Origin of the sequence: Geomonas silvestris (assembly GCF_014193515.1) — a bacterium.
Lineage (GTDB): Bacteria > Desulfobacterota > Desulfuromonadia > Geobacterales > Geobacteraceae > Geomonas > Geomonas silvestris.
Window position 1 is genome coordinate 1 of the sequence record NZ_BLXX01000021.1, and the last position, 52,448, is coordinate 52,448.

Sequence of the window (52,448 nt, forward strand, 5' to 3'; positions counted from 1 at the left end):
CGTCTCCAAGACTTGGTGCAGAGCGATCCCGGGGTGGAGGCTAGCCCTAAACCAGTTCTCGATCATTTACGAAGGTAGAATGCCCGTTATGTAGCCGATAGGACATTTACACAAAATCCTTTACACCCCCTCAACCGCTCTTGAGTAGCACACAATCGCTCTATGGTGGCACGCAACCGCTCTTGAGTGGCACGCAACCGCTCTTTGGTGACACGCAACCGCTCTTTAGTGACACGCAACCGCTCTTGAGTGGCACACAATTGCTCTTTGGTGACACGCAACCGCTTTTGAGAAGCTCCCAACCGCTCTTGAGAAGCTCTCAACAACGCTTGCGGGCTGGTAATCCATTGCTTACGGCCTGTTGCCTCCGGTCGCGCCGCAGCCAGCGAGTGCTCCCAAGGTGCGGTGCACTCCGTCTGCCAGGCTCTTGCCGGCGCGGCTCGTGTTGTCGGCGAGCCGGATCAGCTGGGGAATGATATACGGCTTGCGAAGCACTGTCCAGAGCACCCGCGGCAGGCGGATCTTCAGTTCGGCATCGCAGAACTCATCGAGCGAAAAGCCGAGCTCCTCGTCGGCTGCGTCGCTGATGCAACGCAAGACCAGGGCTGGGATGCCGGCGCGAGCTGCCTCGGTCATGAAGGCGGCCGATTCCATATCCAGCACGGGGTGGGGAAGTTCGGCGGGTAGCCTTCCGCCCAAGGCCGCTTTGCTGGTGATCGACGCCGCAGTAACAAGCGTCCCCTGCACCACACGCTGGCTCCCCGCGGTCAGGGTGTCGGAAACCACCCGGACCAGCGCGGTGTCAGGCCTTGGTTGTTCGACGACCTGATCGGCATTCAGGAACAGCACCCGCTCCGCAAGGACAAGGTCCGCTACCTCTAATCCCGGCCGTACCGCTCCGGTGAAGCCGAAGTTCAGCAGCAGTGCAGGTTGTGCCGCTTCGATGAGGGCACGGGTCGCTGCCTGGGCGTGGCGTGGCCCCATTCCGGACTCGATGAGCGTCACCGGCACGCCGGACACCTCGAAGCGGTACCAGTTGTACCCCTGGCGGTTCTCCCTGCGGGGCTTACCCACCTTGCGCAAGAGAGGAGCGATCTCCTCCGGCATGGCCGCCACCAATCCCAACCCAGTCATTTCCATAACATCCCCTTTTCCTTGACTGCCGCGCACTTTAGCAGAGGGCGCCAGTCGTCGCAACGCCAAAACTCGGGGGGGTTTGGTCTTGACAAAAATCCAGTGCCGCTTTATTGTGACGGATTGTTTTTTAAAGAGACCCCATGCTGCGAAGGGAGCCGACTATATGAAACCGTTATTTCTTAACCCGCCCACTTTCGAGGACTTCGACGGTGGTGCCGGTGCGCGTTACCAGGCCTCGCGCGAGGTCACCTCGTTCTGGTTCCCGACCTGGCTCACCTACCCGGCTGGCATGATCGAAGGGAGCCGCGTGGTGGATGCGCCGGTGCAGCGCCTCGATCTCGCCGCCTGCCTGAAGATCGCGCAGGACTTCGACCTGGTGCTGATGTACACCTCGACCCCGACGCTCCCCATCGACGTGGAGACCGCGCGCCGGATCAAGGAGCAGAAGCCCTCGACGGTGATCGTCCTCACCGGTCCGCACGTCACCATCCTCCCGGAGGAGAGCCTCAGGTTCGCCAAGGGGATCGTGGACATCGTCTGCCGCGGCGAGTTCGACTATGCCGTGAAGGAGCTCTGCGAGGGGGTGCCCTGGGAGCAGGTCGCGGGCATCAGCTTCCTGAAGGACGGCGAGGTGGTGCACACCCCGGACCGCCCGATCCTCACCGACCTGGACAGCCTGCCGTTCTCCAGCCAGATCTATGCGCGTGATCTCCCGATCGAGGAGTACATCATCCCGCATATCAAGCACCCGTACGTCTCCATCTACACGAGCCGCGGTTGCCCGGCACGCTGCGTCTTCTGCCTCTGGCCGCAGACCTACTCCGGCCACAAGATGCGTACCAGGAGCCCGGAGAACGTCTACCAGGAGGTGAAGTGGATCAAGGAGAACCTGCCGCAGGTCAAAGAGATCTCCTTCGACGACGATACCTTCTCCGCAGATAAGAAACACGCCATCGCGGTGTCCCGGCTCATCAAGCCGCTCAACGTCTCCTGGGTCATCAACGCCCGCGCCAACTGCGACTACGAGACCTTGAAAGAGATGCGCGACGCCGGTCTGCACCACGTCATCGTGGGGTACGAGTCGGGCGACGAGCAGATCCTCAAGAACATCAAGAAGGGGGTCACCAAGTCCCAGGCGATCGAGTTCACCCGCAACTGCAAGAAGCTCGGCATCACCATCCACGGCGCCTTCATCATGGGGCTTCCGGGTGAAACCAAGGAGACCATCCGGGAGACCATCAAGTACGCCATCGAGCTCGACCTCGACTCGATCCAGGTCTCCATCGCTTCGCCGTACCCCGGGACCGAGTTCTACGCGCTCGCCAAGCATGAAGGGTGGATCGCTTCCGACACCTACATCGATGCCGAAGGGCACCAGCAGTGCGTGATCAACTACCCGGGGCTCTCAAACCAGGAGATCTTCGACGCGGTCGAGCTGTTCTACAAGAAGTTCTACTTCCGTCCCAAGTACATCGCCCGCAGCATCTGGAAGATGATCGTCGACTCGAAGGAGCGCAAAAAGCTCCTCAAGGAAGGCGCCCAGTATCTGGATTACATGCGCAAGCGCAAGCAGGGGAAGTAAGGCAGGGACTAGGGGCTAGGGGCTAGGGACTAGGGACTAGGGACTAGGGACTAGGGACTAGGGAAAGTCAACGGCCCTGCAGTCACTGGTGACTGTAGTAAACAAGAGAGAGGAACGGGGAGCGGACTAGCTCGGCGTGGGTGAAGAATATGAGGGTTCGGGTTTTCCAGTCCCTAGCCCCTAGCCCCTAGTCCCTGAATTCAATGCGACAACTCATCATCAACGCCGACGACTTCGGCTTAAGCCCTGGCGCCAACAAGGGGATCGTCAAGGCCTGGCAGGAGGGGATCCTCACCTCCACCTCGCTCATGGTGCGGGGTGCTGCGGCCCAGGAGGCCGTGGCGCTTGCCAAGGAAAACCCGGGGCTGCAGGTCGGCCTGCACCTTACCCTGGTGCAGGGGCGCGGCGTGCTGCCGGCTCAGGGGCTTCCGGCCCTGGTGGACGACGGCGGCAACTTCGGCAACGATCCCGTGATGGCCGGCATGCGCTACTTCTTCCTGAAGCCCTTACGCAAGCAGCTCTTCAAGGAGATCGAGGCGCAGATCACCGCGTTCCTCGAGACGGGGCTGCCGCTTAGCCACGTGGACGGCCACCTCAACATCCACATGCACCCGGCGGTGTTCGACGTCCTCGCCGAGCTCATGCCCAGGTACGGCATCAGCACCTTCCGCCTCTCGCGGGAGAACCTCTCGGCGAACCTCGCCGTGGACCGCCAGCGGCTGGTCGGCAAGTGCGCCGACGCCTTCATCTTCGCCAGTCTCGCCAAGCGCTGCCGCCCTCAGCTGGACCGTCTGGGGATTCGCTACGCCGGGGAGGTGAAGGGGCTGCTCAACTCGGGGCGGATGACCGAGGAGTACCTGCTCCAGGCGTTGGACAGCGTGGGCGAGGGGCTCACCGAGATCTATTTCCATCCCGGCTGCCGCCCCTGCGCGGAGTTGGACCGCTGGATGCCCGAGTACCGTCACGACGAGGAACTGGCGGCTCTCACCAGCAAAAAGGTGACGGCCAAGCTGGCCCAGTCGGGGATCACCCTGAGAAACTACCGAGGAGAAGAGAAGAGCTATGCTTAAGACAGTTGTCGTAATGCTGGTGGCGGTAACGGCGGGGACGATCGGGGATATCCTTCTGGCGCGCGGGATGAAGGAGTTGGGTGACCTCTCGACGATGAACCTGAAGGGGATACTCAACGTGGCGCTGCAGGCGCTGAGTTCCCCAAAGCTTATGTTCGGCACCGTCATGCTGGCAATCTTCTTCTTCCTCTGGCTTGCGGTGCTATCCTGGGAGGACCTCTCGGTCGCGCTCCCCATGCAGGCGCTCAACTACATCCTGGTTGCCTTCCTGTCCCAGTACTTCCTGCATGAGGTGGTGACCCCGATGCGCTGGGCCGGCACCGTGCTGGTCGCCATCGGCGTGGTGATGATCACCAAAAGCGGCGGGGCCTAAGCGGAAGACCGGGCTGCAGCAGAAATGACGAAGGCCGCGCTCGGGAAGGAGCGCGGCCTTTTTGCTTCTTCAAAAACTTCCGCAGGGGAACCTTCGCCGTGGCGCTGGTCAGAGCCAGATATCCTGCGACGGGAGAGTGAGTTCCTGGATCTCAATCGCCTTCAGCCAGCAGTTACGGTCGCGCTGGGCCAACCGCTCGCTGCTGCTGCGCTCCACTTTCCTCAGGTAGACGGCGAAGTCGCCGTTTGAGAAGTGGATTACCCGCCCCTTGTCGCCCCCCAGCTCCTGCGCCTGGATCGGAATGCGCTCATCCTCGAGAAAATCGTGGATGAACCGGCAGTTCACTTCGCCGACGCAGAAAAAGTTGCCGATGGCGCCGGTGCGCTGCAGGATGGTGGCGCCGCCGAAAACCTTGGCCTGCAGCTTTTTGCGCTCAGCCCCCAGGTGCATCATCTCGTTGATGAGGAGTTCCATCGCCTGGATGCCGTAGCGCCCCGCATCGGTGCGGTAGTGCGGCAGATCTCTCGAATAGCGCCGGTTGCTGAGCATGAAGTGGTTCATCCCCACCACGCGGTGCACGGGGTCGTAGAGGCAGGCGGCGACGCAGGAACCAAGGAGCGTGGATATGGTCACCGGCTCCTTGGAAGCGTACAGCTCGCCAGGTTCCAGCGTTACATGTTTGAACCTGCCGAGCGTTTCTATTTTCATGAAGGTGGTTCTCTCGGGGCGCTATTGAGCAATGGTTTCAAGGGCAAGAGAGCATTCTATCATCATGAGACGAAGGGACAATCTTCACCTTTTCACTTGAAAAGTAATTCAGCTTGAGGCTAATCTGTACCGATGAAAAACTTACTCCGTTCGACACTGCTTCTTTTCTCCCTTATCGGCAGCCTGGGCATTTTCTCCAGCACTTCTGAGGCATCCTCGCTCACCGTCCCTGAACGCCTGGTGTACGACATCAGCTGGACCGGGATCAAGGCCGGTACCGCCATCCAGGAAGTCACCCTGCGGGACGGCGACCTGCACATCGTCTCCACGGTGCACTCGGCCGGGTGGCTCAGTCCCATCTTTCCGGTGGACGACCGGACCGAGTCGGTGGTGGCCCGCGGCAACGGGGCCGAGGCGATCGGCATGCCGAAGACCTACCACGAAAAGATCAACGAGGGGAGTTTCCACACCCTGAAGGACGCGCACTTCGATCCGGTTAATCTGAAGGTGTCCTCCAAGGACCACCTGAAGAAGACCGAGAAGACCGACAGCATCACCGCGAAGACCTTCGACAGTCTCTCCTGCATCTACTTCGTCCGCACCAGCGAGCTGGTGGTGGGGAAGTCCCTCTTCGTGGAGATCTACGACTTCAAGAGGCTCTGGAACACCGAGGTGCAGGTGGTGCGGCACGAAGAGCTCAAGACTCCGGTGGGGAAATTCAAGACCATCGTAGTGAGGCCGCTTTTGAAAAGCGACGGCTTCTTCGCCCGTACCGGGGAGGTGACCGTTTGGCTCACCGATGACGAGCGCCGCATCCCGGTGAAGATGACCACCAAGGTGAAGCTGGGGAAGATCACGGCGACCCTGGTCGGGGGGAGTTACTGGCCCGAAGCGAAGTAGAAAAGGGTACCGAAAAAAAAGGCCCCGGCGGCAGCACCTGCCCCGGGGCCTTTTTTTGTTTTCAGCTTCGGGTGTACCGAGTGATCAGCTCGGTGGCGTGCGGGTAGCGCTCAAGAAGCTCTGCTGCGCGCGGCATCCGGAAATCGTCGAAATCGAACCCCGGTGCGACCAGGCAGCTGGTCAGGGTGAAGGCGCCGAGGCTCCGGGCGGCCTGCGGCACCTCTGGTGGTACCACGATGAGCGACTCTCCCGGCTCTCCCGGAGCGGCAAGCGTGAGCAGCTGCGGCTCCGGGTCGAGCAGAGCCAACTCGAGCGGCGCACCTGCCAGGTGGATCCAGACCTCCTCGCTGGTCACACTATGGAAGGCGGAGAAGTCGCCCTCCTTGAGCAGGAAGTAGATGGCGGTGAGCGCCACCCGCTCGCCGGGATAGCCCTGAGGTGTTCCTACCGATCTTCCCGAGCGGTGTACTTCTGCGAACCACCCACCTTCCGGGTGCGGTTGCAGCCCGTAGCGCGCGATGAGCGCCTCGGCGTCGGCCGCGGCTTGTTCCCGATCCTTCCTCTGCGTCATTACAGTTTCTCCTTTACCTCGCGTAACCTTTCCTGCCAGTCCCCTCTTCCCTTGCGGGAGGGGGACTTCCCGAATTTTCATGGATGAGTTCTTGAAGATGGGGTACCAGGATCTCTGCGTGAATTCTGGTCTAGAACTCGGCATGCCGCGGCGTGCGCGGGAAGGGGATCACGTCCCTTATGTTCTCCATGCCGGTCAGGTACATGATGAGCCGCTCGAAACCGAGGCCGAAACCGGCGTGCGGGGTGGTGCCCCAGCGGCGGCTGTCCAGGTACCAGGAAAGGCTCTCCGGGTCGACCCCTGTCTCCTGCATGCGCGCGGTGAGCCGGTCCAGGCGCTCCTCGCGCTGGCTTCCGCCGATGATCTCGCCCACCTTGGGGACCAAGAGGTCCATGGCGGCCACTGTCTTCCCGTCGTCGTTCTGGCGCATGTAGAAGGCCTTGATCTCTTTGGGGTAGTTGAGGATGAAGACCGGTCCGCCCACCACCTGCTCGGTGAGGTAGCGCTCGTGCTCGGACTGCAGGTCGAGCCCCCACTCCACGGGGAACTGGAAGGAGACCGGTGCCTTCTTGAGGCGCTCGATCGCCTCGCCGTACTCCATGCGGGCAAAGGAGGCGCTGGCTACCGCCTCGATGCGCTCGATCAGCCCCTTGTCGATCTGGGTGTTGAAGAACTGTATGTCCTCGGCGCAGTTGTTGAGGGCATGGCTGCAAAGGCGCTTGAAGAAGCTCTCCGCCAGGTCGGCGTCGTCGTTCAGGTCGGCAAAGGCCATCTCGGGCTCGATCATCCAGAACTCGGCGGCGTGGCGCGCGGTGTTGGAGTTCTCGGCGCGGAAGGTGGGGCCGAAGGTGTAGATGTCGGAGAAGGCCTGGGCGAAGAGTTCCCCCTCCAGTTGGCCGCTTACGGTAAGTCCCGTCGCCCGGGAGAAGAAGTCCTGCGAGAAGTCGACGGCGCCGTTTAAAAGCGGCGGCTTGGCGAGATCGAGCGTGGTGACCCGGAACAGCTCGCCGGCCCCCTCGCAGTCGTTCGCCGTGATGATCGGGGTGTGCACGTAGAGAAAGCCGCGCTCGGCAAAGAAGCGGTGCACCTCCTGGGCCAGCGAGGAGCGGACCCGAAACACGGCGCCGAAGGTGTTGCTGCGCAGCCTCAGGTGCGCGATGGTGCGCAGGAACTCGAAGCTGTGCCGCTTCTTCTGCATCGGGTAGCTCTCGTCAGCTCCGCCCACCACCTCCACCTGGGCCGCCCTGAGCTCGAGTGCCTGTCCGGCGGCCGGGGACTCCTGCAAAAGACCAGTCACGGCGATGGCTGCGCCGGTACCCAGTCCACAGACCTCAGCGAAGTTCACCAGGTCCGGTTCCGCCACCACCTGAAGCCCCGCCAGGCTGGAGCCGTCGTTGAGCTGGATGAAGCAGACGCCCTTGCCGGTTCTGACGCTGCGCACCCACCCTTTCACGAGACATTCGCTCCCCGGCTTTCCTTCACTGAGTGCCTGTTTCAGCTTGCTGCGTGCGGTCATAGGAAATTCTCCCTCTTGAAGCAAAAAGATTTCCTATTTTAGCACAGCGTAATGAGGTCGGCAAAACCATAGTTGACAGTGATGGGAAGCTTCGTATAACTTAACTGTCCATGATCAGACGCGTCTTTATCACTCTCGTGCTGCTTTTGAGCCTTGCGGCCGGCGCCTGGGGGGGCAACTCCCCGCGCGACTTCGGCGGCGTGGGGATCGACGGGGTGCCCCGCTCGGACGGCACCATCGTGGTGCGCCAGCTGGTGACGGGTGGGCCCGCGCACCTGGCTGGAGTCAGACCCGGCGACGTCATCACCCGCATCGACGGCAAGGCCACCTTCGGCAGCGACTTCAGGGACATGGTGGAACGCCGCTTGCGCGGCCGCGCCGGAACAGCGGTCCTCATCCAGGTGAGGCGCCCCGGCGAATCCAAGACCTTAACCTTCAACCTGGTGCGCCGGCAGCTGGAGATCCCCGCGTCAGGGAAGAAGAACCATAAAAAGGGGGAATGATGCGGATCCTTACCACTGTCCTTTTGGCCGTCGCTCTGGTGTTCGGCAGTTTTACCGCCCAGGCGGGCGAACTGCAGCAAAGCCCGATATCTCCGAAGAGCACACCGAAACTGAAGTACCCAAAGGTGGTCCTCTACTCTGCCTCCTGGTGCCCGCACTGCAAGGCGGCCAAGGAGTACTTCACCAGGAACAACATCCCCTTCATCAACAGGGACGTGGAGCTGGACCCCGCCGCCATGGCCGAGGTGACCGACAAGTACAAGAGCCAGGGGGTTCCCCTGATCGTCCTGGGTGACGATGCGGTGGTGCTCAAGGGGTTCAGCGAGGCGCGTTTCGAGAAGGCGGTGGAGAAGTTGAAGAAAAAGTAGCGACGAGCCAATGGCTTGCACGAGTGGGGAGGTGCCTGAGGGGGCCTCCCTTTTTTGTTGTTCAGCGGGGAGTAAGGAGCCTGTCCGGCCCCGAACTTGACAACGGGGGCGCAAGCGGTACCATGCAAACGGTGGTTGCGCTATAATACTAGAGGATTGGCATAGTTACGCGAATGCCAGATCCAAGGGAGGGCGTCATGCTCGCGGCTAAAACCTGGTACAGCATCGAGGAAGCGGTGGACAAATTCGGGGTGGAAGAGGAGCGCCTGAGGGTCTGGATCGACGAGGGGGTGATCCGCACCGAGGACGAAGGGGGCCAACCGGTACGGGTGAACGGTGACGACATCGAGCTGAAACTGCAGGAGTTGACCGGCATCTAGCCGCCCGGTGCGCCGGCCGACTAACTTTTACTGCAGGCCTAAAGCTTAAAGTGCAATTGCCGATATGCATCCTGTGACGCGTGGTTCGCAAGGCCGCCGGTGCACGTGAGCCGGAGGTGGCAATGGGCGAGTTGTACGTACCCGTAAGCATAGAGAGCATCCACGCGGACCAGTTTCCCGACGTCGCTCTTTACCTGCGCAGCGGTGACAAGTTCATCCTGTACAAGAGCACGGGGCGCACCTTCACCCCGCTTGATGCGGCGCGTCTGGCCAAGAGCAGGGTCGAGTTCGTCTTCGTCAGCCCGAGGGACCTCGACCTCGTCACCGCGTTCCTGGAAGCATCTGCCCAGCGGGTGCTCCAGGACCGGTCCCTGAAGCCGAAGGTGAAGGGAAAGATCATCTACCAGACCGCCCTCAACTACGTGGGGGATATCTTCGAGCACCCCGACAAGGTGACCGATTTTTCCCGCTGCCGGCGGGTCATGGAAAACCTGCTGAAGTACCTTGCCAGCGACCGGGAGTCCTTCACCGCGCTCGAAAGCGTGATGGCCCACAACTACCACACCTTCGTGCACAGCCTGCAGGTTACCGCGCTGTGCGTGCTGCTGCACAGCGATGCCTACCTGATCTCACATGACGAGATGCTCGACGTGGGGATCGGGACCCTGCTGCACGATTTCGGCAAGATCTTCGTCCCCCAGGAGATCCTGCACAAGGTGGGGAAGCTGAACGCGGCCGAGTTGGAGGCGTACCGAAGCCATCCCGAGGTCGGGTACCAGTACCTCAGGAAGCACACGGGAATAAGCGAGATCGCCCTGGGTATCGTCCGCTCGCACCACGAGCGCAACCACGGCCACGGTTTCCCGCAGGGACTAAAGGGCGCACAGATCCCGCGGAGCGTGCAAGTCGCCGCCATCTGCGACGTCTACTGCACCCTCAGCATCGACCGCTCCTGCCGCAAGGCACTTTCCTCTTCGATAGCCCTGCAGATCATGAGGCAGGAGATGAAGGGGGCCTTCAACGACCGCCTGCTGGACGTCCTGGAAGGTATCGTCTGCACCGAAAACCCCGGTCAGTTCTCATGACGCACCGGTTACACATCTGAACCTCAGAAGGAGAGACTGCCTTGAGCGCCATTTCGTTTGAAGAAATCATGTTCACCATCATGTCCGCTACCCAAGACACCTTTAAAAGCTACATGAACATCGACTGCTACGCGGGCAAGGTAGAAAAGAAGATCAACCCGTTGGGGAGCGACGTGGTCGGCATCATCGGTGTCGCCGGGGACCGCGTCGGTTATATTCTCTTCGCCACCGAGCGCGAGTCTGCCGAGCAGATCGCCAAGGCGCTGCTCATGCTCGAGGAGACCGACGACGAGTCGATAAACGACGCGGTGGGAGAGATCTCCAACAATATCGCCGGGGTCTTCAAGACCAAATATCACGAGCAGTACGGCAGCGTGGCGCTCGGCCTGCCGCTGGTCGTTTCCGGCCGTATCCGCCCCATCACGGACCCCCCCGAACCGGAGTCGGGTCACGATGGGAGCATGAGCGTACAGTGCAAGGGGGTGACCATTCCGTTTACCACCATGGACGGCACCATCAACTTCCGGGTCATGGTCTACATGTAGCCGGCGCTCCCCCTCCGAGACACAAAGAAGCCCCCGATGCCTGTTGGCACCGGGGGCTTCTTTGTGAATCACCCTGGCCCCCTCCCGTCGAGGGAGGGGGGAGTTTGGCAAAGGCTCTCTAGAGGCCCAACTGCTTGAAGAAGTCGTTCCCCTTGTCGTCCACCAGGATGAAGGCCGGGAAGTCGACGACCTCGATCTTCCAGACCGCCTCCATCCCCAGTTCGGGGAAGTCGATGCATTCGACCTTCTTGATGTTCTCCTCGGCGAGGATGGCGGCCGGGCCGCCGATGGAGCCCAAGTAGAAACCGCCGTGCTTCTTGCAGGCGTCGGTCACCTGCTGGCTGCGGTTACCCTTGGCGATCATGACCAGGGAGCCGCCGTTGGCCTGCAGGAGGTCGACGTAGGAGTCCATGCGCCCTGCGGTGGTGGGGCCGAAGGAGCCCGACGGCTTGCCGGCCGGGGTCTTGGCCGGGCCCGCGTAGTAGATCGGGTGGTTCTTCAGGTACTCGGGGAGCGGCTTGCCGGAGTCCAGGATCTCCTTGAACTTCGCGTGGGCGATGTCGCGCCCCACCACGATGGTGCCGGTCAAAAGCAGCGGGGTGGAAACCGGGTGCTTGGTCAGTTCGGCGAGGATGGCCGGCATCGGCTGGTTCAGGTTGATCTTCACCCCGTGCTCGTGCTTGCCGCGGTAGCGCTCGGGGATGAGCCGCCCCGGGTTGTCGTCCATCTGCTCGACCCAGATCCCTTCCTTGTTGATCTTCGCCTTGATGTTGCGGTCCGCGGAGCAGGAAACCCCCATGCCGACCGGGCAGGAGGCGCCGTGGCGCGGCAGGCGGATCACCCGCACGTCGTGGGCGAAGTACTTGCCGCCGAACTGGGCGCCGATGCCGCTCTCCTGGGCCGCCTTCAAGAGTTCCGCCTCGAGGGCGAGGTCGCGGAAGGCCTGGCCGCCGGCGTTACCCTCGGTGGGGAGGGCGTCCAGGTACTTGGCGCTGGCGAGCTTCACGGTCTTCAGGCAGGTCTCGGCCGAGGTGCCGCCGACGACGAAGGCCAGGTGGTAGGGGGGGCAGGCAGCGGTCCCCAGGGTTTTCATCTTGGCGACCAGGAACTTCACCAGGCTGTCCGGGTTCAAAAGCGCCTTGGTCTCCTGGTACAGGTAGGTCTTGTTGGCGGAACCGCCACCTTTGGCCATGAAGAGGAACTTGTACTCTGCCCCTTTGGTGGCGTAGAGGTCGATCTGGGCCGGCAGGTTGGTGCCGGTGTTGATCTCCTTGTACATGTCGAGCGCCACGGTCTGCGAGTAGCGCAGGTTCTCCTCGGTGTAGGTCTTGTAGACCCCCTTGGAGAGGTACTCCTCGTCGTTGGTGCCGGTCCAGACCTGCTGCCCTTTCTTGCCCATGACGATGGCGGTGCCGGTGTCCTGGCAGATGGGGAGCTCGAGCTTGGCGGCGACCTCGGCGTTTCTCAGGAAGGCGAGGGCCACACCCTTGTCGTTTTGGGAAGCCTCCGGGTCGGACAGGATCGTGGCGACCTGCTCGTTGTGTTCGGGGCGCAGCATGAAGGAGAGGTCCTTCATCGCGGTGTTGGCCGCCACGGTGAGCGCCTCGGGATCAACCTTGAGCACCTCCTGCCCCTCGAAGTTGGCCACGGAGACGTATTTCTGGGTGTCGGGAAGGAGGCGGTACTTGGTCGTGTCGGGGCCCAGCGGGAAGGCTTCCTGGTACTTGAATTCGGGAGTTGCCATCGTTTTCTCTTCTCCTTTTTCGTGGAATGATGGGTGACACCGGTTCTTATAAGGCTGGCTGCGCCGCAACGAGCTGGGGCTGCCGGGCGGATTGTATACAGTATTCGCGAATATATGGCAAATCATTCACTTTGTCGAGAGGGAAGTTGCCCTGCCGGGAGTGAAGCTGCCGAAAAGACTGCGCCCCGGCCGCTGGTGCGGCACGGGGCGCTTGGTGCTTCAGGACAAAGGGGTGAGGCTGAACCGGGTCAGCGCGGGATACCGAAGATCTTCATGACCTTGGGGGCGATCACCTGCCAGCTCAGGCCAGAGGCCGGGGCCACTGCAGCTTTGGGGAGCGCGCTCGAGGTGACGGTCGGGTCCACCACCAGCTGCGGCGTGGTGACCACCGGGGTCTGCAGGCCGAGGTAGTAGACCATCTGGCGCTGGGCGAGCTGCACGCTCGCCGGAGAATGCACGGCGTCGATCAGGAACGCGTGGGTCACGTCGGACTGCGGCGTCTTTCCGAACCGGCCGAAGTGGAAGTACCCCTCGGTGGGGGAGGTTGCCGCGGCCGAAGTGGCTGCCGTGACCGTCTTGGGGAGGCCGTTGAGCGTCAGCATGAACGAGGTGGGGAGGCTGCCGTCGTCGTAGGTCACCTGTTTGAAGCCCGGCGCGATGTCGGTGCCGAGCACGCCGCGCCCACCCAGGGCGTTGCCGAAGTAGCGGGTGCTGGAGTTCGGTATCACCTGGTCGCCGTCCAGCGGGACTCCGCTTGCGCTTAGCTGCGTCGTGGTCGCCTCCTGGACCAGGATGCGGTTGGAGAGCCGCGAGGGGAGCCCCGGGGCGAGCGGGGTGGTCATGGTGGCCGGGTCCGCCGGGTCGATGACCGTCTGGGTCAGCAGGAAGAACTGCAGGTACTCGGGCGTTCCCTTGGCGATCCCGCTTGCCGCGAGTCCGGCATCTACGCTGGGGCCGAAGGCGGGGCTGTCCTGGATCAGGTAGGCCAAGCGCCCGCCGGGGACGCTCAGCAGGCCCTTCATGTCGCTGTCGAGCGTCGACTGGAGGTAGGGAGTGCCTGCCGGGTTCAGTGTCGTGTTGCCGGCCAGGTAGTAGGCGCCGACGATGGAACCGAGGCTGAGGCTTACGTACTTGGGCTTGATGGCCGGGTTGGGGGCTGCCGCGCCGAGCGGGGCGAACCCCTGAGTCGGCAGTGCCGGTCCATAGCTCTTGCCTGCCAGCAAGGTGGCGAAACTCGGGGTGGCCATGACCAGTTCGAGCCGGTGCAGGTTGAAGGCGGCCTGCTGGATGTTGGAACGGGTCGCCAGCGGGGTCCCGACCGCGATGAAGTCCTGTCCCCAGACGCTGCTGGTGGTATGCTGCGGGAAGGCGAGCCCCTGGTCGACGCCGGGGATGCCCGTGCCGTGCAGTGGCAGGTCGATGGCGACGACTGCGTAGCCCGCAGCGGTGAGCGCGCCGGCGACCGCAGCCACCTGCTCCTTCTGGCCGGTGATCCCATGCTGGAAGATCACCACCGGCCACCCTCCGGCAGGGGCAGGGCCGGCCGGCGGGATGTAGAGGAACGGTATATCACGCGGCGTGAAGTAGAAGCCGGTGACGAGGTTGCCGCTTCGGAATGGAATGACCACCGAGGTTGCGGGGGAGTAGGTACCGACGGCAACGTTGAGGTTCATCGAGGTGTTGCCGCGCGCCACGGCAGGATTCATCGAGATGTCCGCGCTGGGGAAACGACCAGCTATGACGTCGCCCATGCTGGTCGGGGCACTGCCGACCCCGACGGTCTGGGACCAGAAGTTAGCAGCCGGAATGGTGGCGGTAACGGTAGCTACGTTCTGACCGTCGGCGATCCAGTTTATGCCGGTAAGCCCGCCCAGGTCGTTGCCGGCGGCAAAGGCCCTGAGGGCGCTGTCGACCGGGAGCTGGCTCACGGTAAGCGGGGAGCCGTTGGCGTTGATCTCGGCGTTCTGCACAAACCCCGAGCCGGTGGTGATGAAGCGCCCCAGCACCGCGATCTGGTCGCGGCTTGTCACGGTGGTGGTGGAGGCGGCGGCGATCAGGTCGTTCATCACCTTCGCGTAGCCGGAGAGCACCACGTTGTTGCCGGATTTGGTGTCGGCGCGGATAGCCTCGAGTGCGGCAAAGGGGCCGGTCAGGGGGACTGTCGACTTGAGCGCCCCGAAGTAGGGCGAGCTGGTTACCGAGGCGGAGGTCGCCGCGTCTTTCACGCGGTTGGTTACCAGGTACAGGTAGCGGGTGGCCGGCAGGAGCGGGAAGTTGGGGAAGAGCTGGACGTCGGTCGTTCCCGGGGTGTAGCGCACGCTGAACAGGGCGGACACGTCGGTGAAGCCCAGCGGGTTGTTCTCGAAGGCTGCCGGGCTCGTGCTGTCGGCGCCGATCTGGAACACCTTGATGTTCGCCGTGGTGACGGTCGAGGGGACCAGGGGCGCCGAGAAACGCAGGTAAATGGGAGCGTTCAGGCCGGACACGGCGTTGGTGCCCCCCACCTCGTAGATGTTCTCGTAGGCGAGCGCCTCGAGCGGGTTCAGCGGTACGGTGGCCGGGCGGGCCCCGACGAAGCCGGTCGTCGGGTTCTGGTACTGGGTGAGCGGGTCGGCCGCCGTCGCGGTCGCCAGGATGTTGGGAAGCGGTACGTTGCCGGTCGTCGGGTCGAACTGAACCGCGTTGGGGCTGGTGCTCTCCGACAAACCGGTCGAGCTGCAACCAAGCGGCAGCAGGGAACACAAGCACAGCATGAACCATAGGCTGAAGCGAATCATGGTGTCACCTCGTAGCTCTGAGCTGGGTCAGGATTGGGTTGTAGATCATCGCGTGCCGCTAGAACTTGACCGTGATGCTGGCTGCTAGCAGATGGGCGTCGCTCTTGAAAGTGCCGTTTTCCCCGCGCAGGGCGTTCAGGTCCTGGTTGCTCACCTTGCGGTCGGTGAAGTGCACCCACATGTAGGCGAGGTCCAGGGTGGTCGTCCCGCTGTGGATGCCGGAACCGATCGAGAAGCTGTGCCGGTCGGAATCGGGGAGCAGGGGGTCGACGGTCGCATCGGGGACCGGGGTGGTGTCGAAGGAGTAGCCGGCACGCAGGTCGAGCTGCGGGTTCACCGCGTACTGGGCGCCGAACTTGTAGCCCCAGGCGTCCTGCCAGTTGCGCGGGTCCGCATGTCCGTTGAAGGCGGCAAACTGGGGACTGTCGAAGTGGATGTCGAGTTTGTCGAAGCTGCTCCAACCGGTGCGCGTCGCGTCGAATTCCAGGGTCAGTTTGTCGGTAGGCATCCAGGCGACGGCGAGGTCGAGGCTGTCGGGAAGGGTGATGCTGGTGGAGGCGGTGCTGGTGGCACGGGCCCGGGCATACGGGAAGTTCGGCGGCGCGAGACCGATGGCCTGGAAGCCCGCTTCGGTGGTGGCCAGGAAGTTGGAATCCCCGGTGATGTCGAGCTGCACCTCGCTGCGGTAGGCGACCCCGAAACGCAGGTCCTTGCGCGGCCGCCAGGCCACACCCAGGTTGTAGCCGAAACCGGTCGCCGTGCCGTCGAGCCCCACGGATCCCAGTTCAAAAGCCCCGAAGGGGGCCGAGGTGCCGGGGGAGTAGGCGGCACGCTGCAGCGAAACCATGGCGTAGGTGACATCGAGGCCGACCGCCGCGGAAAGGTTCAGATCGTCGAAGCGGTAAGCGACCGTGGGCTGAAAGTTGATCGGTTTGATCGAGACATTCTGGACCTGGTTACGGAACGCACTGCTGTCGTCCCAACTTTTTGCCAGAGGGTAGATCGAGTTGATGCCCAGACCGAAGCTCAGCGGCAGATGCTCCAGGCTGTAGGTCGCATAGAACGTCGGGGCGATGAAGATGTCGCGTTTGGCATGTTCGGTGACCACCGAGTTGCCGATGTCGAACGGCGGATTGCCGCTCAGGGGGGTGGTGCCGGTGAACTGCGTCTGCGGAACGATGATGGTGAGCCCTCCCAGGTTGACCTGGGCCCCGGGCAGGAAGGCGATCCCCGCCGGGTTGTAAAAAAGGGCGGACGGGTCGTCGGCCTGCGCTGCGAAGGCATTGGCCATGGCCATCGCCTTGGCTCCCTGCTCGCTTACCTTGAATCCTGCCGCGTAACAGTGTGACGTTGCCCCCCAAACGATGCCCAAAACTGCGGCGCATATCAGCTTGCTTCTCATGTGGCCCCCCTGTGCCTAGGGTTGTAACTTCCCCCGGTTCAGGAGAAGTAGGTTAGCTATGGTCAACGGGTGCGGCAGTATAGGCCGCGAACTCTCTAATGAACAAGAAAGTAGTTTGCTCAGACAAAACTGGCAACCAGCGGTAATCACAGTGCTGGCTGCCTCGTCTCTCTCATGTGTCAGCGCGATTTTTTTATCTGGTGATGCTACTGCCGAAGCGGCGTCTGTCAAGCGAGGAGGTGCCGCTTTTGCAGCAAAATGAGACGGCGCCACCGGCTCCAGGAGGACAGGGACCGGGGCGCCGGGTGGGTCAGTCGTGGGTGGAGAGGCTCGCCTCCACGGCAAAGCGTTTGATTTTGCGGGTGGTGGTTTTGGGGAACTCGTCTTCGCGCAGGGTGAAGCGCTTGACGCGTTTGTAGTCGGCCAGGTTCTTCCCCGCGGAGAGGACCTCGTCGCGGATCACCTGCTCGACGTCGGCCACGGTAAGAGAGCCCTTGCCGCGCTTCACCGCGAGGTTGTCGAGTTCCTCTTGGTTCGGGTAGATCACCGCGTGCACCTCTTCGGCGACCGCGCCCACCCTGTGGCCGTAGACCATGACCTCGGCGATGTACGGGCTTTTCAGGAGCTCGTTTTCCACCTCCTCGGGGTAGACGTTCTTGCCGTTGGGGGTGACGATCAGGTTTTTCACCCGGCCGCAGATGGAGAGGAAACCGTCGGCATCGAGTTTGCCCAGGTCGCCGGTCCGGTACCAGCCGTCCTCGAGCACTTCCGCCGTGGCCTGGGGGTTGTTGTAGTACCCCTGCATCACGTTGGGGCCGCGCACCAGGATCTCGCCCACCTGCTCCTCGTTGGGCGCGTCGATACGCACCTGCACCTCGGGGAGCACCCGGCCTACCGTGCCGATCCGGCGCCGGTCGGGCTGCTCGGCGGCGATCACCGGTGCGGTCTCGGTGATGCCGTACCCCTGGTACACCGGGAACCCCAGCGAGAGGAGCCCCGACGTGATAGCCGGGTCGAGGGCGGCGCCGCCGCTTATGAATATGGTCTTGCCGCCGAAGGCGCGCTTCACCTTGCTGGTCACCAGGGGGCGGGTAAACGGCGTCGAGAAGAGCAGCTGCGAGAGGCGCTTCGAGGCGATGCTCTTGCGGATCCGCTCCAAGAGCATCTGGTAGACCGCGGGGACCCCCAAGAGGAAGGTCGGTTTCACCTCGGCCAAGTTCTCGCCCAGCTTCTTGATCGATTCGGCGAAGGAGATCTTCCCCCCCATGTGCAGCGGCAGGAGGATCCCCACCACCTGTTCGAACACGTGGTTGATCGGGAGAAAGGAGAGGGTGTGCATGCTGTCGTCCAGGCCGAAGTGCTGCGCGGTGGCGACGATGTTGGAGACGATGTTGCCGTGGGAGAGCATGGCCCCCTTGGAACGGCCGGTGGTGCCCGAGGTGTAGAGGATGACGGCGGTGTCGGCGGCGCTGCGCGGCGGGGTGGTGACGCAGGCCTCGATGCGCAGGTCGTCCAGGTTGACCAGCCTCCCCTCCTTGGCCAGCGAGGCGCGGATGCTGCGAACCTGTGAGAAGGGGTCGGCCACGTCGTTGGCGTTCGCCGTAGGGGCGCTCCAGTGCCGGTGCAGTTGCGTCGCCAGCGCCTCGATGCGCCTTACGTGCTCGGGAGCGATGCCGTGGGCGGCGATGAGCGCGTGCCACTCGACTTGGAGTTCTTCCAGGGTCTTGGCGGCCTTGGCGTCCCCCGCCTGTTGTTTCCCCGGATGCAGCAGCACGATGCTCTCCAGGTTGGTGAGCTTCGGAACGTACTCGAGCAGGCCGTCCAGGTAGGGCGGGTCGGTGAAGATGAGCCGGGCGCCGCAGTCGGTGAGGATGTGGCGCAATTCGGCGCTCTTGAGCTCCTTGTCGATGGGGATCACCACGCCACCGGCGCGCAGGATGCCCAGGTAGGTCTCCACCCAGCGGATCGACGAGGGGGCGAGCAGGGCGGCGTGCCATCCCGGTTGGAAGCCGCGCTTGATGAGTCCGGCGGCGATCCGCCCCGAGGCGTCCCACAGGTCGCGGTAGGTGATCTCGTGCCAGCTGCCGGAAATTTTCTGGCGCAGCGCGATTCGATCGGCAAAAGTCTCGCAGCGCGAGCGCAACAGAGCGTCAATGGTCTGCATATCGGAAGGGCTCCTGTAGACACCCCGGTAACCTGCGTGCTGCCGTTCACAGGCCCTGGTCTGGGTATCGGGATTCTAATGATATGCTAGTTATACCAAGATTCACACTTTGTCGCTACCGCAGAATACGCCTTGGTGCAAAATCGTTACACTGGCTGCAAGCCACCCTAATCATTGGCTAAGAACCGGAGGTGACGGCGCTGTATCAGTGCACTGTCTCGGCCGTCACCACCTCTCCGAGCATCCGGCGCAGGACGTCTTCCTCCACGAAATTGAACAGGTCGCTTCTGCCGAAGACCACCTCGACGCAGCCGCGCAGGCTCTTCAAGGTGACGGCAACCTCATGAATGCCGTTCCCCAAGAGGCCGAAGTAGAGCTGTTCGGCGGCGCTCCCCTGTTTGCGGTACTCCTTGCCGCGCAGCTCGAAGTAGACTGCCTGGTCCAGTGCATCGTTGGTAAGGTAGATCATGGGACGTACCTCCTGTGGTTTTTCTGTAGTAAAGCACAGGTGTGTGACAACATATGTCGCATGATTGCGGGATGGCTCCGGGTGGCCCCCTGTGGGCGCGGACTGATCCGACCGAGCGGGCTGATCGGACAGATCGGACGAAGATGAGAGGGCGAAGGTGATAGGAGCGCCAGCGGAAAACGGCAACAGGGGTTGACAGCGATCGGCCGCTCTTGCTATGCAGGGGGGAACGCAACGCCGAGCTGGAGGAGTGATGGAAGAAGATCGTATCAAGTGGGATGAGCGTTACACCGGGGACAGCTACTTCTTCTGCTTTGCGCCGTCAGGGTTCCTGGCCAGGTGTTTCGAGACGGTGCGCCCACTGGTCCCGGGGCTGCGGGCCATCGATCTCGCCTGCGGGGAAGGAAGAAACGCGATCTACCTGGCACAGCACGGTTTCCGGGTCACCGCGGTTGACATCTCGCCGCGTGGGCTGGAGCGCGGGGAGAGGCGGGCTGCAGAGGTAGGTGTGTCGGTTGACTTTGTCCAGGCCGACCTGGAAGCGTTCCGCTTCGACGAGCGCTACGACCTGATCCTCGACTTCAATTTCCTGCTGCGGCCGCTCATTCCCTTGATGGTTGCGGCGCTCAATCCGGGGGGCGTCATCGTCATGGAGACTATTCTTGATACGCCGTCTATTGAGCCTGGGCACACCAAGAGCTTCCTGTTGCAGCCCGGAGAGCTGGTGCAACTCTTCGAGCCGTTTGCAGGCACGGTGCACCTTTTCGAAGAAGAGGCCAAGGGGCCGACGCCGGTCGCGAGGATCATCTTCCAGAAGGCGGGTTGAGCTTGAAGTGAGGGAACGTCAGCGGAGGGGTGAGGCAAGATGCCAGGTAGCGATGGCGCATGATACGCCTGCCGGCGCGGCCGGCGAATGATGATTCGCCCCTACAGGTGCATCGCGCGCGGTTCCGATATCAATGAGGGGACCTGGGAGCTCCTACCTAATGATGTGGCGACTAAAAAAGGCAGGGTCGACAGTCTGGGGGAACCCCTTAAGCTCGTCGAACCTGCCTTTCGTTTTTCTCGACCTTAACCTTAACCTGAATTACTTCGTCCCGACGTAGACGGTGGCGATGCCGCCGGTCAGGTCGTAGTGCTTCACGTCCTTGAACCCGACCTGGGTCATCATCCCCTTGAAAACGTCACGGGAGGGGAACTCCAGCACGGAGTCGGGGAGGTACTGGTAGGCGCTGAACCTGGAGAAGGCGCCGCCGATGCGCGGCAGTACCTTCAGGAAGTAGAAATGGTAGAGCTGCTTGAATACCGGGATGGTTGGCGTGGAGAACTCGAGGATCACCACCTTGCCGCCGTCCTTCAGGACGCGGTGCATCTCGCCGAGTCCCTTCACCCGGTCCACGACGTTCCTGATGCCGAAGGCGATGGTGGCGGCGTCGAAGGTCCGATCGTCAAAGGGGATGTCCTCGCACGGGGCGACCTGGAAGCTGATGCGCCCGGCATGGCGCGATTCGGCCACCTTGACCACGCCGAGGTCTACCATCTCTTTGCAGAAGTCGACGCCGACGATCTGCACTGCGGTCGGGGTCTGGCTGGCGATTTCCAGGGCGACGTCGCCGGTACCGGTGGCCACGTCGAGGACGCGCCCCGAGCCGGAGACGCCGATCTTGGCTACCGCAAAGCGGCGCCAGCGCCGGTCGATCCCCAGCGACAGCACCCGGTTCAAAAGGTCGTAGCGCGGCGCAATGCTGCCGAACATGTCGCGTATACGTTCACCTTTTTCTGACAATTTGTACATATTTCCCTACCTTTTTGAGGCCTGAAATGCTATAAAATTTCACCGCTTTTGCCCTGGGACTGCCGGGCGGAAGCATTGGTTTTTAACACAAAGCGGTGCCGCTTGCCAGTAAAAACACCACCGGCGCCCTTTCAAGAGCACCCCTACCACGCTAAGGAGGAAGCTCGTGCTGCCGCACTTCCGGCCCCAGGACATCGCCGACATCCTGATCATGACCTTCCTGGTGTACCAGCTCTACTGCTGGTTCAAAAACACCAGGGCCCTGCAGGTTGTGCTGGGGCTGCTCTTTCTCGGGGTGATCTACGTGGTCACCAAGAACCTGGGCCTCTTCATGACCAGCTGGATCCTCCAGGAACTCGGGACGGTGCTCCTGGTCCTCCTGATCGTAGTGTTCCAGGCCGAGATCCGCCAGGCACTCTACCGCCTGAGCCTTTTGCGCAAACTGTTCGACCGCCAGGAGGTGGGGCAGCGCGTCGACCTCATGGAGGTCTCCGGCGCGGTCTTCGGGCTGGCCGCGAGGAAGATAGGCGCCCTCTTGGTGTTCCAGCGCGAGGAGCAGCTCGACGACTACATCCTGCACGGGGTGCCGCTGGAGAGCCTGGTGAGCGGTCAGCTCATCACCAGCATCTTCATACCGAGCTCCCCCTTGCACGACGGGGCGGTGCTGATCCGCGACGGGCGTCTGGCGCTCGCCTCCTGCCACCTCCCGCTCTCGGTCAGTTCCGAGGTGCCGCAGCACTTCGGAACCCGGCACCGCGCCGGGCTCGGCCTCACCGAACGCTCCGATGCGCTGGTGGTCATCGTCTCGGAGGAGCGCGGAGAGGTCTCCATTTCGGTGGACGGACGCCTGGAACGCGTGCCGAACACCGCCGATTTGCACGAGTGCCTGAGCTCGCTGCTGCTCCCCCAGTCCGCCCAGGCGCAACGGGTCAGTTTGAAGGCCCGGTTGTTCAGCAACTTCTGGCCCAAGCTGGGAGTCCTCGCCGTGGTGCTCATCAGCTGGCTTTTGATTACCTACCGCCAGGGGGAGATCCTCACCGTCACCGCGCCGATCAAGTTCCACAACCTCCCGGACAGCCTGGTCCTGGCGCGCAGCTACCCGGAAGAGGTGGACCTGCAGCTCAAGGCCTACTCCAACCTGGTGCGCTCGCCACGCGACCTCAACGTGGTGGTCGACCTCGATCTGGCCAAGGTGAAGGAGGGGGGGAACACCGTCCTCATCCGCAAGGACGACATCAAACTCCCCCCCGGAATCGTGGTCGATTCGCTCGAGCGATCCCAGGTACGGGTCACCGCGGAACGCAAAATCCGCAAGGACGGTACCCAAAAAATTCGTTAGCGGCGGAACCCGGTGATATTTTTACTAAAGCATCCTGTCCAGGCTGCCGAAAGGGTTAGCGAGGTTGACAATGCGCAACAATTGTTATATAAATGTGCGCGCCTGCAACCGTTTATAAAACAATGAAGGAGGATTAATGATACGTAGCCTCAAGCTCATAGCCGTCAGCGTTATTATCCTTTCCCTCCCTTCCTTGGCCTTCGCAGCGAAAACCCATCGTGTCAAAAAGAGCGAAACCGTCTATACCCTGGCAAAGAAGTATCACGTCACGGTCGAGGAGTTGAAGTCCGCCAACAACCTGGTGGGCGACAACATCAAGCCCAAGCAGGTCCTGGTGATTCCTCCCCGTACCGTTGCCTCCACCGGCGCCGCTGCCTCTGCCGCTGCCGTGTACAAGGTCAAGAAGAGCGAAACCCTCTCCCGCATCGCGCAGAAAACCGGGGTTTCCGTCGCCGACCTGAAGCGGTTAAACGGTCTCAGCAGCAGCAAGGTCAAGAAAGGCAAAGTACTGGTGCTGCGCGAAAGCGCTCCCGCCGCCGAGGAGGCCCGGCCCCGGGTGGCCGCGGTGCGCAAGCTGCAGCTGCGTCACGGCGACCTGTTCAACGAGAAGGATTACGAACAGAGCCTCATGGAGCTGACCGAGAACGAGCCGGAGCGCCAGGTGGACCTGCGCAAGAACACCGAACTCAAGGTCGACGGCCTGAAAGAACTCAAGAAATCCGCCTACGGCTTCCTGGGGACCCGCTACCGCTTCGGTGGCAGCTCCAAGTCCGGCGGGATCGACTGCTCCGGGTTCGTGCAGAAGGTGTTCCGCGAGCTGGAAGTCTCGCTGCCGCGCACCGCGCGCGAGCAGTTCGAGGTGGGGACCTCGGTGGCGCCGGGGGACCTCCAGAGGGGCGACCTCATCTTCTTCAGCACCTACGCCTCCTACGCCTCGCACGTCGGGATCTACCTGGGCAACGGCAAGATGATCCACGCCTCCTCCCGGGACCGCAGGGTAGTCATCTCGCCGATGAACACCGCCTACTACCGCTCCCGGTACCTGGGCGCCAAGCGCGTCGCCAAGGTGAACCCGGATGTCTTCAAGCTCGACGACCTGATGCTGGGTGTCGAGGAGGAGAACGCGGAAGACACCATGTCCAACGACGCCCTGGGGCTGAACAGCAACTAGCCCGGGCCGTACACGAAACGCCCCAAAAATCCGGCCGCCTGGCCGGATTTTTTTTGTCCAACTTTCCGGCTTTCGGGCTAAGATGAAGGCGGTTTTTTCACGAGGAGTTTCATGAAGGTCGTACTTGCCTATAGATGCCATCCGGAAGGGGCGCAGGATCCCTTCACCTCGCTGCTCCCGGTCGGGCTTTTGAGCCTCGATGCGGTGCTGCGCCGGGCGGGGCACCAGGTGACCCTGGCCAACTTCTCGGGGTACCCCTGGAAAGAGGTGCGCCGCATCCTCAAGGAACAGCGCCCCGAGGTGCTCGGGATCTCCCAGTTCACCCACAACCGGGCCGAGTCCCTCGAGCTTGCCCGGGTGGCGAAGGGGCTCAACCCGCGCTGCCTGGTGCTCTTGGGCGGCCCGCACGCGACCCACGCGGGCGCCGGGCAGCTGGCCCAGCATCCCGAGGTCGATGTGGTGGTCCTGGGCGAGGGGGAGGAGACCCTGTCGGAACTCCTGCAGGCGCTCGCCGCGGGTCGCGATCTCGCCCAGGTGGCAGGACTCCTCTACCGCTCGGCTGGCGAGGTGCTGGGTACCCCGGCGCGCGCCCCCATCGCCGACCTGGATGCCTTGCCGCTTCCTGCGGCCGCGGAGAGCTGCGGCATCGGGGTCGACTACCGGCGCCAGCTCGAGTTCATCATCACCTCGCGCGGCTGCCCGGCCAGCTGCCTCTTCTGCTCCTCGCCGCTATTTTGGGGGCGGGGGGTGCGCTTCCGCGCGCCGGCCTCGGTGGTCGAGGAGCTGCGCCTTTTGCGCGAGCGCTTCGGGCTGGTCTACTTTTCGCTGCGCGACGACACCTTTACGGCGGACCGCGCACGGGTGCTGGAGATCTGCCGCCTCTTGGAAGAGGCCCAGCTCGGCATGCTCTGGAACTGCCAGTCCCGGGTCACCGCGGTGGACCAGGAGATGCTCGCCGCCATGAAGCGCGCCGGATGCGAGTGCATCCAGTTCGGCGTCGAGTCGGGATCGCCCGCCATGCTGAAGGCGCTGGGCAAAAGGATCACCCCCGACGCCGTGGAGCAGGCCGCAGCCGCGGTGCGCAACGTGGGGCTCAACCTCTCCATCTACCTGATCACCGGGATCCCGGGTGAGACCGAGCAGGACCTGAAGGAGACGCAGCGCCTCATCGAGCGGATCCGTCCCCAGGACGGCCAGGTGTCGCCGCTGGTCTACTATCCGGGGACCCAGCTCTTCAGCCAGGCGGTGCGCAAGGGAGCGGTCTCCGAGCGGCTCTTCGAGGACCTCTCGGGCGAGGGGTTCCTGGTGCGCCAAGACCCTTTCGTGGAACGCTCACGACGCGGGATCCTGAAGACCCTCGAGAAGGCCGGCGCGAAGGCCCGCTACACCCGGCGCGACTTCGAGAAACAGCGCGAGCTGGTCGGCTATTCATTCGTGACCGAGATGCTCTCTGCGGAGAGCCTCGAGGAGAGCGGGGAGGTTGCGGGGGCGCTGGAGCTGTACCGGGAGATGACCAGGCGGGAGCCGAAGAACCCCTGGGGGCTGCTGCTCGAGGGGGGCTTGCAGGGGAGGCTTGGGGAGTTCAAGGCCTCGCGGCAGGCCTACCTGAAGGTGCTTCTACTGGTGCCGCGCCACCTGCCGGCCCTCTTGGCCCTGGGCGAGCTCGCGCTGGAGCTGGACAAGCCCGCCGAGGCGGCCGACTGGTTCGGGAAGGCACTCGAAATGGCGCCGGGGGATGCGGCTGCCGAGGAGGGGCTGCAGGTGGCCCGGGCGCTCCTGGGCTGAGACCGGGGCGGGGAATAAAAAAAGGGCAGGGCCGAATGGCCCTGCCCTTTTTCTTGTTAAACCGGTAGCTGCGTCGTTATTAGTTAACCTTGATGCCCGGAGCGAAGATGATCTTGTCGAAGGTGCGCTTCAGGGTCTTGCTCTGGAAGTTGATCATCGGCGGGGAATCCGGGAACTCGACGGTGTCGCCAACCTTCACCTTGGTCTGCATGACGGCAACCCACAGTTTCTGGCCATTCTCTTCAACCTGAACGTAGGTGTACCCGCCGGAGTCCATGGTCTCGGCGACCTTGCCTTTGTGGCCGGCGCCGGGCTTGATCTCCTGCGGCTTCAGGCCAGCATGGGGATCGCCACCACCGGGAGCGGCGGCAGGCATCTGAGCGGGAGCGGCAGGCATCTGGCCAGGTGCTGCTGCCTCGGGAGCGGACGCTTTCGGTGCTTCTTCCTTTTTCTTGCAGCCGGCTGCTGCCACAGCAACAATTGCCAACATGACTACTAAGGTCTTCTTCACAGTTTCCTCCGAGTTGGATAAATTTAAGCTTTAACCCAACGGCAAAAATAGCACAACTGCTACGAGCGTTACAATAAAAAAAGTAAGCTTCTGGCACCGCTTTGCCGTTGAATACACTACTTCCCGATGATCACCTCGCCTGTGTCGGTGAACAGCTTGGCGGGCAACTCAAAGACCCTCTTGAAGATGTTCAACACCCCTTTCCCCAAGGACTTGACCGGTATCGCGGTTACCCGGGGATCCTCAATGGGCCCCTTCGCCTCGAAGTAGGTGGTGATGAGCGAGCGGTCCTTGCCGGTCAGAATCCACCCGACGATCGGGATGTGACTCACCACCTTGTCTACGGTCTGCAGCGGCTGCACGCCGATAGTGAGATCGAGCTCGTTGCGCGGCAGATCGAACTTGCCGACCGTGGAGATGTTCATGGCGTTACTGTCGATGTACAGGTTCTGCGTCGAGGCGATGCCGTCTTTCACCGCGAAGTCCCCGGTGATCTTGTTGAAGGGCATCCCCCCGGAGACCATGTCCGGCAGCTGTCCCTTGACCAGCTGGGAGACGTTCAGGATGGAGAACACCTTGGCCAGCGTGGAGAACTTCCTGATGCTGCCGTGCTCGACGCGCAGCTTCAGGGAACCCAGCGCGCTCTGCTTGAGCTCCTGGGCGGTCTCCCCCTTGGCCGAAAGGTCGCTTTGCAGCGACAGGGCTCCCACGACCTGCTGTTTCTTCACCCCGAAGGCGTGCAGCAGCTTGTCCGCCGAGACCTTCTGGGCGTTGCAGCTCACCTGGTAGCGGGTGGCGTTGGAGCCGAAGTCCATCCTCACCTTGCCGGTGATCTCGCCGTCCAGGCACCACACCTCGAAGGGCTGCAGGTAGACGATCTTGTCCTCCAGCTGGATGAGGGTTTTCAGGTGCTGGAAGGGGATGTCGCGGTACCTCCCCTCTGCCGCGGTCACCTGCGCCTTCATGGTGAAGCGCTTCCCCTCGGCCCCCTGCTGGCGGCTGCCGAACAGCGGGTTTAAGTCCTCCAGCTCCAGGTGCGGCGAGTTCACCGTGACGTCGACATGCGGGTGCTTGAGGTCCTGGATGCTCCCCTTCACCTGGAGCGTGCTGCGGCCGAGCTGGCCGGAGAGTGAGGCGATCTGCAGGGTGTCGTTGGTAAGGGAGACGGTTCCCTGCACCCGTTCGGCCCTGAGCTGCGTCTTGCCGGCGTTGAAACCGAGGTCGGCGAGGTCGAGCGACGGCGAAGCGAAGCTGACCGAGACGGTGGGGGACTTGAAGTTGCTCACGCTGCCGTGCCCGGAGATGCTGGAGCTGCCGAGCCGCCCCGCGATCTGGCTGCTCTCCACCGAGTCGCCGGCGAAGCGCAGGGTGCCGTTCACCCCGGTGATCGGCTTCATCTTCTCGGTCGGCTTGAAGGAGAAGCCGGCCAGCGAAACGTCGCCGGACCAGGAGGCGACCTCGAGCGTCGCCCCTTTCCCCTGCAGGGCGGCCTGCAGTTTCCCGGCCGGCTGGTACTTGCGCGCCGGCGGCACCAGCGGCGCCACCTCGTTGACCGCGAAGCTGTTGGTCCTCAGGTCGACGCTGATCGGGCCGCGGTACTGGCTCACTGCAGTAGCCGAGAGGGAGAGCGGCGCCAGGGCGAAGTGCGACCCGGTGAGCCGGAACTGCTCCTTGTCGAAGCTGCCCCGGAAGGAGAGGGTGTTGTGGCGCCCGGCCGGTTTCGCGATCAGGTCGGGGAGCGAGTAGGAGGTCTGGGTGAGATCCCAGTCGCCGGAGAGGTTGTACAGCGAGGTGGTGCCCTCGCCGATCAGCTTCAGGGTCGAACCGCCGCTCAGGGTGGACTTGTCGCCGCGGCCGTGCCCGAGGAACCAGGCGAGCTCGCTTTGGTTGGGCTGCAGGTTCATGGCGAACAGGTAGCGGCAGGGGACTTCCAGGGGGTAGTCGGTGATGCGTCCCTCGAGGGTGAAGGGGGAGCTGCCGAAACGGCCGCTCATGCCGCGCAGCGTGAAGTCCTTGCCGGCCAGCTCCAGTTGACCCTTGATCCCGGTGAAGGGGGGGATCCCGGAGCCGTAGTTCACCACCCCTTCCTCGACGCGCGCCTTCACGGTCAGGATGTTGTAGTTCTGCCCCCGCTCCATGTGCAGGATCTGGCTCACCCGTCCGTCCAGGCGCCCCTCGTCGAGCCGGTAGATGCCGCCGGCGATCTTCTGCTCGATGAAGTCGGCGGTGTCCTTCACGATGATCCCGTAGGGGATGTACTGCCTGAAGTTTTTCAGGTCGAAGCGTCCCATGGTCGCCTTGGCGGTGATGCGCAGGTCCTTCGAGTAGAGGTCCGAGAGCTTGCAGCTACCCTGCACGGCGAGGCCGTCCACGTTCGCCTTGAAGGCGGAGATGTTGAGATCGCGCTCGGTAAGCTCCAGCTCGTAGTTCGCCTTGACCAGTTTCGGGGTTAGCAGCGCGTGGAAGACCTGGGGGTAGTCAAGCCGCAGCCGGGAAACCTGCAGATTCCCCTTCAGCTTGAAGGCAGCGAGCTTCCCCTTGATGTGGGCGTCCAGCTCCAGGTCGCCGGAGAGGCTCTTGAAGGGGAGGTAGCGCCCGAAGTAGGGGTAGAAGTGGGTGGCATCGAGCGCCCCCAGCTTAGCGTGCCCGGAGAGCTCGCTCTGGGTGAAGGGGGATCCCTCCGGGGCCAGTTTGGCGACGCCGGCCAGGAAGATGGGGACCTTGCGGGTCGGGTACTTCAGTGTCCCGGAAAGCTTGAAGTCGCAGTTTTTGCCGCGCACCAGGTTGCTGAGGTACAGGTCGGTGCGGGTCAGCTCGGTGACGAGCGGGGTCTCCGAGAAGGCGGAGTCGGCGAAGCTGATCTCGGCGTTTTTCAGCTCGAGCCCCTTGAGCGCTGCGGAACTCTCGGTCTTCGGGCGCTCCAGGAGGTCGCTTATGTTGAAGACCCCGTTCCTGTCCCGGGTCAGGATCAGCTTGGGGTGGTCGAGCTGCATGCGGCTTAACACCAGCTCGCGGCGCAACAGCGGGATGAGGGCGATCCGGATGGTGAGCCGGTCCGCGGTCACGAAGTCGTCGACGCCGTTTTTCTCCTTGATGGTCACCCCGGTAAAGGTGAAGGCGGGGCCGTAGCGGAAGGAGAAATCCCCGATCTGGTAGCGCAGGTCGCGCTTGAGGGCCGTACGGACCTGTGCGGTGATCTCCGCCTTGTAGGTATCGAGGTCGAGGAACCTGAGGGCCAGACTCCCGGCGACCACCACGAACGAGATGATGGCTATGATGAGCGGCAGCACCCAGGCCCGCGCTCTTCTTAGTTGCATTGCTGGCTCCAAGACAGCGGTTCCCGCCTAGGAGGCGGCGTCCGCCGGCAATTCGATGATGAAACGGCTCCCTTTGGGGTAGTTCTCCTTGGCCCGGATGAAACCGTGGTGATCGGTGATGATGGTGTTCACGATGGCAAGCCCCAAGCCCGTGCCGCTCTTCTTCCTAGAGAAGTAGGGCTCGAAGAGGCGCGGGCGGTCCTCCGGCGCGATGCCGTGGCCGTTGTCCGAGACGCTGAAGGTGGCCATCTTCAGTTCGGTGTTGAAGGAGCTGGCGAGCTCGATTTCGCCCTGCTCCTCGACGGCTGCCACCGCGTTGTCCAGAAGGTTGATGAGCACGCGCTTGATCTGGTCGCGGTCCAGCTGGATGAGCGGCATCTTCTCGTCGATGGCGAGCTTGAAGCTTATGGAGCGGTGCGCCTCCTGGTACAGGGTGAGCGCCTCTTTCAGGATCCCGTTCAGGTCGTTGGGGGAGGGGACCGACGCCGGCATCCGGGCGAACTTGGAGAACTCGTCCACCAGCCCCTTCAGCTCGTCGACGGACTTGATGATCATGGCGGTACAGTCGTCGAAGACCCGCTCCTCTTCCTCGAAGCGCGCAAGGTAACGCTTCCTCAGGCGCTGGGCCGAGAGCTGGATCGGGGTGAGCGGGTTCTTGATCTCGTGGGCGATGCGCCGCGCCACCTCGCGCCAGGCCGCCATGCGCTGCGCCTTGATCAGGTTGGTCATGTCGTCGAGCACCACGACCATCCCCATGAAGGTGCCGTTCTCGTCCTTCAGGACGGTCAGGTTGGTGAGCAGGGTGAGATCCCCCTCGCGCATCGGGATGGTGATCTGGCGGGTGATGGAGTCCTGCTTGGCGACCACCATGTCGCGCAAGAGCCCCTTCACGATGTCCAGGTGTTCGGGCCTCAAGACCTCGCGGAAGTTGTGCCCCGACACCTTGTCCAGGTTGATGAGCAAGAGCTTCTCGGCCGCCTTGTTCACGTGGGTCAAGAGGCCGTCCTTGTCCACCGAGATGATCCCCGCGGTGACGTTGGCGAGCACGGTCTCCATGTAGCGGCGCCGCTGGTCCAGTTCCAGGTTGCTCTTCTGCAACTCGCTGTTGGTGTCCTGCAGGGCCAGCTGGTTTTCCCGCAGGTCCTGGGTCATCCGGTTGAACGAGGCGATCAGCATGCCGATCTCGTCGTGCCCGGTCTCCCCCAGGTGCACGTCCAGGTTACCCTCGGCCACCTGCCGGGTCGCCTCGGCCAGCTCCTGGATCGGGTTGGTGAGGCTGCGCGCCAGGTAGACCCCGAACCAGACCGCCAGGAAGATGATCACCATGGTGATCAGGAAGAGCGTCAGGATGTAGCCGGTGGTGATCGGGTTCTTCAGTATCTTCAGCTGGCGGAACTCGTGGTAGGAGGCCGAGATCTCGCGCATCTTGGCGACCATCGAGTAGGGGACGTAGTAGTTGACCACGATGACCCCGACCACGTCCTTCGAGTTCCAGTTGGAGTGCACCGGCACGATGCCGCGGATCAGGTCGGCCTTGCCGATCGAGTTCACCCGGGTGAACTCCTGCCCGGCGAGGCCGATGTTCAGGTCTTCCGAGGAGGGGTTGGTGAACTCGCCGGCCGGGAGCTTCGGGTTGGAGGCGCGGATCAGCTCCTCGCGCTGCGACGAGAAGACCTCGACCACCCCGAGGTTGTACTCCTTCTGCTTCTGGCGCACCAGGGCCTTCAGGGCAGGGAGGTTCTCCTCGTTCAAGAGCTTGCGCTCCTTGATGGCGTCGGAGATCTGCTGGCCGTAGTAGAGCGCGTTGGCCGCCTGGTTCTTGTAGTAGGTCTGCGCCACCTCCATCGACTCGTTCAGGGAGTTCTCCACCTGCTTATTGAACCAGTTCTGGATGCTGTTGGTGATGAATCCGGCGGAGACGAAGAAGAGGAGCAGGGTGGGGATGAGCGACAGCGAGACGAAGGCGAGCACGAGCTTGGTGCGCAGCTGGGCCCCGGGTGCGTTCTTGCGCCGCTCCACGAAGAGCTTCGCGATGTTGCGGAAGACCAGGTAGACCAAAAGGATGATGAGCAGGATGATGACGTTGATGATGCCGAAGATCGTGATGTTGTTGCCGATCGGCACCTCGGAGTTGAGGCGCGACAGGTGGATCTCGGCGCTGGTCAAAAGCAGGATGGCAAGGAGCGAGAGGACGATGATGATCCCCTCGCGCTTTCTCTTGCGGAGCTCCTTGGGTGTCAGGGTGGAGCCTGCTGCTTCGGCTGCTGCCGTAGTCTGGTCTGGTGTCTTTGGCATCACGCCACTCTATATGAAAGTTTAGCGAAATTCAAGGCGTTAAGGCCGATTCGGGCGGTTTAGGGGGCTGCGGAACAGGGCGAGCCTTGCCCCTCGGTCTGTGGGGAGCTTTGCGGCAGACCTGCTGCAAGGTATCTCGGGAAATAACATCAAACCGGCAAAGAAAAAGGGTGAAGCTTTGGAAGCCTTCACCCTCTCGTTGTCAACGATTTCAGGTACTACTCGTTTACGCCTCGAGCCAGGAGAGTTCCGGAAGCGCGAGGTTAAAGGGGACGTTGGTGGCCTGCGGGGTGAACTCGACCAGCGCGAAGCAGTCGGTCCGCTTCAGAAGTTCGCGGGCCAGCTTGTTGTTCAGGTCGTGACCGGACTTGGTGGACTTCACGTGGCCGATCAGGCGGTGGCCGCACAGGGCCAGGTCGCCCACCGAGTCGAGGATCTTGTGGCGCACGAACTCGTCGGAGTAGCGCAGACCCTCGGGGTTCAGGACCCCTTCGTCGCCGATCACGATGGCGTTTTCCATGGAGCCGCCGCGGGCCAGGCCGTTGGCCTTCAGCATCTCCACTTCGGCCAGGAAGCCGAAGGTGCGGGCGCCGGCGATCTCGTCGCTGAACCCCTGCTGGGTGAAGACCATGGAGCGGGTCTGGCTGCGCACCGCCTGGTGGGCGAACTGCATGTCGAAGGTGATCTTGTAGTGGCGCGACGGGATGATGGAGATCTTCTTGTCCCCTTCCACGATGGTCACGGCCTTCTTGAGCACCAGGTACTTGCGCGGCTTGCTGCTCACCTTGGTGCCGGCTTTCAGGATCCCGTCGACGAACTGGGTGGCCGAGCCGTCCATGATCGGGACTTCCGGGCCGTCGATGTCGACGTGGGCGTTATCGATGCCGCAGCCGTACAGGGCCGCCATCAGGTGTTCGATGGTGGAGACGGTCGCCTGGCTGTTGCCGATGGTGGTGGAGAGCCTGGTGTTGACCACGTTGGTGGCGCGCGCCTCGATGGAGACCGCGGGGGTGAGGTCCACCCGGTGGAACACGATCCCGGTACCCGGCTCGGCCGGACGCAGTGTCAGGTTGATCGGTTTGCCGGTGTGCAGGCCGATGCCGCTGAACGCTGCTTTGTTCCCCAAGGTTTGCTGAAATATCATAACTGGCTCCCTGCCACATTTAAATCAGTATGCGGACTATCTAGCAAGGAATGGGCCAAAAGTGTAAACAAAAGACAGGTTTGCAAAGTGGCGATAGCTCGGCAGGTTAGCGCGGCGGACAGGAGGGAGTGTCCGGTTCAGTGGGCAGCCAAACTGTGTCGTGTGGTGCAAAAGCTACGCTGGGTGTGTTTAAAATGCAACACTGGGGAAACAGGTTGAGGTTAAGAAAACCTCAACCTGATTTACAGCCTGCCGGAGCGGATGATGGCGACCATCCACCAAAAGCCGATCAGGCCGGCGATGAGGTAGCCGAAGAAGGCGAAGGCGGGGAGCCCGAAGAGGAGCGGGCCGCGGTTGGCGTGCATGGCGATGGAGGAGCCGATCAAAAGGGCGGCGAGGATGAGGCTTAAGGAGAGCCGGTTCGCGGAGCGGTCCAGTTCGCGGGTGAAGCGGTCCAGGCCGCGGTGCTCCAGGTCGATGCGGAACTTGTTGCGGTTTATCTTGTTGAGCAGCTCGCGGATCTCGCGCGGCAGGTCGCGGGTGAGCGCCAGGTACCCCTCGGCCCCTTCGGCAAGCTCCCTCAAAAAACGCCCCGGCGAGTGCTGCTCCCTCAGGGCGTCCTCCAAAAAGGGGCGCAGGTGCGACACCATGTTGAACTGCGGGTCGAGCTCGCGCCCCATCCCCTCGACCACCACCAGCACCTTGATGAGCATGGTGAGATCGGGGTGCAGCTTGATGCGGTGCGTGGAGATCAGGTCGACGAACTCGAGCAGCATCTTCCCCACCTCGATCTCCTTGAGCGGGATTTCGAAGTAGCTGTCGATGAAGTCGGAGAGCCCCTTTTTCAGGGAGCGCAGGTTCACCCCTTCGTTCATCTCGTTGAAGTTCACGATGGTGCGGATCAGCCCGTCCACGTCGCGCCGGATCACCGCGCTCAAAACGTCGGTCAGGTAGGTCTTGAGGCCCGGGTCGAGCCGGCCGATCATGCCGAAGTCCAAGAGGCAGATCACGTTCCCCGGCATGATGAGTACGTTCCCCGGGTGGGGGTCGCCGTGGAAGAAACCGTGGTCCAGCACCATCTTCAAGAAGGCGTCCGCGCCGCGGCTGGCGATCTCGCGCCGGTTCAGCTCGGCCGCCTCGAGCGCGGCCAGGTCGTTCACCTTGATGCCGCGCATGAACTCCATGGTCAAAACGGCCTTGGCGGTGGCCTCCCAGTAGACCCGGGGGAAGGCGAGGGTGGGGTCCTCCTGGAAGTTGTCGCGGATCCGCTCGATGGTGTGCCCCTCGCGGGCCAGGTCCATCTCGCGCCTAATGGTGGAGGCGAATTCGCGCACCACCCCGACGGGGTCGTAGATATCGGCGTTGGGGAGGTGGCGCTCCAGAAGCGAGGCGATGTCCATCAGGATGTCGATGTCGGTCTCGACCAGGTCGGTCACCTCGGGGCGGCGCACCTTGACCACCACCTCCTCGCCGGTCAAAAGCACCGCCCGGTGCACCTGGGCGATGGAGGCCGCGGCGATCGGCTCCTCGTCGAGCTCGAGGAAGAGCTCGGTAGCGGAGACCCCCAGGGCGGCTTCGAGCTGCCCCTTGATCTGGCTGAAGGGGAGGGAGGGGACGCTGTCCTGCAGCCGGGCGAACTCCCGGATGAAGGCGGCGGGGATGATGTCCGGGCGGGTCGAGAGGAGCTGTCCCAGCTTGATGAAGGTGGGCCCCAGTTCCTCGAGGGCGAGCCGCAGGCGCTCGGGGGGGGACAGGTGCGCCGCCTTGCCCCCCGAACGGCGCAGCACCCGGCGGCTTAAGGCCGCCACGCCGGCCATATTCAGGTACTCCAGCAGGTGTTCCAGGCCATAACCGGCCAAAACCGCGATGATCTGGCGGTAACGCCTGATGTTGCGCACGTTGCGGTTGAACTGCATCAGTCTCAGCATTCAGTCCCCGGCCTCTTCGTCGGCGCCTTCCAGGCGGGCGGCCTCCAGCGCGCGCACCCGGCGCTCCAGGCGCTCGAAGTCCTCGCGGGACACCATCCCCATGCGCTCCATCACCTGGCGCACCTCTGCCTCCACGATCTCGGAGGTCCGCTGGCTGCCGGCCTGGGCCAGATCCTGGATCCGATCGATGAAGGCACGACCCTCCTCCTCGCTCATCTTGTAGCGCGTCTTCAATTCCTGCATCAGCTCCTCTCCCTTCTTCTGGGTGAGCGACGCAGCCCCCAGTGCGGTCAATGCCGCTTTTTCCAAAAGCTCCAGCATGGTGCACCTCCTCATACGACATCGGATGTCATTGCACGGCTTGGGCTTAATGATATCCTTGTAACTGCCAAAGTCAATGTTGAACCCCGTTGACTTTATTAGGGTTCTAGGCGATGCTCCGGGGTAACTACTCATGGGAGAAAAAACGGGAGCGCCAATGAGCAAGCGCAAGGCGGTAACCATCCACAACGTAGGGCAGATCCTGCTGCGGCGCGGGCTCATCGACCAGGCCCAGTCGAAACTCCTCGACGAGCAGGGGGAGGCCCAGGCGGCCCGCCTGCAGGGGGCGCAGCAGGCGGGGTACTCACGGCGCCTGCAGCAGACCCCGCAGAAGGCCTCGCCCGCCGAGGTGATCGCCTCCTTGAACCTGGAGATCCCCGGCTCCGGCGGCAAGCTCTTAAGCGAAGATGCCATCACCGAGGTCCTCGCCGAGGCGGTCGGGCTTCCCTACCTGAAGATAAACCCGATGAAGCTCGACCTCGAGCTGGTCACCACCCACATCTCGCGCCCCTTCGCCCTGAAACACCTCATCGTGCCGGTCGGCTTCAGCGACGGGCTGCTCACCCTGGCGGTCGCCGACCCCTTCAACGACGAGGTGGTCGAGGAGCTGAAGAGTCTCAAGCGCATGGAGTTCAAGCGGGTGCTCGCTTCGCGCAGCGACATCCTGAAGATCCTGCGCGAGTTCTTCGGCTTCAGGGCCTCGGTGAAGGCGGCCGAACACGAGGTGGGGAGCGCCGTGGACCTGGGGAACCTGGAGCAGTTCGTCAGGCTGAAGCTCGGCCACGACATCGAGGGGACCGACCGCAACATCGTCTCGGCCGTCGATTTCCTCCTGCAGTACGCCTTCGACCAGCGCGCGAGCGACATCCACATCGAGCCCAAGCGCGACAAGTCCCTGGTGCGCCTCAGGGTGGACGGCGTGCTGCACAACGTACACGACGTGCCGCGCCAGCTGCACCCCCCCATGGTGTCGCGCATCAAGATGCTCTCGCGCATGGACCTCGCCGAGAAACGCCGCCCCCAGGACGGCAGGATCAAGACGAGCCACGGCGGCAAGGAGATCGAGCTGCGCGTCTCCACACTTCCAGTCGCCTTCGGCGAGAAGGTGGTCATCAGGATCTTCGATCCCGACATCCTGATGCAGGAGCTCGACCAGATCGGTTTTTACCCGCGCGAGTTCCAGCTCTACAGCTCCTTCATAAAAAGGCCCAACGGGATCATCCTGGTCACCGGTCCGACCGGCAGCGGCAAGACCACCACGCTCTACTCCTCGCTTCGGGCGCTCTCCTCGCCGGAGGTGAACATCGTCACCGTCGAGGACCCCATCGAGATGGTGATGGAGGAGTTCAACCAGGTGGGGGTGCAAAGCGCCATCGGGGTGACCTTCGACAAGGTGCTGAGGAACATCCTGCGCCAGGACCCGGACATCATCATGATCGGCGAGATCCGGGACCGGGAGACCGCGGAGAACGCCGTGCAGGCCGCGCTTACCGGGCACCTGGTGCTCTCCACGCTGCACACCAACGACGCTCCCTCCTCGGTGACCCGGCTGGTCGACCTGGGGGTCCCGCCGTTTCTGATCACCTCCACGGTGATCGGGATCATCGCGCAGCGCCTGTTGCGCAAGATCTGCTCTTCCTGCAAGAAGGAGCGGGAGCTTTCGGCGGACGAGATAGAGTACCTGGGGCTCAAGCGTGGGGCGCGGGTCAGCTTCGGCGAGGGGTGCGCCGAGTGCCGCGGCACCGGGTATAAGGGGCGCACCGGGATCTTCGAAGTGCTCGAGGTGAACGAGAAGCTGCGCGCGGTGATAGGTGAGAGGCTCGACCTGGGGCAGTTGCAGGAGGTGGCGCGTCAGGACGGTCTGGTGCCGCTGCGCGACCTCGCCATACGGAAGATGCTGGAGGGGGTAACCACCTACGAGGAAGTCATCGCTGTGACGGGGTGAGTTCTAGGAAACCTGCCTGGGGGAGAGGGACTAGCCGAGAGTGACGCGGTTGCGCCCGTCTGACTTGCTGGCGTACATGAGGGCATCCGCACGCTGCAGGATGGTTTCGGAAGTGTCACCGGGCTTGGCGAGGGTGGCACCGATGGAGGCGGTGACCGAGAGCTTGTGGTCGCCGATCATGATGAAGGAATTTGCCACGAAGGTGCGGATGCGCTCGGTGATGATCTGGAAGTCGCGCTGGCGGACGTTGTTGAGAATCGCCACGAACTCGTCGCCCCCCCAGCGGGAGATCACGTCCAGACGCCGCAAAAGGTTACTCACCGTCTTGGCCACCATGGCCAGGACCTCGTCCCCGATGGCGTGTCCGAAGTTGTCGTTCACGTCTTTGAAGGTGTCGATGTCGAAGAAAATCACCCCGAAAGGGACCCGGTCGGTCTGCCACTCGTAGATCCTCGTTTTCAGGGTGATCTGGCCGTAACGACGGTTCCCCACGCCGGTCAGCGCGTCCAGGCAGGCCTCCTTCTTGAGCGCCTCCAACTCCCGCAACACGTGCAGCGATTGAGAGTTGTCGGCAAAGACCTCGATAGCCCCGATGACGGCTCCCTGCTCGTCCCGGATCGGAGTCGTGCGTACCGAGACCGGCACCCGGTGCCCCTGCTTGTGGTGCAGGTAGATGTTGCTCACCCGTTCCTGGCCGTCGCGCATGGTGGCGGAAAGTGGGCAGGCATTGAGACAGAGATTCTCCCCCTCGTCATCCAGGTGCTGCAGGATGTTGGCCGAGCAGCACTTCCCCAGCACCTCCGCCTTGCTGAAGCCGGTGATCCGCTCCGCGCTCTTGTTCCAGAGATAAATCCCGCGATCGCGGTCGACGCAATACACCCCGTCGAAGAGCGACTCCAGGATCAGTTCGGGAGACGGAGTTGGCGGAGTTTTCATGAAGTCGACCTTTTCTCGAGGTTGCGTTGCTGGCTTTTGCCGGTGAAGTTCCTACGTCTTTGCATGTTTACACGACTTTTCCAGAAACCACAAGCATTCATGAGCCGTGCTAGCGGCAGCGGGGAAGGGTATAGGTCTTCTCCGTGCTCGCCCGGTCCACCACGACCAGATAGCCCCCCTTGGTATCGCTGACGACCAGTACCCCGTAATCGGCATACCCCGCGGCCTGGGCCAAACGGCAGGCGGTCCCCCACACCTCGTGGAGGTCGGCCACCTGGCAGTTGGGAGCCTTGGCGAAGCGCCGGCGGGCGTCCTTTTGCAGCCGGACCACGTGCACGTGGAGCTGGTCCTGGTCCCGCTTCCCCGTCGGGTTCACCGCCAGGGCGCGCTCGGCGTCCTCGGGTATCCGGCTCTGGGCGATGGCCCAGGCAAACTTCCAGATGCCTTCGGGGCGCTTGGGATCCTCGACGCCGGTCACCTTGGTGCGCGGCAGGACCAGTCCGTGCACGAACTCCTCGGTGCAGTCGCACATCTTGCGGTCGCGCAGCGCCACGAATTCCTGGGTTTCCACCCAGACCTGGGTGGTATCGCGGCAGCCCCTGGACGCGGCACACGGCGCGACGTCCAAGGGGGCCCGGCAGGAGCTGCAGTAGTCGGCGACCGTGGGGTCGAGGCAGGTGTTGAGGATGGTCCAAAGGACGTCCCGGTTGCCGGCAAGCGCGGAAGCGGGAAGGGCGGCCATCAGCAAAAGCCAAAGGGAGACCGTGAGGAAACGGCGGGAGAGACTCGTGGCGGTGTTCATGAAACTCCTGGGGGGCATTGAATTAAAAAAGGCTCCCGCCGCGTACCGATTCTTCGGGCCCGTGGGAGTGCACATAGTTTTTGGGTTCGTCGAATAAATTCCGGAAAGCCGGTTCCAGCGGTTCCCCGCTCCCCCAGCGGGAGGGACAGGGTGAGGGGGAAAGGCGCCGCATCACTGCCGATGGCAGCGTCACCCACCCCCGACCCCCTCCCGTCAAGGGAGGAGGGATGTGGGTGCCGGAATTGTCGGAGGAACCTTTTCTTCTCGCAGTCAGGCCGGGGGGCACTGCTTGGGACATTCCAGGGGAGAGTTCCTGCGGCTACTTCACCTCGACGTTTGACACCACCACGATCCCGGATTCGGTGACCCGGTAGCCGCGGCGCCGGTCCTCGTCGTGGTCGTAGCCTATCTCGATGCCGTCGGGGATGGTGATGTTCTTGTCGATGATGGCCCGCTTGATCTTGGCGCGCCGGCCGACGTTCACGTTTTCGAAGAGGATGGAATCCTCCACGAGGCTGTAGCTGTTCACCTTGCAGCGCGGGGCCAGGATGGAGCGGCGCACCGTGCCGCCGCTGGTGATGCAGCCGGCGCAGACGTAGGAGTCGACGTTCACCCCGCGGCGCTCATCCTCGTCGAAGACGGTCTTCGCGGGCGGCAGGTTTCCCTGGTTGGTGAGAATCGGCCACTTGTAGTTGTAGAGGTTTAACTGCGGCGAGACGTTGATCAGGTCCATGTTCGCCTCGTAGTAGCTCTCGATGGTCCCCACGTCGCGCCAGTACCCCTTCTCCTCCGCCTTCATACCCGGGATCAGGTTGTCGTTGAAGTTGTAGGCGAACACCTTGTCCTTGTTCTCCAGCATCATGGGGATCACGTGCTTGCCGAAGTCGAGGTCCTCGTAGAGCTTTTTCCCTTCCTGCAGCACCTCGATCAGTTTCCGGGTGGAGAAGATGTAGTTTCCCATGGAGGCGAAGCAGGTGCTGCGCCCGGGGATCGGCTCCGGGTTCTTGGGCTTTTCGGTAAAGGCGGTGACACGGTAGTCGTCGTCCACCGAGAAGACGCCGAAGCGGGTCGCCTCCTCCGCGGGGACCTCGAGGGCTGCCAGGGTGAGGTCGGCGCGGTTTCTGCGGTGGTAGTCGATCATCTGGCTGATGTCCATCTTGTAGATATGGTCACCGCCGAAGATCGCCACGTAGTCGGCATCCGAGGACTCCACGAAGCGCAGGTACTGCAGGATGGCGTCGGCCGTCCCCTTGAACCAGGACTCGCTCTCGCTGCTGGTCTCCGGCGAGATGGCGACGTAGAACTCGCCCAGGCCGGTCCATTTGCCCCAGGACTCGCGGATGTGCTTGTTGAGCGAGAAGGCGCGGTACTGGGTGAGGATGTAGACCTTCTTGATCCCGGAATTGAACAGGTTCGAGAGCACGAAGTCGATGATCTTGTATTTGCCGCCGAACATGACGCTCGGCTTGGCGCGCCTCAGGGTAAGCGGACTCAGCCGCTCTCCCTTTCCGCCGGCCAGAACCATCGCGATGGTGTTCCTTCCGACATTGCTCATGGAATACATAGGGACTCCTTCCTTTAATGAATTGCCGATTTCTATGCATTGCAATGCTGCAGGTTCTGCCCGCCTCCAGACGGAGGGCTAGGGCTTGCCGTGCTGGTGCACCTTCTCGGTTTTCTGGAAGGTCACTTCCAGGGTGAGCTTTTTGCCGTCGCGCTCCACGCCCAGGGTGCTTTTTTCACCTACTTTTTTCTGCTTGAGACCATAGACCAGGTCGATCGTCTCCTTGAGCGGCTCGCCGTCCAGGGTGAGCAAGAGGTCCCCCTCCTTCACCCCGGCACGCTCGGCGTTGGAGTCGGGAAGTACGCTCTGCACCTGCATGCCGCGCTTGTCCGGCCCGGGCTCGTAGGCGATCCCCAGGCGCACCCCCGTCTCCGGGAGTTCCTCGTAGGCCAGGAAGTTGAGGAAGTCGTAGGAGAGGTTCGGGTAGTCCGGGAGATCCACGTCCATGATCTCCGGCTCTTCTTTCCGGGTAATGGCGATCTCGTTGCCGCCGATCGTCACGTAGGAGGTGGGGATGCGCCGGAAGACCCGGCGCGGGATGCCGAAGCCGTGAGCGACATGGTTGCCGCCGGCGATCACCACCAGGTGCCGGTCCTTTCCCTGCGGGCTGGCGAGGAAGCGGGCGGCGCTCTCGGCCATGGTTTCGTCCCAAAGGGTCTGGGCGCGCACGAAGCCGTCCATCACGAGCTTGCCGTGGCTGTGCCCGGCGAAGATGCTCTCCGCCATGCCGCGCTGGTACGGGTCGCCTAAGTCCATCTCGGGGAGGCGTGCCTTCATCTCCGGGGAAAGCTCCTCGAGCGGCGTGCTTCCCACCGCCTGGGCCAGGTCTTTCTCGGCGTTGAGGGCGACCACCGGGATGTGGTGCTCCTTGGCGTAGATGAGGAGGTCGCGGTAGTAGCCGAAGTCCATCTTCCAGTTGTCGAACCAGTGCGATTCCTTCAGGAAGGCCTTCTCGTCGAGTTTGCCGGCCACCCAGCGGTCCAGCACGGGCTGTTGCGAGCGGACGAACATCTCCATCCCCAGCGCCGTCTTGCCTGGGTGGCGCTCCTCCATCGCCTTGAGGACGTCGAGTTCGAGCCGGTGCGAGGCCGGGTTGTCGTGGGTCTCGCCGACGTAGACCACGCGTGCGTCGGTCGCTATCGAGAGCATCTGCTCCGGAGTCACCAGCACGCCCGTCGGGAGATGCATGATGTCCCCCACCTTCGGGGCGGCCTTCAGCGGGTAGGGGTTCTGAGGATCACCCATGAAGCGCTTCCCGGGGTGATGACTGCAAGCCGTCATAGAAACGAGAGAAAAGGCCAGAACGAGATGTAGTGCGGTGCGCAGGCATTTCATGTGCTCTCCAGCAGGTGTTGAGTTTCAACGAGTGTTGCGTATGAGAAACGGTGCTGCAATTGTAGCAAAATCTGCAACCTGTACTAACAGCAGGTGGATCTGCGACAGCTGGCGGGCCGACCACAGACAACGGATCTCTTAAAAGGTGTGCTCGGCGGCGACATGCACTGTCAACGGCTGAGCCAGTTGCAGAAGGGAGCATGGTACAACAGAGGGTAAAAATTAATCGAGCAAGGTGTTGTTGTCAAGCTGCGAACGGGAGCTCGGCGGTTGTCACAACACTACGGAGCTAAAACAGTATCTGAACCGCCGTGTGCCCGGCATTGTCGTGATTTCAAACATTTGGACGGCCGGCTCACAGAGCCCGTCGGGGCGCCGGTACGAGGTGGGCGAGCTGCGGCTCGATTGTTGGAAAAGCATAGCACATGAATTCATGAAAATAAACTATAAAAATATCGAGACAGGACCGTAAGATGCGAACCGTTAGACCGTTTTTGCCAAACGTCCATTAGAATTGCGGGGAGGGCGGAGGGCAGAATGGCGGGAGCGGAGATGCCGGGGCTGCCCCTTTCCCAGGTTTGGCATCACCCAAAACAACATTGCCCTCTCTTGCGGGATTTCGGAGCTCCAAAAATGCAAAGTGCCACTACCTTTTGCAATTTTGGAGCTCTAAAAAACAAACATCTCCTCCTACATTTGTTTTTGGTAGCTCCAAAAAACAACAAGGCCATCCCTTGCGGTTTTTGGGAGGTCCAAAATGCAATTATCTAGTCCTACATCTGTCTTTGGGAGCTCTGAAAAACAACTATCTACTCCTACATTTGTTTTTTGGAGCGACCTTTTGCAATTTTGCCGTCTTTAAAAAGATTTTGGGGTTACCTCGTGCAATTATCTCGCTACATAATTGCAGCGGGCCGGCCGGCATTGCAAAAAAGGGGATCGTGGCGGCACGGAAACGCGGTGCTGGAGAAGCTGCGGATTGCTGAGGGGTAAAAACCGGTGCCGAAATCCCTTTTCTGACAGTTTCAAGTCGGTGTATAGGGGTGTTAAACCTTAGTTTAAGGGGCTTTTTGTGTTGACAATATGTGACCTCGTAAATAGAATCCATCCTTCAATACTTACTGGAGGTTTGCGGAATGGGAAAGGCTTTTAAAGTGGCGGTGCTGCCGGGCGACGGCATTGGTCCGGAGGTCATGGCAGAGGCACTCAAGGTGTTGGACGCAGTAGAAAAACGCTACGATGTCACTTTTGAACGCACCCACGCCAACGTAGGCGGAGCGGGGATCGACCAAGAAGGGAAGGCGCTTCCCGAGACCACCGTCAACATCTGCAAAGCCTCCGACGCCATCCTCTTCGGCTCGGTGGGCGGTCCCAAGTGGGAGACCCTGCCGCCGGACGAGCAGCCCGAGCGAGGGGCGCTGCTCCCCTTGAGAAAGATCTTCGGCCTCTACGCGAACCTGCGTCCGGCCATCATCTTCCCGTCCCTGACCGCCGCTTCCTCTCTGAAGGAAGAGGTGATCGCCGGCGGTTTCGACATCCTGGTGATCCGCGAGTTGACCGGCGGGATCTACTTCTCTCAGCCCAAAGGGATCGAGGGGGCCGGCCGCGAGCGCGTCGGCGTGGACACCATGCGCTACAGCGTCCCCGAGATCGAGCGCATCGCGCACGTCGCCTTCCAGGCGGCCCAGAAGCGCGGCAAGAAGGTCTGCTCCATCGACAAGGCGAACGTCCTCTCCACCTCGGTGCTCTGGCGCGAGATCGTGATCGGCGTCGCCAAGCAGTACCCGGACGTCGAGCTCTCCCACATGTACGTGGACAACGCCGCCATGCAGCTGGTAAAGTGGCCCAAGCAGTTCGACGTCATCCTCTGCGAGAACATGTTCGGCGACATCCTCTCCGACGAGGCCGCCATGCTGACCGGCTCCCTGGGGATGCTCCCCTCGGCGTCGCTCGCTGAAGGGACCTTCGGCATGTACGAGCCCTCCGGCGGCTCTGCTCCGGACATCGCGGGGCAGGGGATCGCGAACCCGATCGCCCAGATCCTCTCCGCCGGGATGATGCTGCGCTACTCCTTCGGGATGATCGAGGCGGCCGACGCCATCGACAACGCCGTGGCCAAGGTGCTGGACCAGGGCTACCGCACCCGCGACATCTACCAGGAAAGCGCGGGGCTCAAGCTGGTGAACACCAAAGAGATTGGCGACGCCATCATCGCCAACCTCTAGTCCCCTTTCGGGGCTGGAGTCGCACCACGAACATCTACTGAAATTAGATATACGTCGAAAAGGAGTTCACCTATGAAAGTCGGACTTGTCGGTTGGCGTGGCATGGTAGGTTCGGTCCTCATGCAGCGGATGCAGGAGGAGAACGATTTCGCCGGGATCGAACCGGTATTCTTCACCACCTCGCAGGTGGGGCAGGCTGCTCCCATGAACGCCGGGACCCTGAAGGACGCCTCGGACATCGCCGAACTTAAAAAGCTGGACGTGATCATCACCTGCCAGGGTGGCGACTACACCAAGGCGGTGCGCCCGGAACTGGCCAAGGCCGGCTGGCAGGGGTACTGGATCGACGCGGCGAGCACCCTGCGCATGGAGAAGGACGCCGTCATCGTCCTCGACCCGGTGAACCGAAACGTCATCGATGACGCGCTTGCCAAGGGGATCAAGGACTTCATCGGCGGCAACTGCACCGTGAGCCTTATGCTCATGGGGTTGGGCGGGCTGTTCCGTGCCGGCTTGGTGGAGTGGATCTCCTCCATGACCTATCAGGCGGCCTCGGGCGCCGGCGCTCCCAACATGCGCGAGCTCCTCTGCCAGATGGGGGTACTGCACGGTGCCGTCTGCGAGCACCTGGCGAACCCCTCCTCGGCGATCCTGGAGATCGACCGCAAGGTGACCGAAGAGCTGCGCGGCAACCTGCTCCCCACGAAGGAGTTCGGGTTTGCCTTGGCAGGGAGCGTGCTCCCCTGGATCGACCGCGAGGTCGAGGACGGCCAGAGCCGCGAGGAGTGGAAGGGGTACGCCGAGACCAACAAGATCCTCGGCACCACGAACCCGATCCCGGTGGACGGCATCTGCGTGCGCGTGGGCGCCATGCGCTGCCACAGCCAGGCCCTCACCATCAAGCTCAACAAGGATGTGCCGATCGGCGAGATCGAGGAGCTCATCAAGAACGACAACAAGTGGGTGAAGCTGGTCCCCAACAACAAGGCCGACACCCTGGCGCAGCTCACCCCCGCGGCGATCAGCGGTTCGCTCACCGTTCCGGTGGGGCGCCTGCGCAAGATGAAGATGGGGCCGCAGTACCTTTCCGCCTTCACCTGCGGCGACCAGCTCCTGTGGGGCGCGGCAGAGCCGCTGCGCCGCATGCTGCAGATTTTGAAGGAGCGGTAAACCCTAAGCGTCAGCACGCGGATGGCGCGGAAACCAAGGCAAAACAGCAGGTACCCCTTTTAAGGGCCTGATCCGGCTCCGTTGTCGTGGTTTCCGGCAGTTTCAGCGTGCCGACTTTATGTGGTAGTAATCAAACAGAGCGCGTCCCCCGGGCAGCACAGCGGGGGGCGCGCTCCCGTTTTTGTCTAAAGGAGAAGTTGCATGAGCAGAAAATACAACGTAGCCATTGTCGGTGCCACCGGCGCAGTCGGTACCCAGATGCTCGAGTGCCTCGAGGAACGCGAGTTTCCGGTGGGCAACATTAAGCTGCTGGCGAGCGGCCGCAGCGCCGGCCAGACCCTGGAATTCAAAGGACACGCCGTGCTGGTCGAGGAACTCAAGCACGACTCCTTCGAGGGGGTCGACATCGCCCTCTTTTCGGCGGGCGGGGCGCGTTCCGAAGAGTTTTGCCCTTCGGCTGCCAAGGCCGGCGCGGTTTGCATCGACAATTCGAGCGCCTGGCGCATGAACCCGGACGTCCCGCTGGTGGTGCCCGAGGTGAACCCCGAGGCGATCTCCGGCTACACCAAAAAGGGGATCATCGCCAACCCGAACTGCTCGACCATTCAGATGCTGGTGGCGCTCAAGCCGCTGCACGACTTCGCCGGCATCAAACGCATCGTGGTCTCCACCTACCAGGCGGTTTCCGGCACCGGGAACAAGGCGGTCGAAGAGCTGCGCGTCCAGACCGGCGAGCTTCTGAACGGACGCCCGGCCAACAACGAGGTGTACCCGCACCGCATCGCCTTCAACTGTCTGCCGCAGATCGATGCCTTCCTCGAGAACGGCTACACCAAGGAAGAGATGAAGATGGTCGACGAGACCCGGAAGATCATGGGGGACGCGATCAGGACCTCGGCTACCTGCGTCCGGGTACCGGTCTTCTTCGGGCACTCCGAGTCGATCAATATCGAGACCGAAAAGAAGCTCACCGTCGAGAAGGCGCGCGAGCTTCTGGAAGATGCTCCGGGCGTGGAACTGGTGGACGACCCGGCCGAGCACGAGTACCCGATGGCCATGGACGCAGCCGGCGCGGACGCCGTTTTGGTGGGGCGCCTGCGCGAGGACCTCTCGCTCGAGAACGGGCTCAACCTCTGGGTGGTGGCCGACAACGTCCGCAAGGGTGCTGCGACCAATGCCGTGCAGATCGCCGAACTCTTGATCGAGAAGTACCTGAAGTAGTACATGCGCCACATCAAGCTCACCATAGAGTACGAAGGGACCGCCTACGCCGGCTGGCAGGTGCAGCCTAACGGCCTCACCGTCCAGGAGGTCGTGGAGGGGGCGCTCGCCCAGATGCTCGGCATGCCGACCAAGCTGCGCTCTTCGGGGCGTACCGACGCCGGCGTGCACGCGCGCGGCATGGTCGCCTGCTTCAACACCGAGAAGGCGCTGCCGCTGCGGGCCTTCCGCGAGGGGCTCAATACGCACCTGCCGCCCGATATCGCGGTGCGCGAGGCCTGCGAGGTGCCGCTTGCCTTCAACCCGCGGTCGGATGCCAGTAGCAAGCACTACCGCTACTCGATCCTTTTGGATCCACTGCGCTCGCCCCTGGCACGGCACGTGGCATGGCGCATCGGGGCGAAGCTCGACCTCGGTGCCATGCGGGCGGCCGCCGCACACTTCGTGGGCGAGCACGACTTCAACGCCTTCCGTGCCTCAAATTGCGCGGCGAAAACGACGGTGCGCACCATCTACTCCGTGGACCTGGTGCGGGAAGGTAGCTGGTTGCACATCGACGTGAACGGCAACGGGTTTTTGAAGAACATGGTGCGGGTCATGGTGGGGACGCTGGTGGAAGTTGGGCTGGGCAAACGGCCGCCCGAGGACGTCGCCCACCTCCTGGTGGCGCGCGATCGCCAGGTTTCCGGGCAGACCGCGCCGCCGCACGGGCTGTGCCTTATGCGGGTCTTTTACCCAGAGGATTCTTTGTCTTGACATTTTTGTGTTGACATGCGTCCGCGTTTCGATTAGATTTTCAACTTTCCGTAATTCGAGTGCACATTCCAGATAGCTGTGAGGTTTCAATGAAGACGACGCAAGTTGCTAAAAAAGAAGAAGTGACCAGGGATTGGTATCTGGTCGACGTGGACAATAAGGTGCTGGGCCGTGTCGCTACTGAGATTGCCAACGTCCTGCGTGGCAAGAACAAGCCGACCTTCACCCCGAGTGTCGACACTGGCGACTTCGTCGTTGTTGTCAACGCCGCTAAGATCGCGCTGACCGGCAAGAAGCTGGCCGACAAGACCTACTACTCGCACTCCTCTTTCCCGGGCGGTCTCAAAGAGATCACTGCTGGCAAGCTGATCGAGAAGAAGCCGGAAGAACTGCTCAAGAAGGCCGTGAAGGGCATGCTGCCGAAGAACAAGCTGGCCCGTCACATGTTGAAGAAGCTGAAGATCTATGCAGGCGACACCCATCCGCACGCCGCCCAGCAGCCGAAAAATCTGAACATCTAATTCGTTCTAGGAGATATACAAATGGCAGCAGCAACCTTTTATGCAACTGGCAAAAGGAAATCCTCGATCGCCCGTGTCTGGATCAAGCCCGGCACCGGTGTGATCACCGTCAACACCAAGACTCTCGACCAGTACTTCGGTCGTGAAACTTCCAAGATGGTTGTGAAGCAGCCGCTGGAACTGACTGAGAATGTCGGCAAGTTCGACGTCTTCGTTACCGTCAAGGGTGGCGGCGATTCCGGCCAGGCTGGGGCCATCAAGCACGGCATCACCAAGGCCCTCCTCGAGGCCGATGCCGATCTCCGCGGTACGCTGAAGAAAGCCGGGTTCATCACCCGCGACTCGCGTATCAAAGAAAGAAAGAAATACGGCAAGAAAGCAGCACGCGCAAGCTTCCAGTTCTCCAAGCGTTAATCCGCTTCGCGAGAGCGACGTTTCATGGCAAAGGAGGAACCCGCGAGGGTTCCTCCTTTTGCTGTTTGGACAAAGACAGGTTCTCTGTGCTACGTTCTATGCTCTACGTTCATTTCAGGCGCTGTTTGCGTATGGCTCCGGCTTCGCACACCGCCGCGGGTGTTTAACTTAGAACCTAGAACTTAGAACTGTTTTTCCTGGAGGGTTTTATGCTGAAGGTTGCTGTTGTTGGTGCCAGTGGGTATACCGGTGTCGAGCTGCTGAGAATTCTCTATGCGCACCCCGAGGTCGCGGTCACCTGCGTCACCTCGGAGCAAAACGCCGGCAAGCCGGTGAGTGCTGTGTTTCCGACGCTGCGCGGGCGCATCGACCTCGTGCTTGAAAACCTGGAGCCTGCCGGCATCTCGGAGAAGGTGGACGTGGTCTTCACCGCGCTGCCGCACAAGGCCGCCATGGAAGTGGTGCCGACCTTCCTGAAGATGGGGAAGGACGTGGTCGACCTTTCTGCCGATTACCGGCTGCGCGACGCCGAGACCTACGGCCTTTGGTACGAAAAGCACATGAATCCGGAGCTGCTCGCGCAGGCGGTGTACGGTCTCCCCGAACTGCGCCGCGATGTGATCCGGGAAGCCTCCTTGATCGCCAACCCCGGCTGCTACCCGACCAGCACTATCCTCGGGCTGGCCCCGCTTTTGAAGAACAAGCTCATCGACCCGAAGTCGATCATCGTCGACGCCAAGTCGGGTGTCTCGGGCGCGGGGCGCGGGGCCAAGGTGGACAACCTGTACTGCGAGGTGAACGAAGGGTTCAAGGCGTACGGTGTGGGCGGCGTGCACCGCCACATCCCGGAGATCGAGCAGGAGCTGTCGCTCTTGAACGGATCCCCGCTGGCCATCTCTTTTACGCCGCACCTGGTGCCCATGGATCGCGGCATCCTGGCTACCATCTACAGCACCCCGCTCAAGGGGGTCACGGCGGCTGAGCTGGTCGAGCTCTACCAGGCTTGCTACGACGGCGAACCGTTTGTCCGGGTGCTGCCGGAAGGGAGCTTCCCCTCGACGGCTCAGGTGCGCGGCTCGAACTTCTGCGACATCGGCGTGACCGTGGACAAGCGCACCGGCAGGATCATCGTGGTTTCGGCCATCGACAACGTGGTGAAGGGCGCCTCGGGGCAGGCGGTGCAGAACATGAACCTGATGTGCGGCCTGCCGGAGACGCTGGGCCTCGACTTTTTGCCGATTTTCCCGTAGCGGCTGCGCAGTACTACTAATCGGTGCGACCGGTCGGATCTGGCTGATCGGTCCGATGTAAAAAGCATGAAACAAAACCACAAAAAGCCCGCAACGCCCCCGCAGTTTCTCCCCATGACCCTGGCCGAGGCCAGGGCTCGCGGCTGGAACGAACTCGACGTCATCTTCGTCACCGGCGATGCCTACGTGGACCACCCCGCCTTCGGCGTGCCGCTTTTGGCGCGCCTTCTGGAAAGCAAGGGGCTGAAGGTCGGCATCATCGCACAGCCCGACTGGCGTAGCAAAGAGCCCTTCTTGGCCCTGGGACGTCCGCGCCTCTTCTTCGCGGTGGCCGCCGGCGCCATGGACTCGATGGTCGCCCACTACACCCCGGCCCGCAAGCTGCGCCGCGACGACGCCTACACCCCCGGCAACCTCCACGGTGCCCGCCCCAACCGCGCCACCCTCATCTACACCTCGCGCCTCAAAGAGGCCTACCGCGACACCCCGGTCGTCATCGGCGGCATCGAGGCGAGCCTGCGCCGCTTTGCCCACTACGACTACTGGGAAGACAAGGTGCGCCGCTCGGCTCTTTTTGACGCCAAGGCCGACCTGCTGGTGTACGGCATGGGGGAGAATCCGCTCCTGGAGCTGGTGGCCCGCCTGGAGGATGGGGAATCCTTTGCCGCGATCAGGAACATCCGCGGCACCGCCTATGCCGCCTCGGTGCCACCCGAACCCGCGGAGGTCGGTGAGTGCGTCGAGCTGCCGAGCTTCGAAGAGGTTGCCGCCGACAGGGCCCGCTACGCCGAGGCGTTTCGCCTTTTGAGCGGCGAGCAGAATCCCGGCTGCGCCAAGACCGTGCTTCAGCGCCATGCGACCCGCTACCTGGTCTGCAACCCGCCGGCGCAGCCGATGTCGCAGAAGGCGCTGGATGCCCTCTACGACCTTCCTTTTGTGAAGGCGCCGCATGCGAGCTACCGCGAACCGATTCCTGCCTACGAGCAGATCCGCACCTCGATAACCACGCACCGGGGCTGCTTCGGCGGTTGTGCCTTCTGTGCCATCACGCACCACCAGGGAAAGACGATCCAGTCCCGCAGCGAGGCAAGCGTACTGCAGGAGCTGGATCGACTGGCGAAACTCCCTTGGTTCCGCGGCTCGGTGAGCGACCTGGGCGGGCCGACCGCCAACATGTTCGGCCTCTGCTGCGGCGACGCCAAGGCCGGTGCGCTCTGCCGCCGGGAGAGCTGTCTCTATCCCCAGCCCTGCCGCAACCTGGTCACCGACGACGCCGCCAGCTCGCGCCTCTTGGTGAAGGCGCGCAATGTTGCCGGCGTGAAGAACATCGCGGTCTCCTCGGGGGTGCGCTACGACCTGCTGGAGCGTCAACCGCGTTACCTGGGTGAACTCGTCGAGCACCACGTGAGCGGCCTGTTGAAGGTGGCGCCCGAGCATCTCTCGGACCGGGTGACGGCGGCGATGCGCAAGCCCGGGCGCGAAAGCTTTATCCGGTTCAGGGATGCCTTCCTGAAACAGAGCGCCCAGAAGGGGAAGCGGCAGTACATCGTTCCGTATTTCATCTCGGGACATCCCGGCTGCACGCTGTCCGACATGGTGGATCTCGCGCTGCAGCTTAGGCGCTGGAACATGACGGTGGAGCAGGTGCAGGATTTTACCCCCACGCCCGGGACGCTCTCCACCTGCATGTACCACACGGGGATCGACCCCTTCACCAAAGAGTCGGTCTATGTGGCTAAGACGGACCGGGAAAAAGGTTTGCAGAAGGCGCTGCTGCTGTATCACCTGGCGGACCAGCGCAAGCTCTGTCTGGAGGCGCTCAAAAAGTGCGGCAGGGAAGACGCCGCGGCGGAGCTCTTCGGTGGCGGCGACGGGCGCGGGCGCAGCAGTGGCATAAATGAGAGGAGTGCCGGTGCTGCTGGGCGCTCAAGTGGCGGCCGCGCCGGTGATGACCGCGCTAGCGGTAAGGGCACCGGTGGTAACCGCGCCGGTGGTTCTGGTGGAGCCGGTCATGCCGGTGGCGCCAGCCGCAGTGCGGGCGGTAAGCGCGGTGGTGGCGACAGACGCCGTTGATCTGGTTGCCTCCCACGCTATTTCGCTCACTTGCGCTACAGGCCGCAGCCGGTATACTACCGGCTTTCGCCCGGTTTAACGCCAGCGCGGACTCAACTCAAAAAACGTTTCGAGAAAAAATTCAGTGTCGCTGAAAAATTGTGTTGACTTAGATTCGGGTTTGCTATAGAACAGGGATTCGCTTCGCCCAACGAAAACGGGCGCGGCGCAGCAGACGATGATAGGCTGGCGTAGCTCAATTGGTAGAGCAGCTGACTTGTAATCAGCAGGTTGCGGGTTCGAGTCCCATCGTCAGCTCCAGTTCTTTTACAAAGCTTATTCAGGTAGGCACCACGTCTGGAGGGATTCCCGAGCGGCCAAAGGGAACAGACTGTAAATCTGTCGTCATCGACTTCGGAGGTTCGAATCCTCCTCCCTCCACCACCACCCCTGCAGATGAGATGGGCATCTGCTCGAGTCCAGGAGACCGTAAAGGTCGCGGAACTGGTAAGGGCGAGGGCACGTTGATTCAAACAACTTCGCTTCACGCTGTCATTGGCGGGAATAGCTCAGTTGGCTAGAGCGTCAGCCTTCCAAGCTGAGGGTCGCGGGTTCGAGTCCCGTTTCCCGCTCCAATAACTAGATAAGCCCACATAGCTCAGTAGGCAGAGCACTTCCTTGGTAAGGAAGAGGTCACCGGTTCGAATCCGGTTGTGGGCTCCACTCCCCTCAATAAAATCGCTTTCATATAACAATCGCTGTTGTATATAATTGAAAAGTTGTCCAAGAAGTAGTTACCTCAGGGAGGATTCCTCATGGCAAAAGCGAAATTTGAAAGAACTAAGCCGCATGTCAACATTGGCACCATCGGTCACGTTGACCACGGCAAAACCACCCTGACCGCTGCTATCACTAAGGTGCTGGCCGGTAAGGGCCAGGCTGAGTTCAAAGCATTCGACCAGATCGACAACGCCCCGGAAGAGCGCGAGCGTGGTATCACCATCGCAACCGCCCACGTTGAGTACGAGACCGACAAGCGTCACTACGCTCACGTCGACTGCCCGGGCCACGCCGACTATGTTAAAAACATGATCACCGGTGCTGCCCAGATGGACGGCGCTATCCTGGTTGTTTCCGCCGCTGACGGCCCGATGCCGCAGACCCGCGAGCACATCCTCTTGGCTCGTCAGGTTGGCGTCCCCTACATCGTCGTGTTCCTGAACAAGGCCGACATGGTGGACGACGAGGAGCTCCTCGAGCTGGTCGAGCTGGAAGTTCGCGAACTGCTCTCCTCCTACGACTTCCCGGGCGACGACGTACCCATCATCAAGGGTTCCGCTCTGAAAGGCCTGGAAGG

Annotated in this window: 42 protein-coding genes, 4 tRNA genes and 1 pseudogene; 27 read left to right on the forward strand and 20 right to left on the reverse strand. The window is 62.4% G+C overall.

Going from position 1 to position 52,448, the window contains the following annotated elements; translation table 11 throughout:
- Positions 1 to 351: 351 nt before the first annotated feature.
- Entirely contained in the window at positions 352 to 1,140 is a 789-nt protein-coding gene (locus GMST_RS20720) for a phosphorylase family protein (protein WP_183356621.1), read from the reverse strand.
- 160 nt (positions 1,141 to 1,300) lie between these two features.
- On the opposite strand from GMST_RS20720, the gene hpnJ reads away from it, so the two are divergent.
- From hpnJ to GMST_RS20735, 3 genes are all read left to right on the forward strand, one after another.
- Positions 1,301 to 2,719 (forward strand): hopanoid biosynthesis associated radical SAM protein HpnJ, encoded by a 1,419-nt coding sequence (hpnJ, locus tag GMST_RS20725; protein ID WP_183356622.1) that lies wholly within the window; start codon positions 1,301 to 1,303, stop codon positions 2,717 to 2,719.
- A 203-nt stretch (positions 2,720 to 2,922) separates the two neighbouring features.
- The gene (gene hpnK, locus GMST_RS20730) at positions 2,923 to 3,789 is read left to right on the forward strand and encodes a hopanoid biosynthesis-associated protein HpnK (protein ID WP_183356623.1); all 867 of its coding nucleotides are present in this window, start codon (positions 2,923 to 2,925) and stop codon (positions 3,787 to 3,789) included.
- On the forward strand, positions 3,782 to 4,162 hold the full coding sequence (locus tag GMST_RS20735; RefSeq protein WP_183356624.1) for an EamA family transporter: 381 nt from the start codon (positions 3,782 to 3,784) through the stop codon (positions 4,160 to 4,162). Before hpnK ends, GMST_RS20735 begins: the two co-directional genes overlap by 8 nt.
- A 108-nt stretch (positions 4,163 to 4,270) precedes the next feature.
- On the opposite strand, the gene GMST_RS20740 is transcribed toward GMST_RS20735, so the two are convergent.
- Positions 4,271 to 4,870 (reverse strand): chemotaxis protein CheD, encoded by a 600-nt coding sequence (locus GMST_RS20740; RefSeq protein WP_183356625.1) that lies wholly within the window; start codon positions 4,868 to 4,870, stop codon positions 4,271 to 4,273.
- A 132-nt stretch (positions 4,871 to 5,002) separates the two neighbouring features.
- Here GMST_RS20740 and GMST_RS20745 point away from each other — a divergent pair, with 132 nt between their 5' ends.
- Positions 5,003 to 5,770, forward strand: a complete 768-nt coding sequence (locus GMST_RS20745) for a DUF3108 domain-containing protein (protein WP_183356626.1) — start codon at positions 5,003 to 5,005, stop codon at positions 5,768 to 5,770.
- A gap of 61 nt (positions 5,771 to 5,831) precedes the next feature.
- Here GMST_RS20745 and GMST_RS20750 read toward each other — a convergent pair whose 3' ends face one another.
- Entirely contained in the window at positions 5,832 to 6,341 is a 510-nt protein-coding gene (locus GMST_RS20750) for a cupin domain-containing protein (RefSeq protein WP_183356627.1), read from the reverse strand.
- Between the two features lie 130 nt (positions 6,342 to 6,471).
- Positions 6,472 to 7,857, reverse strand: coding sequence for an asparagine--tRNA ligase (asnS, locus tag GMST_RS20755; RefSeq protein ID WP_183356628.1), 1,386 nt, complete (start codon positions 7,855 to 7,857; stop codon positions 6,472 to 6,474).
- Between the two features lie 110 nt (positions 7,858 to 7,967).
- Here asnS and GMST_RS20760 point away from each other — a divergent pair, with 110 nt between their 5' ends.
- From GMST_RS20760 to GMST_RS20780, 5 genes are all read left to right on the forward strand, one after another.
- Positions 7,968 to 8,360 (forward strand): S41 family peptidase, encoded by a 393-nt coding sequence (locus GMST_RS20760; RefSeq protein ID WP_183356629.1) that lies wholly within the window; start codon positions 7,968 to 7,970, stop codon positions 8,358 to 8,360.
- Positions 8,360 to 8,728, forward strand: a complete 369-nt coding sequence (locus tag GMST_RS20765) for a glutaredoxin domain-containing protein (RefSeq protein ID WP_183356630.1) — start codon at positions 8,360 to 8,362, stop codon at positions 8,726 to 8,728. Before GMST_RS20760 ends, GMST_RS20765 begins: the two co-directional genes overlap by 1 nt.
- A 197-nt stretch (positions 8,729 to 8,925) precedes the next feature.
- Positions 8,926 to 9,108, forward strand: a complete 183-nt coding sequence (locus tag GMST_RS20770; RefSeq protein ID WP_183356631.1) for a MerR family transcriptional regulator — start codon at positions 8,926 to 8,928, stop codon at positions 9,106 to 9,108.
- Between the two features lie 122 nt (positions 9,109 to 9,230).
- Entirely contained in the window at positions 9,231 to 10,193 is a 963-nt protein-coding gene (locus GMST_RS20775; protein ID WP_183356632.1) for an HD-GYP domain-containing protein, read from the forward strand.
- Between the two features lie 41 nt (positions 10,194 to 10,234).
- Entirely contained in the window at positions 10,235 to 10,738 is a 504-nt protein-coding gene (locus GMST_RS20780) for a chemotaxis protein CheX (protein ID WP_183356633.1), read from the forward strand.
- Positions 10,739 to 10,856: 118 nt separating this feature from the next.
- On the opposite strand, the gene GMST_RS20785 is transcribed toward GMST_RS20780, so the two are convergent.
- The 5 genes from GMST_RS20785 to GMST_RS20805 form a co-directional block, all read right to left on the reverse strand.
- Entirely contained in the window at positions 10,857 to 12,482 is a 1,626-nt protein-coding gene (locus GMST_RS20785; RefSeq protein ID WP_183356634.1) for a fumarate hydratase, read from the reverse strand.
- A 248-nt stretch (positions 12,483 to 12,730) separates the two neighbouring features.
- The gene (locus GMST_RS20790; RefSeq protein WP_183356635.1) at positions 12,731 to 15,259 is read right to left on the reverse strand and encodes a hypothetical protein; all 2,529 of its coding nucleotides are present in this window, start codon (positions 15,257 to 15,259) and stop codon (positions 12,731 to 12,733) included.
- 58 nt (positions 15,260 to 15,317) lie between these two features.
- Entirely contained in the window at positions 15,318 to 16,661 is a 1,344-nt protein-coding gene (locus tag GMST_RS20795; protein WP_183356636.1) for an OmpP1/FadL family transporter, read from the reverse strand.
- A 310-nt stretch (positions 16,662 to 16,971) separates the two neighbouring features.
- Positions 16,972 to 18,825: an AMP-dependent synthetase/ligase gene (locus GMST_RS20800; RefSeq protein WP_183356637.1), complete on the reverse strand. Its 1,854-nt coding sequence runs from the start codon at positions 18,823 to 18,825 to the stop codon at positions 16,972 to 16,974.
- Between the two features lie 205 nt (positions 18,826 to 19,030).
- A complete protein-coding gene (locus tag GMST_RS20805) occupies positions 19,031 to 19,294 on the reverse strand; it encodes a hypothetical protein (RefSeq protein ID WP_183356638.1) in 264 nt (87 codons plus the stop codon).
- Positions 19,295 to 19,547: 253 nt separating this feature from the next.
- Here GMST_RS20805 and GMST_RS20810 point away from each other — a divergent pair, with 253 nt between their 5' ends.
- Complete coding sequence (locus GMST_RS20810; RefSeq protein WP_183356639.1) at positions 19,548 to 20,120, forward strand: class I SAM-dependent methyltransferase; 573 nt, start codon at positions 19,548 to 19,550, stop codon at positions 20,118 to 20,120.
- Positions 20,121 to 20,381: 261 nt separating this feature from the next.
- On the opposite strand, the gene ubiE is transcribed toward GMST_RS20810, so the two are convergent.
- Positions 20,382 to 21,089: a bifunctional demethylmenaquinone methyltransferase/2-methoxy-6-polyprenyl-1,4-benzoquinol methylase UbiE gene (gene ubiE, locus GMST_RS20815; protein WP_183356640.1), complete on the reverse strand. Its 708-nt coding sequence runs from the start codon at positions 21,087 to 21,089 to the stop codon at positions 20,382 to 20,384.
- A 166-nt stretch (positions 21,090 to 21,255) separates the two neighbouring features.
- On the opposite strand from ubiE, the gene cdaA reads away from it, so the two are divergent.
- From cdaA to GMST_RS20830, 3 genes are all read left to right on the forward strand, one after another.
- Positions 21,256 to 22,428 carry a diadenylate cyclase CdaA gene (gene cdaA / locus GMST_RS20820; RefSeq protein ID WP_183356641.1) on the forward strand — a complete coding sequence of 391 codons (1,173 nt, stop codon included), beginning with the start codon at positions 21,256 to 21,258 and terminating at the stop codon, positions 22,426 to 22,428.
- Between the two features lie 136 nt (positions 22,429 to 22,564).
- The gene (locus GMST_RS20825) at positions 22,565 to 23,599 is read left to right on the forward strand and encodes a C40 family peptidase (RefSeq protein ID WP_183356642.1); all 1,035 of its coding nucleotides are present in this window, start codon (positions 22,565 to 22,567) and stop codon (positions 23,597 to 23,599) included.
- A 111-nt stretch (positions 23,600 to 23,710) separates the two neighbouring features.
- Complete coding sequence (locus GMST_RS20830; protein ID WP_183356643.1) at positions 23,711 to 25,384, forward strand: B12-binding domain-containing radical SAM protein; 1,674 nt, start codon at positions 23,711 to 23,713, stop codon at positions 25,382 to 25,384.
- Between the two features lie 79 nt (positions 25,385 to 25,463).
- On the opposite strand, the gene GMST_RS20835 is transcribed toward GMST_RS20830, so the two are convergent.
- The 6 genes from GMST_RS20835 to GMST_RS20860 all read right to left on the reverse strand — a co-directional run bounded on the left by GMST_RS20835 (position 25,464) and on the right by GMST_RS20860 (position 34,900).
- Entirely contained in the window at positions 25,464 to 25,895 is a 432-nt protein-coding gene (locus GMST_RS20835) for a hypothetical protein (protein ID WP_183356644.1), read from the reverse strand.
- Positions 25,896 to 26,011: 116 nt separating this feature from the next.
- Complete coding sequence (locus GMST_RS20840; RefSeq protein WP_183356645.1) at positions 26,012 to 29,212, reverse strand: YhdP family protein; 3,201 nt, start codon at positions 29,210 to 29,212, stop codon at positions 26,012 to 26,014.
- A gap of 27 nt (positions 29,213 to 29,239) precedes the next feature.
- The gene (locus tag GMST_RS20845) at positions 29,240 to 31,507 is read right to left on the reverse strand and encodes a sensor histidine kinase (protein WP_183356646.1); all 2,268 of its coding nucleotides are present in this window, start codon (positions 31,505 to 31,507) and stop codon (positions 29,240 to 29,242) included.
- Positions 31,508 to 31,733: 226 nt separating this feature from the next.
- Positions 31,734 to 32,651, reverse strand: coding sequence for a UDP-3-O-acyl-N-acetylglucosamine deacetylase (lpxC, locus tag GMST_RS20850; RefSeq protein ID WP_183356647.1), 918 nt, complete (start codon positions 32,649 to 32,651; stop codon positions 31,734 to 31,736).
- A gap of 242 nt (positions 32,652 to 32,893) precedes the next feature.
- Entirely contained in the window at positions 32,894 to 34,579 is a 1,686-nt protein-coding gene (locus tag GMST_RS20855) for an ABC1 kinase family protein (protein WP_183356648.1), read from the reverse strand.
- Positions 34,580 to 34,900: a phasin family protein gene (locus GMST_RS20860; RefSeq protein WP_183356649.1), complete on the reverse strand. Its 321-nt coding sequence runs from the start codon at positions 34,898 to 34,900 to the stop codon at positions 34,580 to 34,582.
- Between the two features lie 157 nt (positions 34,901 to 35,057).
- Here GMST_RS20860 and GMST_RS20865 point away from each other — a divergent pair, with 157 nt between their 5' ends.
- Positions 35,058 to 36,845 carry a GspE/PulE family protein gene (locus GMST_RS20865; RefSeq protein WP_183356650.1) on the forward strand — a complete coding sequence of 596 codons (1,788 nt, stop codon included), beginning with the start codon at positions 35,058 to 35,060 and terminating at the stop codon, positions 36,843 to 36,845.
- Positions 36,846 to 36,875: 30 nt separating this feature from the next.
- Here the strand turns inward: GMST_RS20865 and GMST_RS20870 are convergent, their stop codons facing one another.
- The 4 genes from GMST_RS20870 to GMST_RS20885 form a co-directional block, all read right to left on the reverse strand.
- Complete coding sequence (locus GMST_RS20870) at positions 36,876 to 37,781, reverse strand: GGDEF domain-containing protein (RefSeq protein WP_183356651.1); 906 nt, start codon at positions 37,779 to 37,781, stop codon at positions 36,876 to 36,878.
- A 109-nt stretch (positions 37,782 to 37,890) separates the two neighbouring features.
- Entirely contained in the window at positions 37,891 to 38,583 is a 693-nt protein-coding gene (locus GMST_RS20875; protein ID WP_183356652.1) for a CDP-diacylglycerol diphosphatase, read from the reverse strand.
- 319 nt (positions 38,584 to 38,902) lie between these two features.
- Positions 38,903 to 40,147, reverse strand: coding sequence for a glucose-1-phosphate adenylyltransferase (gene glgC, locus GMST_RS20880; protein ID WP_198424586.1), 1,245 nt, complete (start codon positions 40,145 to 40,147; stop codon positions 38,903 to 38,905).
- Positions 40,148 to 40,225: 78 nt separating this feature from the next.
- Complete coding sequence (locus tag GMST_RS20885; protein ID WP_246399979.1) at positions 40,226 to 41,392, reverse strand: ChaN family lipoprotein; 1,167 nt, start codon at positions 41,390 to 41,392, stop codon at positions 40,226 to 40,228.
- A gap of 1,226 nt (positions 41,393 to 42,618) precedes the next feature.
- Between GMST_RS20885 and leuB the strand changes: the two genes are divergently transcribed.
- From leuB to GMST_RS20950, 13 genes and pseudogenes are all read left to right on the forward strand, one after another.
- Positions 42,619 to 43,707: a 3-isopropylmalate dehydrogenase gene (leuB, locus tag GMST_RS20890; protein ID WP_183356655.1), complete on the forward strand. Its 1,089-nt coding sequence runs from the start codon at positions 42,619 to 42,621 to the stop codon at positions 43,705 to 43,707.
- Between the two features lie 72 nt (positions 43,708 to 43,779).
- Positions 43,780 to 44,877: an aspartate-semialdehyde dehydrogenase gene (asd, locus tag GMST_RS20895; RefSeq protein WP_183356656.1), complete on the forward strand. Its 1,098-nt coding sequence runs from the start codon at positions 43,780 to 43,782 to the stop codon at positions 44,875 to 44,877.
- A gap of 201 nt (positions 44,878 to 45,078) precedes the next feature.
- Positions 45,079 to 46,098: an aspartate-semialdehyde dehydrogenase gene (locus GMST_RS20900; protein ID WP_183356657.1), complete on the forward strand. Its 1,020-nt coding sequence runs from the start codon at positions 45,079 to 45,081 to the stop codon at positions 46,096 to 46,098.
- Between the two features lie 3 nt (positions 46,099 to 46,101).
- Entirely contained in the window at positions 46,102 to 46,854 is a 753-nt protein-coding gene (gene truA / locus GMST_RS20905) for a tRNA pseudouridine(38-40) synthase TruA (protein WP_183356658.1), read from the forward strand.
- 89 nt (positions 46,855 to 46,943) lie between these two features.
- The gene (gene rplM, locus GMST_RS20910) at positions 46,944 to 47,375 is read left to right on the forward strand and encodes a 50S ribosomal protein L13 (RefSeq protein ID WP_183356659.1); all 432 of its coding nucleotides are present in this window, start codon (positions 46,944 to 46,946) and stop codon (positions 47,373 to 47,375) included.
- Between the two features lie 21 nt (positions 47,376 to 47,396).
- Complete coding sequence (gene rpsI / locus GMST_RS20915; RefSeq protein WP_183356660.1) at positions 47,397 to 47,789, forward strand: 30S ribosomal protein S9; 393 nt, start codon at positions 47,397 to 47,399, stop codon at positions 47,787 to 47,789.
- 209 nt (positions 47,790 to 47,998) lie between these two features.
- Entirely contained in the window at positions 47,999 to 49,039 is a 1,041-nt protein-coding gene (gene argC, locus GMST_RS20920; RefSeq protein WP_183356661.1) for an N-acetyl-gamma-glutamyl-phosphate reductase, read from the forward strand.
- Positions 49,040 to 49,105: 66 nt separating this feature from the next.
- A pseudogene (locus GMST_RS20925) lies at positions 49,106 to 50,926 on the forward strand (YgiQ family radical SAM protein); the annotation flags it as partial.
- Positions 50,927 to 51,336: 410 nt separating this feature from the next.
- Positions 51,337 to 51,412: transfer RNA gene (locus GMST_RS20930), tRNA-Thr, on the forward strand.
- Positions 51,413 to 51,450: 38 nt separating this feature from the next.
- A tRNA-Tyr gene (locus GMST_RS20935) sits at positions 51,451 to 51,535 on the forward strand.
- A 114-nt stretch (positions 51,536 to 51,649) separates the two neighbouring features.
- Positions 51,650 to 51,726: transfer RNA gene (locus GMST_RS20940), tRNA-Gly, on the forward strand.
- Between the two features lie 12 nt (positions 51,727 to 51,738).
- Positions 51,739 to 51,814, forward strand: a tRNA-Thr gene (locus GMST_RS20945).
- Between the two features lie 92 nt (positions 51,815 to 51,906).
- A partial coding sequence (locus tag GMST_RS20950; RefSeq protein WP_183356663.1) for a GTP-binding protein occupies positions 51,907 to 52,448 on the forward strand: 542 nt, incomplete at its 3' end.

Coding starts and splice junctions, on each gene's coding strand:
- GMST_RS20900 (WP_183356657.1), top strand. CDS start 45,079: ATGAGCAGAAAATACAACGTAGCCATTGTCGGTGCCACCGGCGCAGTC.
- GMST_RS20775 (WP_183356632.1), top strand. CDS start 9,231: ATGGGCGAGTTGTACGTACCCGTAAGCATAGAGAGCATCCACGCGGAC.
- GMST_RS20870 (WP_183356651.1), bottom strand. CDS start 37,781: ATGAAAACTCCGCCAACTCCGTCTCCCGAACTGATCCTGGAGTCGCTC.
- GMST_RS20840 (WP_183356645.1), bottom strand. CDS start 29,212: ATGCAACTAAGAAGAGCGCGGGCCTGGGTGCTGCCGCTCATCATAGCC.
- GMST_RS20795 (WP_183356636.1), bottom strand. CDS start 16,661: ATGAGAAGCAAGCTGATATGCGCCGCAGTTTTGGGCATCGTTTGGGGG.
- GMST_RS20740 (WP_183356625.1), bottom strand. CDS start 4,870: ATGAAAATAGAAACGCTCGGCAGGTTCAAACATGTAACGCTGGAACCT.
- GMST_RS20765 (WP_183356630.1), top strand. CDS start 8,360: ATGCGGATCCTTACCACTGTCCTTTTGGCCGTCGCTCTGGTGTTCGGC.
- lpxC (WP_183356647.1), bottom strand. CDS start 32,651: ATGATATTTCAGCAAACCTTGGGGAACAAAGCAGCGTTCAGCGGCATC.
- GMST_RS20720 (WP_183356621.1), bottom strand. CDS start 1,140: ATGGAAATGACTGGGTTGGGATTGGTGGCGGCCATGCCGGAGGAGATC.
- GMST_RS20790 (WP_183356635.1), bottom strand. CDS start 15,259: ATGATTCGCTTCAGCCTATGGTTCATGCTGTGCTTGTGTTCCCTGCTG.
- GMST_RS20855 (WP_183356648.1), bottom strand. CDS start 34,579: ATGCTGAGACTGATGCAGTTCAACCGCAACGTGCGCAACATCAGGCGT.
- GMST_RS20865 (WP_183356650.1), top strand. CDS start 35,058: ATGAGCAAGCGCAAGGCGGTAACCATCCACAACGTAGGGCAGATCCTG.
- GMST_RS20800 (WP_183356637.1), bottom strand. CDS start 18,825: ATGCAGACCATTGACGCTCTGTTGCGCTCGCGCTGCGAGACTTTTGCC.
- argC (WP_183356661.1), top strand. CDS start 47,999: ATGCTGAAGGTTGCTGTTGTTGGTGCCAGTGGGTATACCGGTGTCGAG.
- hpnJ (WP_183356622.1), top strand. CDS start 1,301: ATGAAACCGTTATTTCTTAACCCGCCCACTTTCGAGGACTTCGACGGT.
- ubiE (WP_183356640.1), bottom strand. CDS start 21,089: ATGTACAAATTGTCAGAAAAAGGTGAACGTATACGCGACATGTTCGGC.
- GMST_RS20785 (WP_183356634.1), bottom strand. CDS start 12,482: ATGGCAACTCCCGAATTCAAGTACCAGGAAGCCTTCCCGCTGGGCCCC.
- GMST_RS20750 (WP_183356627.1), bottom strand. CDS start 6,341: ATGACGCAGAGGAAGGATCGGGAACAAGCCGCGGCCGACGCCGAGGCG.
- GMST_RS20825 (WP_183356642.1), top strand. CDS start 22,565: ATGATACGTAGCCTCAAGCTCATAGCCGTCAGCGTTATTATCCTTTCC.
- glgC (WP_198424586.1), bottom strand. CDS start 40,147: ATGTATTCCATGAGCAATGTCGGAAGGAACACCATCGCGATGGTTCTG.
- leuB (WP_183356655.1), top strand. CDS start 42,619: ATGGGAAAGGCTTTTAAAGTGGCGGTGCTGCCGGGCGACGGCATTGGT.
- asd (WP_183356656.1), top strand. CDS start 43,780: ATGAAAGTCGGACTTGTCGGTTGGCGTGGCATGGTAGGTTCGGTCCTC.
- GMST_RS20760 (WP_183356629.1), top strand. CDS start 7,968: ATGATCAGACGCGTCTTTATCACTCTCGTGCTGCTTTTGAGCCTTGCG.
- GMST_RS20805 (WP_183356638.1), bottom strand. CDS start 19,294: ATGATCTACCTTACCAACGATGCACTGGACCAGGCAGTCTACTTCGAG.
- rplM (WP_183356659.1), top strand. CDS start 46,944: ATGAAGACGACGCAAGTTGCTAAAAAAGAAGAAGTGACCAGGGATTGG.
- GMST_RS20770 (WP_183356631.1), top strand. CDS start 8,926: ATGCTCGCGGCTAAAACCTGGTACAGCATCGAGGAAGCGGTGGACAAA.
- GMST_RS20745 (WP_183356626.1), top strand. CDS start 5,003: ATGAAAAACTTACTCCGTTCGACACTGCTTCTTTTCTCCCTTATCGGC.
- GMST_RS20885 (WP_246399979.1), bottom strand. CDS start 41,392: ATGGGTGATCCTCAGAACCCCTACCCGCTGAAGGCCGCCCCGAAGGTG.
- asnS (WP_183356628.1), bottom strand. CDS start 7,857: ATGACCGCACGCAGCAAGCTGAAACAGGCACTCAGTGAAGGAAAGCCG.
- rpsI (WP_183356660.1), top strand. CDS start 47,397: ATGGCAGCAGCAACCTTTTATGCAACTGGCAAAAGGAAATCCTCGATC.
- truA (WP_183356658.1), top strand. CDS start 46,102: ATGCGCCACATCAAGCTCACCATAGAGTACGAAGGGACCGCCTACGCC.
- GMST_RS20810 (WP_183356639.1), top strand. CDS start 19,548: ATGGAAGAAGATCGTATCAAGTGGGATGAGCGTTACACCGGGGACAGC.
- GMST_RS20845 (WP_183356646.1), bottom strand. CDS start 31,507: ATGCCAAAGACACCAGACCAGACTACGGCAGCAGCCGAAGCAGCAGGC.
- GMST_RS20735 (WP_183356624.1), top strand. CDS start 3,782: ATGCTTAAGACAGTTGTCGTAATGCTGGTGGCGGTAACGGCGGGGACG.
- GMST_RS20860 (WP_183356649.1), bottom strand. CDS start 34,900: ATGCTGGAGCTTTTGGAAAAAGCGGCATTGACCGCACTGGGGGCTGCG.
- hpnK (WP_183356623.1), top strand. CDS start 2,923: ATGCGACAACTCATCATCAACGCCGACGACTTCGGCTTAAGCCCTGGC.
- GMST_RS20875 (WP_183356652.1), bottom strand. CDS start 38,583: ATGAACACCGCCACGAGTCTCTCCCGCCGTTTCCTCACGGTCTCCCTT.
- GMST_RS20830 (WP_183356643.1), top strand. CDS start 23,711: ATGAAGGTCGTACTTGCCTATAGATGCCATCCGGAAGGGGCGCAGGAT.